Origin of the sequence: Streptomyces sp. NPDC029674, from assembly GCF_044903205.1 — a bacterium.
Lineage (GTDB): Bacteria > Actinomycetota > Actinomycetes > Streptomycetales > Streptomycetaceae > Streptomyces.
In genome coordinates, this window is record NZ_JBJDPY010000009.1 from 346,130 (window position 1) to 396,792 (window position 50,663).

At 69.9% G+C, this 50,663-nt stretch carries 42 protein-coding genes and 1 pseudogene (1 of these 43 cut by a window edge); 18 read left to right on the forward strand and 25 right to left on the reverse strand.

From position 1 onward, the window contains the following. Both ACI2L3_RS23555 and ACI2L3_RS23560 read left to right on the forward strand, forming a co-directional pair. Positions 1–788, forward strand: partial view of a UDP-N-acetylglucosamine--N-acetylmuramyl-(pentapeptide) pyrophosphoryl-undecaprenol N-acetylglucosamine transferase gene (locus ACI2L3_RS23555; protein ID WP_404754342.1) — the 3' portion only. It extends 358 nt beyond the left edge of the window; 788 of the gene's 1,146 nt are visible here — the last part of the coding sequence; its start codon lies beyond the left edge, outside the window; it ends in the stop codon at positions 786–788. After that, on the forward strand, positions 785–1,783 hold the full coding sequence (locus ACI2L3_RS23560; RefSeq protein WP_404754343.1) for an SDR family NAD(P)-dependent oxidoreductase: 999 nt from the start codon (positions 785–787) through the stop codon (positions 1,781–1,783). Before ACI2L3_RS23555 ends, ACI2L3_RS23560 begins: the two co-directional genes overlap by 4 nt. Before the next feature lie 76 nt (positions 1,784–1,859). Here ACI2L3_RS23560 and ACI2L3_RS23565 read toward each other — a convergent pair whose 3' ends face one another. Continuing rightward, on the reverse strand, positions 1,860–2,498 hold the full coding sequence (locus tag ACI2L3_RS23565) for a TetR/AcrR family transcriptional regulator (protein WP_404754344.1): 639 nt from the start codon (positions 2,496–2,498) through the stop codon (positions 1,860–1,862). A gap of 284 nt (positions 2,499–2,782) precedes the next feature. On the opposite strand from ACI2L3_RS23565, the gene ACI2L3_RS23570 reads away from it, so the two are divergent. From ACI2L3_RS23570 to ACI2L3_RS23585, 4 genes are all read left to right on the forward strand, one after another. After that, on the forward strand, positions 2,783–3,766 hold the full coding sequence (locus ACI2L3_RS23570) for a tetratricopeptide repeat protein (protein ID WP_404754345.1): 984 nt from the start codon (positions 2,783–2,785) through the stop codon (positions 3,764–3,766). A gap of 647 nt (positions 3,767–4,413) precedes the next feature. Further along, positions 4,414–5,046: a DUF6230 family protein gene (locus ACI2L3_RS23575; RefSeq protein ID WP_404754346.1), complete on the forward strand. Its 633-nt coding sequence runs from the start codon at positions 4,414–4,416 to the stop codon at positions 5,044–5,046. 158 nt (positions 5,047–5,204) lie between these two features. After that, positions 5,205–5,747 (forward strand): DUF6114 domain-containing protein, encoded by a 543-nt coding sequence (locus tag ACI2L3_RS23580; protein ID WP_404754347.1) that lies wholly within the window; start codon positions 5,205–5,207, stop codon positions 5,745–5,747. Further along, the gene (locus ACI2L3_RS23585) at positions 5,737–7,092 is read left to right on the forward strand and encodes a hypothetical protein (RefSeq protein ID WP_404754348.1); all 1,356 of its coding nucleotides are present in this window, start codon (positions 5,737–5,739) and stop codon (positions 7,090–7,092) included. The genes ACI2L3_RS23580 and ACI2L3_RS23585 overlap by 11 nt, the downstream gene beginning before the upstream one ends. A gap of 92 nt (positions 7,093–7,184) precedes the next feature. On the opposite strand, the gene pyk is transcribed toward ACI2L3_RS23585, so the two are convergent. The 3 genes from pyk to pta all read right to left on the reverse strand — a co-directional run bounded on the left by pyk (position 7,185) and on the right by pta (position 12,013). Then, positions 7,185–8,615: a pyruvate kinase gene (pyk, locus tag ACI2L3_RS23590; RefSeq protein ID WP_362990366.1), complete on the reverse strand. Its 1,431-nt coding sequence runs from the start codon at positions 8,613–8,615 to the stop codon at positions 7,185–7,187. A 74-nt stretch (positions 8,616–8,689) separates the two neighbouring features. Further along, on the reverse strand, positions 8,690–9,907 hold the full coding sequence (locus ACI2L3_RS23595; protein WP_404754349.1) for an acetate kinase: 1,218 nt from the start codon (positions 9,905–9,907) through the stop codon (positions 8,690–8,692). Between the two features lie 24 nt (positions 9,908–9,931). After that, positions 9,932–12,013: a phosphate acetyltransferase gene (gene pta / locus ACI2L3_RS23600; RefSeq protein WP_404754350.1), complete on the reverse strand. Its 2,082-nt coding sequence runs from the start codon at positions 12,011–12,013 to the stop codon at positions 9,932–9,934. Between the two features lie 278 nt (positions 12,014–12,291). On the opposite strand from pta, the gene ACI2L3_RS23605 reads away from it, so the two are divergent. Beyond that, positions 12,292–13,317 (forward strand): ATP-dependent 6-phosphofructokinase, encoded by a 1,026-nt coding sequence (locus ACI2L3_RS23605; protein WP_404754351.1) that lies wholly within the window; start codon positions 12,292–12,294, stop codon positions 13,315–13,317. A gap of 44 nt (positions 13,318–13,361) precedes the next feature. Here the strand turns inward: ACI2L3_RS23605 and ACI2L3_RS23610 are convergent, their stop codons facing one another. From ACI2L3_RS23610 to ACI2L3_RS23660, 11 genes are all read right to left on the reverse strand, one after another. Continuing rightward, positions 13,362–14,000 (reverse strand): XRE family transcriptional regulator, encoded by a 639-nt coding sequence (locus tag ACI2L3_RS23610; RefSeq protein ID WP_404754393.1) that lies wholly within the window; start codon positions 13,998–14,000, stop codon positions 13,362–13,364. Between the two features lie 187 nt (positions 14,001–14,187). Then, positions 14,188–14,535, reverse strand: coding sequence for a hypothetical protein (locus ACI2L3_RS23615; protein WP_404754352.1), 348 nt, complete (start codon positions 14,533–14,535; stop codon positions 14,188–14,190). Between the two features lie 25 nt (positions 14,536–14,560). After that, complete coding sequence (locus ACI2L3_RS23620; RefSeq protein ID WP_404754353.1) at positions 14,561–19,066, reverse strand: DUF6531 domain-containing protein; 4,506 nt, start codon at positions 19,064–19,066, stop codon at positions 14,561–14,563. Between the two features lie 150 nt (positions 19,067–19,216). Then, positions 19,217–19,882, reverse strand: coding sequence for a hypothetical protein (locus tag ACI2L3_RS23625; RefSeq protein ID WP_404754354.1), 666 nt, complete (start codon positions 19,880–19,882; stop codon positions 19,217–19,219). A gap of 115 nt (positions 19,883–19,997) precedes the next feature. Continuing rightward, positions 19,998–21,035: a hypothetical protein gene (locus ACI2L3_RS23630; protein WP_404754355.1), complete on the reverse strand. Its 1,038-nt coding sequence runs from the start codon at positions 21,033–21,035 to the stop codon at positions 19,998–20,000. Then, positions 21,023–21,679 (reverse strand): hypothetical protein, encoded by a 657-nt coding sequence (locus ACI2L3_RS23635; RefSeq protein ID WP_404754356.1) that lies wholly within the window; start codon positions 21,677–21,679, stop codon positions 21,023–21,025. The genes ACI2L3_RS23630 and ACI2L3_RS23635 overlap by 13 nt, the downstream gene beginning before the upstream one ends. A 158-nt stretch (positions 21,680–21,837) precedes the next feature. Continuing rightward, positions 21,838–22,695 carry a carbohydrate ABC transporter permease gene (locus tag ACI2L3_RS23640; protein ID WP_404754357.1) on the reverse strand — a complete coding sequence of 286 codons (858 nt, stop codon included), beginning with the start codon at positions 22,693–22,695 and terminating at the stop codon, positions 21,838–21,840. Continuing rightward, on the reverse strand, positions 22,696–23,658 hold the full coding sequence (locus tag ACI2L3_RS23645; protein ID WP_404754358.1) for a carbohydrate ABC transporter permease: 963 nt from the start codon (positions 23,656–23,658) through the stop codon (positions 22,696–22,698). 80 nt (positions 23,659–23,738) lie between these two features. Then, positions 23,739–25,106, reverse strand: a complete 1,368-nt coding sequence (locus ACI2L3_RS23650; RefSeq protein WP_404754359.1) for an extracellular solute-binding protein — start codon at positions 25,104–25,106, stop codon at positions 23,739–23,741. Between the two features lie 162 nt (positions 25,107–25,268). Beyond that, positions 25,269–25,952, reverse strand: a complete 684-nt coding sequence (locus ACI2L3_RS23655; RefSeq protein ID WP_404754360.1) for a response regulator — start codon at positions 25,950–25,952, stop codon at positions 25,269–25,271. Next, the gene (locus ACI2L3_RS23660) at positions 25,949–27,634 is read right to left on the reverse strand and encodes an ATP-binding protein (RefSeq protein ID WP_404754361.1); all 1,686 of its coding nucleotides are present in this window, start codon (positions 27,632–27,634) and stop codon (positions 25,949–25,951) included. Before ACI2L3_RS23660 ends, ACI2L3_RS23655 begins: the two co-directional genes overlap by 4 nt. 262 nt (positions 27,635–27,896) lie before the next feature. Between ACI2L3_RS23660 and ACI2L3_RS23665 the strand changes: the two genes are divergently transcribed. Further along, positions 27,897–29,345 carry a cation:dicarboxylate symporter family transporter gene (locus ACI2L3_RS23665; protein WP_404754362.1) on the forward strand — a complete coding sequence of 483 codons (1,449 nt, stop codon included), beginning with the start codon at positions 27,897–27,899 and terminating at the stop codon, positions 29,343–29,345. Between the two features lie 113 nt (positions 29,346–29,458). On the opposite strand, the gene ACI2L3_RS23670 is transcribed toward ACI2L3_RS23665, so the two are convergent. Further along, positions 29,459–30,067: a TetR/AcrR family transcriptional regulator gene (locus ACI2L3_RS23670; protein WP_404754363.1), complete on the reverse strand. Its 609-nt coding sequence runs from the start codon at positions 30,065–30,067 to the stop codon at positions 29,459–29,461. 158 nt (positions 30,068–30,225) lie between these two features. Here ACI2L3_RS23670 and ACI2L3_RS23675 point away from each other — a divergent pair, with 158 nt between their 5' ends. Next, the gene (locus tag ACI2L3_RS23675; protein ID WP_404754394.1) at positions 30,226–31,911 is read left to right on the forward strand and encodes an MFS transporter; all 1,686 of its coding nucleotides are present in this window, start codon (positions 30,226–30,228) and stop codon (positions 31,909–31,911) included. A 72-nt stretch (positions 31,912–31,983) separates the two neighbouring features. On the opposite strand, the gene ACI2L3_RS23680 is transcribed toward ACI2L3_RS23675, so the two are convergent. The 3 genes from ACI2L3_RS23680 to ACI2L3_RS23690 form a co-directional block, all read right to left on the reverse strand. Beyond that, complete coding sequence (locus tag ACI2L3_RS23680; protein WP_404754364.1) at positions 31,984–32,223, reverse strand: DUF397 domain-containing protein; 240 nt, start codon at positions 32,221–32,223, stop codon at positions 31,984–31,986. 198 nt (positions 32,224–32,421) lie between these two features. After that, positions 32,422–32,658, reverse strand: coding sequence for a DUF397 domain-containing protein (locus ACI2L3_RS23685; RefSeq protein WP_404754365.1), 237 nt, complete (start codon positions 32,656–32,658; stop codon positions 32,422–32,424). Positions 32,659–32,662: 4 nt separating this feature from the next. Further along, positions 32,663–33,544, reverse strand: a complete 882-nt coding sequence (locus tag ACI2L3_RS23690; protein WP_404754366.1) for a helix-turn-helix domain-containing protein — start codon at positions 33,542–33,544, stop codon at positions 32,663–32,665. Between the two features lie 234 nt (positions 33,545–33,778). Between ACI2L3_RS23690 and ACI2L3_RS23695 the strand changes: the two genes are divergently transcribed. From ACI2L3_RS23695 to ACI2L3_RS23705, 3 genes are all read left to right on the forward strand, one after another. After that, a complete protein-coding gene (locus ACI2L3_RS23695; RefSeq protein ID WP_404754367.1) occupies positions 33,779–34,210 on the forward strand; it encodes an ATP-binding protein in 432 nt (143 codons plus the stop codon). A 130-nt stretch (positions 34,211–34,340) separates the two neighbouring features. Then, a complete protein-coding gene (locus ACI2L3_RS23700; RefSeq protein WP_404754368.1) occupies positions 34,341–34,946 on the forward strand; it encodes a dihydrofolate reductase family protein in 606 nt (201 codons plus the stop codon). A gap of 107 nt (positions 34,947–35,053) precedes the next feature. Continuing rightward, the gene (locus tag ACI2L3_RS23705) at positions 35,054–35,611 is read left to right on the forward strand and encodes a hypothetical protein (RefSeq protein ID WP_404754369.1); all 558 of its coding nucleotides are present in this window, start codon (positions 35,054–35,056) and stop codon (positions 35,609–35,611) included. On the opposite strand, the gene ACI2L3_RS23710 is transcribed toward ACI2L3_RS23705, so the two are convergent. Continuing rightward, on the reverse strand, positions 35,608–36,426 hold the full coding sequence (locus ACI2L3_RS23710) for an alpha/beta fold hydrolase (RefSeq protein ID WP_404754370.1): 819 nt from the start codon (positions 36,424–36,426) through the stop codon (positions 35,608–35,610). The genes ACI2L3_RS23705 and ACI2L3_RS23710 overlap by 4 nt on opposite strands. Positions 36,427–36,982: 556 nt before the next feature. Between ACI2L3_RS23710 and ACI2L3_RS23715 the strand changes: the two genes are divergently transcribed. Continuing rightward, positions 36,983–37,936 (forward strand): MerR family transcriptional regulator, encoded by a 954-nt coding sequence (locus ACI2L3_RS23715; RefSeq protein WP_404754395.1) that lies wholly within the window; start codon positions 36,983–36,985, stop codon positions 37,934–37,936. On the opposite strand, the pseudogene ACI2L3_RS23720 reads toward ACI2L3_RS23715, so the two are convergent. Further along, positions 37,915–38,904, reverse strand: a pseudogene (locus ACI2L3_RS23720) (glycoside hydrolase family 16 protein); the annotation flags it as partial. The gene ACI2L3_RS23715 and the pseudogene ACI2L3_RS23720 overlap by 22 nt on opposite strands. A gap of 143 nt (positions 38,905–39,047) precedes the next feature. Between ACI2L3_RS23720 and ACI2L3_RS23725 the strand changes: the two are divergent. Both ACI2L3_RS23725 and ACI2L3_RS23730 read left to right on the forward strand, forming a co-directional pair. Further along, on the forward strand, positions 39,048–39,641 hold the full coding sequence (locus ACI2L3_RS23725) for a DsbA family protein (RefSeq protein WP_404754371.1): 594 nt from the start codon (positions 39,048–39,050) through the stop codon (positions 39,639–39,641). A 91-nt stretch (positions 39,642–39,732) separates the two neighbouring features. Then, positions 39,733–40,614, forward strand: a complete 882-nt coding sequence (locus ACI2L3_RS23730; RefSeq protein ID WP_404754372.1) for an NAD(P)-dependent oxidoreductase — start codon at positions 39,733–39,735, stop codon at positions 40,612–40,614. Positions 40,615–40,745: 131 nt separating this feature from the next. On the opposite strand, the gene ACI2L3_RS23735 is transcribed toward ACI2L3_RS23730, so the two are convergent. After that, entirely contained in the window at positions 40,746–41,501 is a 756-nt protein-coding gene (locus ACI2L3_RS23735) for a class I SAM-dependent methyltransferase (protein ID WP_404754373.1), read from the reverse strand. 319 nt (positions 41,502–41,820) lie between these two features. On the opposite strand from ACI2L3_RS23735, the gene ACI2L3_RS23740 reads away from it, so the two are divergent. The 3 genes from ACI2L3_RS23740 to ACI2L3_RS23750 all read left to right on the forward strand — a co-directional run bounded on the left by ACI2L3_RS23740 (position 41,821) and on the right by ACI2L3_RS23750 (position 44,975). Next, a complete protein-coding gene (locus ACI2L3_RS23740; RefSeq protein WP_062774186.1) occupies positions 41,821–42,213 on the forward strand; it encodes a MerR family transcriptional regulator in 393 nt (130 codons plus the stop codon). Further along, positions 42,210–42,560: a thioredoxin family protein gene (locus ACI2L3_RS23745; protein WP_404754374.1), complete on the forward strand. Its 351-nt coding sequence runs from the start codon at positions 42,210–42,212 to the stop codon at positions 42,558–42,560. The genes ACI2L3_RS23740 and ACI2L3_RS23745 overlap by 4 nt, the downstream gene beginning before the upstream one ends. Positions 42,561–42,734: 174 nt before the next feature. After that, positions 42,735–44,975: a HelD family protein gene (locus tag ACI2L3_RS23750; protein WP_404754375.1), complete on the forward strand. Its 2,241-nt coding sequence runs from the start codon at positions 42,735–42,737 to the stop codon at positions 44,973–44,975. Positions 44,976–45,062: 87 nt separating this feature from the next. On the opposite strand, the gene glgB is transcribed toward ACI2L3_RS23750, so the two are convergent. From glgB to treS, 3 genes are all read right to left on the reverse strand, one after another. Then, positions 45,063–47,288 carry a 1,4-alpha-glucan branching enzyme gene (gene glgB / locus ACI2L3_RS23755; RefSeq protein ID WP_404754396.1) on the reverse strand — a complete coding sequence of 742 codons (2,226 nt, stop codon included), beginning with the start codon at positions 47,286–47,288 and terminating at the stop codon, positions 45,063–45,065. A gap of 209 nt (positions 47,289–47,497) precedes the next feature. Then, positions 47,498–48,934, reverse strand: a complete 1,437-nt coding sequence (locus ACI2L3_RS23760; RefSeq protein ID WP_404754376.1) for a maltokinase — start codon at positions 48,932–48,934, stop codon at positions 47,498–47,500. A gap of 139 nt (positions 48,935–49,073) precedes the next feature. Continuing rightward, the coding region (gene treS, locus ACI2L3_RS23765; protein WP_404754377.1) for a maltose alpha-D-glucosyltransferase at positions 49,074–50,663 on the reverse strand (1,590 nt) is incomplete at its 5' end.

The window sequence follows — 50,663 nt, forward strand, 5'->3', positions numbered from 1 at the left end:
TGCCCAGCCTCATCCACGAGTCCAACGCCGTACCCGGACGCGCCAACCGGTTCGCCGCCCGGCTCACCCCGAACATCGCGGTCGCCTTCGACCGCAGCCGCGCCCACCTGCCGGGCGGCGAACGCGCGCACACCACCGGGATGCCCATCGCCGCGCCGCTCGCCGCGCTCGACCGGGCCGCGCTGCGCGACGAGGCCCGGCGCGAGCTGGGCGTGCCGCCCGGCGCCCGCCTGATCCTCTTCAACGGCGGCAGCCTCGGGGCGGCCCGCCTCACCGAGGCTGCGGTCGGCCTCGCGGAGCGGTGGCGGGACCGCCGCGACGTCCACCTGCTCATCAAGACCGGCCCGGCGGCGCTGGAGGAGACCCGCGCCCGCCTGGCCCTCGAAGGCGGGGACGCCGTCGCCCGCGCCGTCCCCTACCTCGACCGCATGGACCTCTCCTACGCCGCCGCCGACCTCGTCGTCTGCCGGGCCGGCTCCGCGACCGTCGCCGAACTCGCCGCCACCGGCGTCCCCGCCGTCCTCGTGCCCTACCCGCACGCGCCCGGCGACCACCAGACCCACAACGCCCGGGTCCTCTCCGACGCCGGCGCGGGGATCCTCCTGCCCGACGCGGAGACCACCGCGGACCGCCTCGCGCGGACCGTCGGGCCGCTGCTCGCGGACCCGGTGCGGCTCGCCGCGATGAGCGGAGCCGCGGACCCCGGCCCGCACGCCCACGCGGCCGGCCTGCTCGCCGAGCGGGTCCTGCACCTCGCCCACACCACACCCCACCTGGAGTACGCATGAACACCACCTTCTCCTGGCAGGACCGCACCGTCCTCGTCACCGGCGCCGAGGGCTTCATCGGCTCGACCCTCGTCGACCTGCTCCTGGAGGCGGGCGCGAAGGTCCGCGCCTTCGTGCACTACAAGCCGTACGCGGAGAAGGGCCACCTCGCCCACCTCCTCGGCGACCCGCGGGTCGAGATGATCGCGGGCGACGTGCGGGACGCGGGGCGCGTGATGGACGCGGTCGCCGGCTGCGACACGGTCTTCCACCTCGCCGCGCTGATCGGCATCCCGTACTCGTACGACTCCCCGGGCGCGTACGTCCAGACGAACGTGGTCGGCACGGAGAACGTCGCCGAAGCCTGCCGGCGGCACTCCGTGCGGCGCATGGTGCACACGTCCACGAGTGAGGTGTACGGGACCGCGCTGACGGCGCCGATCAGTGAGTCCCACCCGCTCCAGCCGCAGTCGCCGTACTCCGCGTCGAAGATCGGCGCCGACATGATGGCGCTCTCGCACTGGCACGCCTTCGAACTGCCGGTGACCGTGGTGCGCCCCTTCAACACGTACGGGCCGCGCCAGTCGGCGCGCGCCGTCATCCCCACGATCCTCGCCCAACTGCACGCGGGCGCCCGGGAGATCAAGCTGGGCTCGCTGACGCCCACGCGGGACTTCACGTACGTGACGGACACGGCGCGGGGGTTCATGGCGATGGCGGTCGCCGACCGGGCGCTCGGCCACGCGGTCAATCTCGGCGTGGGCCGGGAGATCTCCATCGGTGACCTCGCGGAGGCGCTGATCGCGGCGTCGGGGCGGGAGGCGTCCGTGGTCGTCGATCCGGCGCGGCTTCGGCCCTCCGGGAGCGAGGTGGAGAGGTTGCTGTCGGACAACTCCCGGGCCCGGGAGTGGGCGGGGTGGGTTCCGGAGGTCTCCCTCACGGAGGGCTTGAAGCACACCTCGGCCTGGGTCGCCGAGAATCTGCACCTGTTTGCGCCTGAGCGGTATCAGGTCTGAGCTTTGGGTGCGGGGCGGTGGGGGCTTGTCGCGCAGTTCCCCGCGCCCCTGACTCGACCGTGCTTGCGTCACCCGCTCAGGGCTGCGCCGCTGCCGCCGCCAAGCCGCCGAGCAGCAGCAAAGTAAAGCGGCGTGCCCACTCCTCGTCCACCGGTTCCGCGCTGACCAGGGCGCGGTGGACCACCGCGCCGGCGATCACGTCGAAGATGAGGTCGGCGGTGCGGGACGCGGCCAGGGGGTCTGGTTCGGGTGGGAGTTCGCCGCGGGCCTGGGCGCGCTCGCGGCCCGCGAGGACCAGCCGTTTCTGGCGGTCGACGATGGACGCGCGGATGCGGTCCCGCAGGGGCTCGTCCGTCGTGGACTCGGCGACCACCGCCATCAGCGCGGTCTTCGTCTCGGGGCGCCCGAGCAACACCGCGAACTGCAGGACGACGCCCTCGATGTCGGCGGCCAGGCTGCCCCGGTCGGGGAGTTCCAGTTCGTCGAAGAGTTCCGCCACCGCGTCCACGACCAGCTCGCTCTTGCCCGCCCAGCGCCGGTACAGGGTCGTCTTGGCGACGCCCGCGCGCGTGGCGACGGCGCCCAGCGTCAGCTTGGACCAGCCGAGTTCGACGAGGCCCTGCCGGGTCGCCTCCAGGATCGCGGCGTCGGCGGTCGCGCTGCGCGGGCGGCCCCCGGTGCGGGCGGGTGGAGTGGTGGACGTACGGCTCTGCATGGCCGCGACCATACCGGCCAGTACGGAGCGGTCCCGGGTGCACAGTGAGGGAGATCACCGGGAGGGGCTCCCCAGCACCCCGTCACGGCAGTTACGCTACGACGCGTAGCGAAAGCCACGAGAGACGTCGGCCGGAGCCACGAGAGACAACCACACAGCACGACCACCGGCACGGGGTGGGGACCCCGCGCCAACCTTTGGACCGTGTCGCCCGTGCAGTCCCGCAATCCGGCGGGGTTCGCGGACGGGCACGGTTCCCGCACGGGTTGGGGGAGGATGTACTCATGCAGCCACGGAACATGTCCATGAGCGGAGTCGTCGACCTCGCCGCGGTGAAGGCGGCCCAAGAGGCCAAGGCGAAGGCGGAGCAGGCGCGCGCCGAAGCGGCGCGGCAGGGCGGGGGCGCGGCGGGCGCCGCGGTGAGCCCGGCCTCCCTCGTCATCGATGTCGACGAGGCCGGCTTCGAGAGCGAGGTCCTGCAGCGCTCCACCGAGGTCCCGGTCGTCATCGACTTCTGGGCCGAGTGGTGCGAGCCGTGCAAGCAGCTGGGCCCCCTCCTCGAGCGGCTCGCGCAGGAATACAACGGCCGTTTCCTCCTTGCCAAGATCGACGTCGACGCCAACCAGATGCTGATGCAGCAGTTCGGGGTCCAGGGGATCCCGGCTGTCTTCGCGGTGGTGGCCGGACAGGCCCTCCCCCTCTTCCAGGGTGCCGCCCCCGAGGCGCAGATCCGCCAGACCCTGGACCAGCTCATCCAGGTCGGCGAGGAGCGCTTCGGCCTCACCGGCCTCGTGGTCGACGCCGACGCCTCGGGGCAGCAGGCCCCCGCGCCGGCCGAGGTGCCGGCCGGCCCCTACGACGCTCTGCTCGAAGCGGCCGTGCAGGCGCTGGACGCGGGCGATCTCGGCGGTGCCGTGCAGGCGTACAAGAACGTGCTCAGCGACGACCCGGCCAACACGGAGGCCAAGCTGGGCCTCGCGCAGGCCGAGTTGCTCCAGCGTGTGCAGGGTCTGGACCCGCAGGCGGTCCGCAAGGACGCCGCCGACAACCCGGCGGACGTGCGGGCCCAGATCGCCGCGGCCGACCTGGATCTGGTGGGCGGTCATGTCGAGGACGCCTTCGGGCGGCTCATCGACACGGTGCGGCGCACGGCGGGCGACGACCGGGACGCCGCGCGGGTGCGGCTCCTCGAGCTCTTCGAGGTCGTGGGCGGCGACGACCCGCGCGTGACGTCGGCGCGTACGGCGCTCGCCCGGGTCCTCTTCTGACCCGGCCGCACCACCCCCTCCGGCTGACCAGTCCCTAAACGCGGGGCGGTGTGATGCCGGAGTGAAAAGTCTGTTCCCGGGACACCACAGTGGCCGCGCTTTGCCAAAACTTGGCAAACGCGGCCACTGTTACTGGGAGTAAGAGACGGGTATCCCTCTGGGCTGTTGTGCCCGCTGATGCCCCGTTCTGTGACACCTCTTTGAGCCACCGTCCGTGGCCGACCGATACCGCGCGGTCGCGCATCGGTTATCCGGCCGTTACTAGCCAGTAACGAACCCCCTTGTGCGGGGGCCGAGAATGCACCACGATCGGCCACGCTCGGTCCGATGACCCGCAACCCGAAAGCCAGTCGGGAGCGGGCCCTTCGGGTCCCCACCGAGCAGGCCGGTGACGCCGTCGCCGGTCTGGACAGGGGGGTCTCTGCCGTATCCGGCAGGGCCTGTCCGTGAGGTTGTGCGTGATGCGTCAGGCGCGACCAGTGGTTGTCGCTCGGGGGTGATCGCCGGTGAACGTGGTGCGGTTGCGCGCCTCCGATGCGGGCGCTCTCCTTCCCGAGGACGTAGCACTTCTCCCATCCCTGCCCGGCTGAGCCGCCCGAAAGGGAGCAGTCAGGGCCGGAGATGTACGTCCGAGAAGGAGGAAAGTCATGGAATCTGTGGCTCGTGGCGGAACCAGATGGAAGCGGTTCGCCGTAGTCATGGTGCCGAGCGTCGCGGCTACGGCCGCGATAGGTGTCGCCCTCTCGCAGGGCGCGCTCGCGGCATCGTTCAGCGTGTCCGGCCAGTCGTTCAAGGTCTCGGCCGACAAGCTCGACGGCCGCGGCATGGTGCAGTACGGCGGCGTCGACGTCGGTGTGGACATGAAGGGTGAGAAGGCCTCTCACCCGGTCTCGGTCTCGGCCTTCAAGAAGGCCAAGATCACCAACATGTGCCAGTCCGTCGTGACGCACATCCCGGTGCTCGGCGATGTCACGCTGCAGCTGCGGGCGGGCGGCGGCAAGACGCCGGTCGAGGCCAAGAACCTGTACATCGACGTGGCGCAGCTGGATGCCGACGCCGAGTTCAGGAACATCAACATCGGTGTCGCTGCCGGGTCCTCCACCAAGGGCCCCGGCATGAAGGGCGGCAAGGAGCAGGCGAACCCGAACGGTTTCGCCCAGGAAGCCGACCGCGCCATCCTGAAGAACATCGAGCAGACGGCCTGGGCGACCAGCGCGGGCACCTTCAAGCTCAGCGGCCTCAACATGAAGCTGCACAAGGGCAAGAACGAATGCTTCTGAGCATCCGCTCGAGCACCCGCTGAGTCCTTGACCCGCCGGCCCGTCAGGGCGGGCACGGGACAGTGACTGGCCCGGCGGGCGGGGAGAGCACTCTCCCGCCCGCCACCGCAGAGCTTCACCGAATTCACGTACCGCCGGTTCCAAGGAGCTGTTTTCCCATGAGCGCCAAGTCACCGGGGCCGAACGACCACTTCATCGCGGTCTACCGCGGGAAGTTCCGGGCCTGGCGGGGCTCCCGCCCGTTCTGGGCAGGCCTCCTCACCATCCTTGGCGGCGTGCCGATCGCCTACCTGCCCTACGGCAACATCAAGCTCGGCAACCTGACGCTGGCCCTGGCCACGACGGCGGGCGCGGGCTCGCTGATCATCGGCGTCCTCCTGATGGTGCTCGGTCTGACGATGTGGTTCCAGGTGCACACCCGCGTCTTCGCGGGCGTCGCGGCGATCCTGCTCGCCCTGGTCTCCCTGGTCGTCTCCAACATCGGCGGCTTCCTCGTCGGCTTCCTGCTCGCGCTGATCGGCGGCGCCCTCGGTATCGCCTGGGGCGAGCCCGGGAGCGTACCCGCGAAGGGTGCGAAGGGGCGCGCGGAGAGGAAGCCCGAACCCGCGGTCGCGGGCGGTGTGGACGGTGCGAGCGCTACCGACGATCTGTCAGGAACGAGCCCGGTGGACGGGACGAACGGGAGGCACCGTGCAGGCTGACGAGGTGCACCACGAGGACTCCGCGGGGGAGCCTCGCGCGAGATCCGGGCCGCGCCACGCGGCCCCCAGGAAGCCGCTGCTCACCCGTCTGCAGATGCCCGCGGGCAAGGCGATAGCCCTCGCGGCCATGCCGAGTGCGGTACTCATGGGGATGGGCCTGACCCCGACGCTCGCGCAGGCGAAGCCGGGCGTCCCCAAGAACCCCTTCCGGGACGGCCCGTGCGTCACGGCGCCGGACGACGCGTCCAAGTCCGTCGAGGAGGAAGCGAAGGACGCCAAGGACGCGAAGGACGCTGCGGACGCCAAGAAGAAGGCCGACGAGGAGAAGGCCGACCGGGACGAGCCGGGCAAGGACACCACCGAGCCCGAGGCGACTCCCTCGCCCTCCGATGGCACGAAGACCGACCCGGACGACAAGACCGGCTCGGACGGTGACGGCGAGGCCACCTCGCCCTCCGCGGACGAGAAGGACAAGGACGCGGCCGAGGAGCCGGCGCCCGACCCCTCGCCCTCCGAGACCAGGAACCCCTGGGACCCGCTGGGTGTGGGCGACGCGCTCAAGGACGTCTTCACGCCCGACGACCCCGACGACAAGGAGTCCCCGAGCCCGACGCCGACCCCCTCCGCCTCGGAGGAGACCAAGTCCCCCGAGGACACGGCGAAGGACACGGCGAAGGACACGGCGAAGGACACCGTCGAGGACACGACGGACAAGGTCACCGAGCCCGTCGAGGACACGGCCGACAATTCCGGCGACAAGGCCGACGAGCTCGAGGACGAGGCCGGGGACAAGGCTGACGACGCCAAGGCCGAGGAGACCGAAGAGGCCACCGACCCGATGGCTCCGGACGCGGACGGCAAGAAGCCGTTCCCGTGCGTCGTCGAGAAGAAGGTCGACGGCGAGGCCGAGCAGACGCCCGCCCCGATCCCGGACGACCCGTGGGAGCTGGAGGCCAGCTCCCTGCTCCTCAAGGGCCTGGACTACAAGGGCGTCGTGAACCTCACGACGGCCGGCGGCAAGAAGAAGCAGGCGCTGAAGTTCACCGTCGACAACGGCACGGACATCGGCGACCTGCACCAGATCGCCCCGGGCCCCGACGGCTCGAAGTACCACATCAGGGCGGACGAGGGCTCCACGTCCACGATCCGCGACGGGCAGACGATCATGTACACGGAGCGGTTGCAGGGCAACCTGTTCGGGCTGATCCCGATCGTCTTCGACCCCGAGCACCCGCCGCCGCTGAACGTCCCCATCGCGTACTTCACCAAGGTGAAGGTCCTGCAGGCGGCGCAGTTCGGCGGCACGCTGACCGTGCCGGGCCTGGAGCAGACGATCACCCGCTGACACCGGCCGGACCTGCGCACACATACGCCGAGGGCGCCTCCTGGACCAGGAGGCGCCCTCGGCGTATGTGCGGACCCGGAGGACCCGGAGGGTCAGTCGCGGTCGCCGCCGCCCAGGTGGTGCACCCGGACCATGTTGGTGGTGCCGGGGACGCCGGGGGGCGAACCGGCGGTGATGACGACCGTGTCACCGTCGTTGAAGCGGTTCAGCTTGATCAGCTCGGCGTCGACGAGCTCGACCATCGCGTCGGTGTTGTCGACGTGCGGCACGACGTAGGTGTCCACGCCCCAGCTCAGCGTCAGCTGGTTGCGGGTCGCCTCGTCCGTGGTGAAGGCGAGGATCGGCTGGGCCGCGCGGTAGCGGGAGAGGCGGCGGGCCGTGTCGCCGGACTGGGTGAAGGCGACCAGGGCCTTGCCGCCCAGGAAGTCGGCGATCTCGGCGGCGGCACGGGCCACCGAACCGCCCTGCGTACGCGGCTTCTTGCCCGGCACGAGCGGCTGAAGACCCTTGGAGAGCAGCTCCTCCTCGGCCGCGGTGACGATCTTCGACATCGTCTTGACGGTCTCGATCGGGTACGCGCCGACGCTCGACTCGGCCGACAGCATGACCGCGTCGGCGCCGTCCAGGATGGCGTTGGCGACGTCGGACGCCTCGGCGCGCGTGGGGCGCGAGTTGGTGATCATCGACTCCATCATCTGGGTCGCGACGATCACCGGCTTGGCGTTGCGGCGGCACATCTCCACGAGGCGCTTCTGCACCATCGGGACCTTCTCGAGCGGATACTCGACGGCCAGGTCGCCACGGGCCACCATCACGGCGTCGAACGCCGCGACGACGCCCTCCATGTTGGCGACGGCCTGCGGCTTCTCGACCTTGGCGATGACGGGGACGCGGCGGCCCTCCTCGTCCATCACCTTGTGGACGTCCTTGACGTCGTTGGCGTCGCGCACGAAGGACAGGGCGACCATGTCGCAGCCCATCTTCAGGGCGAAGCGGAGGTCGTCGATGTCCTTCTCGGAGAGCGCGGGCACGTTCACGGCCGCGCCGGGCAGGTTGATGCCCTTGTGGTCGGAGATGACACCGCCCTCGACGACGATCGTCTTCACGCGCGGGCCGTCCACCTCGACGACGCGCAGCTCGACGTTGCCGTCGTTGATCAGGATCTGGTCGCCCTTGGAGACGTCGCCCGGCAGACCCTTGTAGGTCGTGCCGCAGATCGACTTGTCGCCCGGGACGTCCTCGGTGGTGATGGTGAACTCGTCACCGCGCACCAGCTCGACGGGTCCCTCGGCGAAGGTCTCCAGACGGATCTTCGGGCCCTGGAGGTCGGCGAGGACGCCGACGGCACGGCCGGTCTTCGCGGCGGCCGAGCGGACGCGGTCGTACCGCCCCTGGTGCTCGGCGTGCGTGCCGTGGCTGAAGTTGAAGCGGGCCACGTTCATGCCGGCCTCGATCAGCGAGACGAGCTGCTCTTCGGAGTCGACGGCGGGGCCCAACGTGCAGACGATTTTGGAACGGCGCATGGGGGCGATCCTATCGGTTTGTTTCGCTACGGAATATTCCGTCTGGTGGAATCTACAAATGGGCGGCTGTGCGCTCAGGCGTTGCGGTCATCCACCAGCGCATACGTCTGAGTGGCGATCTCCAATTCTTCGTCGGTCGGCACCACGGCGACGGCGACGCGCGCGTACTCGGGCGAAATCAACCGCGCTTCGTCGGAACGTACGGAATTGAGCGCCCCGTCCACCGCGAGTCCCAGCTCCTCCAGGCCCGCCACCGCGGCCTCCCGCACCGGAGCGGCGTTCTCGCCGACCCCGGCGGTGAACACGATGGCGTCCACCCGGCCGAGTACCGCGTAATACGCGCCGATGTACTTCTTCAAACGGTGGATGTAGATGTCGAAAGCGAGTGCCGCCTCTTCATCACCGGCGTCGATACGGCGCCTGATCTCCCGCATGTCGTTGTCGCCGCAGAGCCCGATCAGACCGCTCTTCTTGTTGAGCAGAATGTCGATCTCGTCGATGGACATTCCGCCGACCCGGGCGAGATGGAAGATCACCGCCGGGTCCATGTCACCGGACCGGGTACCCATCACGAGCCCCTCAAGCGGCGTGAGCCCCATCGATGTATCGACGCACCGGCCGCCCCGCACGGCGCTCGCCGACGCGCCGTTGCCCAGGTGCAGCACGATGACGTTCACGTCCTCGGGTGCCTTGCCGAGCAGCTTCGCGGTCTCGCGCGAGACGTACGCGTGGGACGTGCCGTGGAAGCCGTACCGCCGCACCCGGTGCTCGTCGGCCGTCTTGACGTCGATGGCGTAGCGCGCCGCGGACTCCGGCATCGTCGTGTGGAACGCGGTGTCGAAGACGGCGACCTGCGGCAGGTCGGGGCGGAGCGCCTGGGCGGTGCGGATGCCGGTGATGTTCGCCGGGTTGTGCAGCGGCGCCACCGGGACGAGCCGCTCGATCTCCTTCATCACCGCGTCGTCGATCACGGTGGGCTGGGTGAACTTCAGACCGCCGTGCACCACCCGGTGGCCGATCGCGGCCAGCTCGGGGGAGTCCAGGCCGAGCCCGTCGGCGGCCAGCTCGTCGGCGACGGCCCGCAGCGCCGCCTCGTGGTCCGCCATCGGCTCCTCGCGCTCACGGGGCTCGGCGCCGCCGCCGGTCAGCGGGGTGTGCTTGAGGCGGGAGCTCTCCTCGCCGATCCGCTCGACCAGGCCGACGGCGAGACGTGAGCTGTCCCGCATGTCGAGCAGCTGGTACTTCACCGACGACGAGCCGGAGTTGAGGACGAGTACGCGCGTGGCGGTCACTGATCGAGACACCTTCTGTGGGGGTTACTGGGTCGGCGGCTGGGCCTGGGACTGGATCGCCGTGATGGCGACGGTGTTGACGATGTCCTGGACGAGCGCGCCCCGGGACAGGTCGTTCACCGGCTTGCGCAGGCCCTGGAGGACCGGGCCGACGGCGATCGCGCCGGCCGAGCGCTGCACGGCCTTGTACGTGTTGTTGCCGGTGTTCAGGTCGGGGAAGATCAGCACGCTCGCCTGGCCCGCGACGTCCGAGCCGGGCAGCTTGGTGGCCGCGACGGACGGCTCCACGGCGGCGTCGTACTGGATCGGCCCCTCGATCTTCAGGTCGGAGCGCTGGCCGCGCACCAGCTCGGTGGCCTCGCGCACCTTGTCGACGTCCGCGCCCGAGCCGGACGTGCCCGTCGAGTACGACAGCATCGCGATCCGCGGCTCGACCCCGAACTGCTCGGCGGTGGTCGCCGACTGCACGGCGATGTCCGCGAGCTGCGGGGCGTTCGGGTCCGGGTTGACCGCACAGTCGCCGTAGACGAGCACCTTGTCGGCGAGGCACATGAAGAAGACGGAAGAGACGATCGAGGCGTCCGGCTTGGTCTTGATGATCTCGAAGGCGGGCCGGATGGTGGCCGCCGTCGAGTGCACCGAGCCCGACACCATGCCGTCGGCGAGGCCCTCCTGGACCATCAGCGTGCCGAAGTAGTTCACGTCCGCCACCACGTCGTACGCGAGCTCGACGGTGACGCCCTTGTGGGCGCGCAGCTCGGCGTACTTGGCGGCGAAACGGTCCCGCAGCTCGGAGGTCTGCGGGTCGATGAGCTCCGAGTCGGCGAGGTCAACGCCGAGGTCGGCGGCCTTCTTGCGGATCTGCTCGACCGGTCCGAGCAGCGTCAGGTCGCAGACGCCGCGGCGCAGCAGCACGTCGGCGGCGCGCAGCACCCGCTCCTCGGTGCCCTCGGGCAGCACGACGCGACGCCGGTCGGCGCGGGCCCGCTCCAGGAGCTTGTGCTCGAACATCATCGGCGTGACCCGGTCGCTGCTGGGCGCCGAGACGCGCTTCAGGAGGTCCGCGGTGTCGACGTACCGCTCGAAGAGACCGAGCGCGGTCTCCGCCTTGCGAGGCGTCGCCGCGTTCAACTTCCCTTCGAGGGCGAAGAGTTCGGCCGCCGTGGGGAAGGAGCCGCCGGAGACCGCGACCACCGGGGTGCCGGGGGCGAGGCGGTCGGCGAGGGTGAGGATCTCCGGGCCCGGCTGCTCGTTCAGGGTCAGCAGGACGCCCGCTATGGGCGGCGTACCGGCGCTGTGCGCGGCGAGCGAGCCGACCACGAGGTCGGCGCGGTCGCCGGGGGTGACCACGAGGCAGCCCGGAGTCAGGGCGTTCAGGAAGTTCGGCAGCATGGCGCCGCCGAAGACGAAGTCCAGGGCGTCGCGCGCGAGCCCCGAGTCGTCGCCGAGCAGCACGCGGCCGCCGAGGGCGTGGGTGATCTGCGCGACCGTCGGCGCGGAGAGGGCGGCCTCGTCCGGCAGCACGTAGCAGGGCACGGGAAGGCTGGCCTTCAGCCGCTCGTGGATCTCGTCCCGGTCGGCCGGGGCCACCCGGTTCGTGATCATCGCGAGGACGTCGCAGCCCAGCGAGTCGTACGCGCGATAGGCGTTCCGCGTCTCGGCGTGCACCGACTCGGCGGTCTGGTTCTTGCCGCCGACCACCGGCAGCACGGAGGCGCCGAACTCGTTGGCGAGGCGTGCGTTGAGCGCGAGCTCGTCGGGCAGCTGGGTGGCGGCGTAGTCGGTCCCCAGCACGAGGACGACTTCGTACTCCCGCGCGACCCGGTGGAACCGGTCGACGAGCCGCGAGACCAGTTCGTCGGTACCCTGCTCGGCCTGGAGCGCGGACGCCTCGTGGTAGTCCATGCCGTACACGGTCGCGGCGTCCTGCGAGAGGCGGTAGCGGGCCCGCAGCAGGTCGAAGAGCCGGTCGGGGCCGTCGTGGACGAGCGGCCGGAAGACGCCGACCCGGTCGACCTGGCGGGTCAGGAGCTCCATGACTCCCAGTTCGACGACCTGGCGACCGTCGCCCCGGTCGATCCCGGTCACGTACACGCTGCGCGTCACGCGTGCTCTCCCCTTCTTCGCTGCCTGCCGGGGATCCGTCGGGTACCCCGGGTGAGCTGGACAAATTACCCGATATCGCGGCTGTGCCCTCTTGACAATACCTCTGCGGCTGGCTAGGTCGCCCGCCGGAAGAGCTCTGGAGGGACGGGGTCCCCCAAAGCCTCTGCCCCCGGATCGGACACACATCCGTCGGACAGGTGTGAGCGGCGCCCCCCTTCCGGCCGTGGAACAATCGGACCGGCTCACAAGTACCAACAGCGAGCAGGAGACACAGCGCGATGCGTATCGGAATTCTCACCGCGGGCGGCGACTGCCCCGGCCTCAACGCAGTGATCCGGTCGGTCGTGCACCGCGCCGTGACGCACTACGGCGACGAGGTCATCGGCTTCGAGGACGGCTACGCGGGCCTGCTCGACGGGCGCTACCGCCCCCTCGACCTGAACGCCGTCAGCGGCATCCTCGCCCGTGGCGGCACCATCCTCGGCTCGTCCCGCCTGGAGCGCGGCCGGTTCCGCGCGGCCTGCGACAACGCCAAGGACCTGATCGAGCGGAGCGGCTTCGACGCGCTCATCCCGATCGGCGGCGAGGGCACGCTCACCGCGGCGCGCATGCTGTCCGACGCGGGCGTGCCGGTGGTCGGCGTCCCGAAGACGATCGACAACGACATCTCCTCCACGGACCGCACCTTCGGCTTCGACACGGCGGTCGGCGTGGCCACCGAGGCGATGGACCGCCTCAAGACCACCGCCGAGTCGCACCAGCGCGTGATGGTCGTCGAGGTCATGGGCCGCCACGCGGGCTGGATCGCCCTGGAGTCCGGCATGGCCGGCGGCGCGCACGGCATCTGCCTGCCCGAGCGCCCCTTCGACCCCGCCGACCTGGTCGCCCTCGTCGAGGAGCGCTTCTCGCGCGGCAAGAAGTTCGCGGTGATCTGCGTCGCCGAGGGCGCGCACCCGCTGGACGGCACGATGAACTACGGCAAGGGCGCGATCGACCAGTTCGGCCACGAGCGCTTCCAGGGCATCGGCACGGCGCTCGCGTACGAGCTGGAGGCCCGCCTCGGCAAGGAGGCCAAGCCGGTCATCCTCGGCCACGTCCAGCGCGGCGGCACCCCCACCGCGTACGACCGCGTCCTCGCCACCCGCTTCGGCTGGCACGCGGTCGAGGCGGTGCACCGCGGCGAGTACGGCCGGATGACGGCGCTGCGCGGCACGGACATCACGATGGTGCCGCTCGCGGAGGCGGTCACGGAGCTGAAGAGGGTCCCGAAGGACCGGATGGACGAGGCGGAGTCGGTCTTCTAGGGGGCTCTTCGGCGGGGGTGGCGGCGGGGCCCGGAGACGTCGGGTCAGGTGCGGCCGCCGGCTCCGCCCCGGGCCAGCGCCCAGAAGTGCTCGAGGACCCGGTCGAGGAAGTCCCGCCCGGCCTCCCCGGACGCGTCGGAACCGGCGCCGCCGCCCCAGCTCAGCGTCCGCGCCATCCGGGACTGGTAGTCCTCGTGCATCTGCCGCAGCACGTCCTCGACGTGCCGCTTCTCCAGCGGCAGCAGCTTGCTGACGGGCCGCACATACCCCTGCCACCGGGTGGTGACGGCGCTGCGCAGCAGCTCGGCGAGGGGCTCGGCGCGGCCGGTGACGTTGACGAAGTCGGGCACGGAGAGCTGGAGGATCCGGGCCAGCGCCTCGGACTGCCGCTCGTTCCCGCGCCAGGTCTCGGTCTCCTCCATGCGCAGATAGGCCTGGATCTCCACGCCGGCCTCCCGCGCGACGTCCTCCGGCGCGAGCCCGCGCGCGACCCGGTGCTCGCGCAGGGTCCGCGCGGCCCCCATGAGCTCCCCGGGCGAACACCACAGGGTCGCGGCGAGCGCGGTGAGCTCGGCGGAAGTGGGCGAGGCGAGCCCCCGCTCCCAGGCGGCGACGGTGTCGGCGGTGATGTACGTGAGCCCGTAACTGGCCCGCAGCCCATAGGCGACGTGCCCGTGGGCCATCCCCAGCGCCTCCCGCAGGCGCCGGGCGGCGGGGAAGTTGAACGGGGGCGTGGGCTGCTGGGGTTGGTGCGGCGGCTGGCCGGCTTGGCTCGGTTGCACGGGCACACGGTAGGCCCCTGTGGGGGTGGTGACTACGGTGTGTTTCTACGAGGTTGCGGATTGGTGGGAAGGTACGGGCCCGGTCGGTTCATTTCTGGGCGGCGGCCAGCAGTTCGCGGAGGTGCTTGACTTCCTCCACGAGCCGGGGGACCGCTTCTCGGGCCATGGCGATGAACGCTGCGTTCTCGTCCCACCGGCTGTCCGCGCAGTCCACATAGCGTGGGCTCTGCACGAGTGTGGCCGCGATCATCTCTCCTTCGTCGAAGGCGGGCCATCGTTCCCCGCGCCCGGTGTCCTCCACCGTGCTGACCGCAACGAGGTTCATGGCGTGATCGTCGTCCAGGTTCCTGACGTACCAGGGGCCGGGTGTGGCCGCCGCGCACATCTCCATGATCTCTTCAAGGTCCACGTCGGGGGTGCCGTTGGTATCGCGCATGACGGTATTCCTTTGGTGTGCTGACTCAGTACCGTTCAGTCGTGTACCCGAGTCGTTCCGCATTCTGATAGAACTTCTTGTCGTTCGTGATGAGCGGGAGGCCTTCCTGGGCGGCTGAATGCAGGACGGAAGCGTCATCGTCCTTGATCATGGGGTTGAATGACTTGCCCTTCCACATTGCCTTCAGCCTGCCCTGGATGTCCGCTACGCCTTCCGGTGTGGATTCGGGCCCCATACGCCCTCCGCGATCCGACAGCCACTTGCCGATGGCCTGTGGATCATGTCCCCCTTCGATGAGCTCGCGATGAGCCTGCGGCGAAAGAACCGGCGATCGTCCGGCCAGAGCGGCATCCACGTCTGCGGTCCTGGAGCCGTTGAGGGCATCGATCATCGGGTTCGTGTCGACAGCGGCATAGGGGGAAAGGCCGAGGGGGTCGGTCCACCGATGTGGGTTCGTCACGTAGGTGACCGGGTTCGGGGCCGGTGAGATGCCCAACGGGTCCGGCGACACGTAGCGGGCCGTAGCAGGGTCATAGTGCCGGAAGTAGTTGTAGTGGAAGCCCGTTTCGAGATCGTCGTACTGGCCGGGGAATCGTAGCGGAATAAAGGCCGTGGATCCGACTCCCCAGGCCAGCTTTCCCCAGAGCGTGAACCGGGCCTGCCAGGCGACACTGCCATCCTCGGCCAGCAGCTCGTTTGGCATCCCGATCAAATCGGTGACGATTGCGAAAAATCGAGAATCTATTTCCTGCTGCGGCGCACCGACCGCGGTGATGCGTTCAGTCTGAGCTACGGGATGGAGGCCGTCGTGGTTCCACGTCAGGCTCACCAGCTGTGAGCTTTGCTGGTATTGCGTGGTCTGCTCGCAAAGAAAGGAGCCGTCCCAGACGAACGTGGTCTCCTCCAGGACGGTGGCACCGTCTGTGGCCAATCGCTGCTTGGCGGTGCGGCGCCCCAGGGGGTCGTAGCGGTATCGCCAGCGGGTGCCGTCGGGTGTCACTGTGCCGATCAGTCGGTCCTCGGCATCCCATTCATACCGCCATGTGTCGGGTTTGCGGGAGAGACGAGCGACTTGACGTAGCACCACACGGCCCAGAGCGTCGTATTCGTAACGCGTCTTCCCCGCTCGCTTGATGCGCGTCCCCGTGTATTCGCGGGACCCGGTTGCCGAAACGTCCGGATGGGCACCCGTCCACTCGGCTGCCGTCTGGTTGCCCGCCGGATCGTAGTCGTAATGCTCCGTCCAACTCGGTGCGCGCACGGTTCTGACGCGGCCCATCGCATCCAACTCGAAGGCGCGTGTGCCATGAGAACGGTCGTGGAGCCGGACAAGATCACCGCCGGGCCGATACGTGTACGCGTGGAGCGCTTCGCTTGGCCGGTCGGGTGTCGCCAGATGCTGTGCAGTGAGACGGCCCACCTCGTCGAACCGGTTCGTCAACTGTGCGTAACCGTCGATATGGCGGCATATCTCCCGCCCGGCCTTGTCGCGGTCGAACCGGATGACATGGTCGGAAGTGGTCAACTCGATCTGGTTGCCCGCGGCGTCGTAGGCCTGAGTGGTGACTGCCCCTGATGGAGTGGTTCGGCGTATGCGCTGCCCCAAAGCGTTGTATTCGTTCTTGAGGGCGCGGCCGTTGCTTCTCTCCTCGATGACGCGTCCCGCGCGGTCACGCCGGAACGTTATCTCGCAGTCGCTTCCGGTGGCGCGGGCGAGTTCGCCGCTTCCGTCATAAGTGAACTCGGTGACCCGGCCGTTGGCGTTCTTTCTTGAGAGCCGCCCCAGCGCGTCGTACGTGTAGCGGATGGTGTGCCCAAGCGAATCGGTACGCGAGGTCACTCGGCCGACTGGGTCGTGTGTGTAGGTGAGAGTGCGGTCGTCGAAGTCGGATTCGCGGATCAAGCGCCCGGCTCGGTCGTAGGTGTAGCACCACTCAAGCCCTTGCGGGTTGCTGATCCGGGTAAGCCGCAAGGAGGTGTCGTGCTCGAAGGAGTATCGACCGCCGTCGGGGTTGAGGCGGGACGTGAGCAGGTCGAAGTGGCCGTACTCGAAGACGGTCGCGGCGCCGGTCGGGTCGACGTGCCTGACACAGTTCCCTTCTCCGTCGTACTCCCATGATTCCGTTGCACCGTCCGGAGCGGTGCGGCTGGCGAGTAGCCCTTCAGGTGTCCATGCGCATAGCGTCGAGTGCCCCAGCGGGTCTGTGTGACTGATCAGGTTTCCCGTCGCATCACGTTCCCAGAGCTGTACGGCTCCGAGCGGGTCTGTGGAGCGACGGGGCAGGCCGGCGGAGTCACATTCCACCGTGGTCGTCCGCCCCAGGGGATCGGTGACGGAGGCGAGATGGCCTGATGCATCGTATGTGTAGAGGTACGTGGCCCCGGCTGTATCTGTGACGGCCGTACAGTTGCCCCGCTCGTCGTATTCGCGAGTCCATCGGGAGCCGTCGGGGAGCAGACCTGCTGTGGGATTCCCCATTGCGTCGTACTCGTACTGGAACACCGAACCGTCGGCCAGCGAAACTTTCAGGGGTTGGCCCAGTTCGTTGTTCGTGAACCGCGTGGTGCAGCCGACTTCATCCGTGAGTGAAAGAATCTGATGGTGCTGGTCGTACAGGGTCTCGACAGTGCCACCGAGCGGGTCGATTTCAGCGATGACCTGGGAGGTGTCGTTGACCACGAAACGAGATACGGCGCCTTCGGCGGTTGTCAGCGTGGTGATGTTCGAGCCGGGCCAGTCCGCGTCTGCGCCGCCGTACTCGAGAGTGATGGCGAGGTGACCCGCTTCGCCGCCTTCGGCGACACAACGGTCGAGATCGTCGTAGGTGTAAGTGTATTTTCGATCATTGCTGTCGGTCCATGATGTGATCCGCATGCGATCGTCGCAGGAGAACGACAGCGAGTGCCCGCCGGCATTGGTGACAGAAGTCAGGACACCGTCGGTGTACCCGTAGGTCTTGATGATGACGTCGGCGTCGCCTCCGCCGAGGTGAAGGCCCGTAACACGGTCCTCGTCCACGGTGAACTTCAGAAGGTAGCCGCCGGAATGGCGGAGAAACGCTGGGACGCCTTGAGCGTCGTACTCGAAGTCGATGGTGTTGCCATTGCGGTCGACCATCCGTGACAGGAGGGCGACTTCACCGTCAGGGGGAGAAAATACGCGACAGATGCCGGTCACCGGGTCGGTGACCTGGTAGCCGCGGTCGGCCAGCTGTATCAGTGGCCACCGTGGGCCGGAATCGGACACGACCGGCTTGCCCGGCGTTTGAGGATGCGGGTAGCTGAGGAGCATGCCGTCCTCGGTGACGAAGACGACGCCTTCCTCGTCGAGCTCCAGGCGCTGGTCGATCGTGGAGGACCAAGTGGGACCGAACCAACCTCCGCACCGGTAGCCGGAGGCAAAGCGACGGGTGAAACTCAGAGGCAGGGAACCCGGCAGATCGATGTCGGTCTGGGCAAGAAACATTTCGCCGGTGGCCATGTCCACCGGATCGCTGCCCTTGGACCGTACGACGCTCTTGACCCGGTTGTACGCGCCCTTCGCCCCGTTCTGGAGTACGGTGCGGGCCGACTTGAATCCCTTGAGCCCGCCCTTGAGACCCTTCAGCCCCTTGCCGAGTTTGGCGGCGGTGGTGATGCCCTTCATGCCGGGTACGCAGTCCAGGGCGGCAAAAGCGACGTCCATCAGGCCTGCTTGGCCCTTTGCGTATTTGGTCAGGGTGTCGGCGAGGACGATGGCGCCGGCGACGATGACGATCGCGGCGAGGATGGGACCGCCGATGATGATCGCGATGACGCCCACGACGGCGACGACGACCTTGCAGACGGCGACGATGGCGTCCCAGTTGTCGGTGACCCAGTCCCCGATCTCCTCCCACCACTTGCGGTTCTGGATGCCCGCGTCGGAGGCCTCGTCGATCTTCCGCTTCGCGGTCCCGGCGGCCTCCTCCCGCATCTTGCGGGCGTCCTCGGCCATCTTCTTCGCGGCGTCCAGCGCGCTCTTGGCGGAGTCCACATCACCCTGCGCGGACTTCTGCGCCTTCTCCGCGGAGGCCGCGTTACGGGTGGCGGCCCGCACCTTGTCCTCATCCGGCTGGGGCACGTCCTTGCCGCCGCTGGGCTTGTCCTTGTACTTGTCGGCCTCCTTGCCCGCCTTCTCCACCCAGGAATCGGCCGAGGAGAGCCGGGACTTGGCGGATGCCAGGTCGGCCTGGGCCTCGCGGCCCTTGACCAGGGCCTTGTCTGCGAGGGTCTGGGCGCGCTCCAGTTCGGGCCAGTACGCGGAGAGGGCGTCGCCCGCCATCTCGTAGGACTTCTTGAGCTTCTTCAGCTTGTCCGGGGCGTCCTCGAACTTTTCCGTGAAGGCGTCCGCCGTCTTGCCCGCCCACTGCAGGATCGCGTCCTCGCCCGCCATCCCCTTGATGTCGCGGAGCACTCTGCCGACGTCATCGGCGAAATCGTGCAGGTTCTTCGCCAGCGACCGCACCCGGTGTGGATCGCCCGGCGTCGGATCCTTCTCCAGATCCAGCACATGCCAGTCCGACGGCCGATGACCCCCCATGCGACTTCCTCCGCCCCACCTGCACCGTCAGTAACCGTACGCACAAGCGAAGTTATCGAATGAGCTCGCGTACGTGAAGGCGTTATGGGAGGGGAAGGGGTGGGGCGTGTGGTGCGAGGGCTACGTGCCCAGGAGTGTCTCCAGCGCGTGGCCGTACTCCCTGAAGTGTGGTCGGGACTCGGGGTGTGCCGAAGAGCCCGGGAGGAGGAGGTCGGTGAGGCAGGCGACGCGCCACATTCTGAACGCGGTCTTCCGCGCGGTGATTGGATCGTCGTCGTCCAGCGCTCCGGCCAGCAACCCCACGGCGATCCGCACCGCCTCGGCGATCGGCCCCGCACCCCGCGAGACGTTCACCCCCCGCGCGATCGCCGCCTCGACCAGTGCCTGGAGGAAACGTGTGAGTTGCAGGTCCGCGCCCGTGCGGCACATCCGCCGGACGGCTTCGGGCTCTTCGAGCCGGGACGACACGTCCTCGTACGCGGACGACCACAGGAGGAGCGACGGGGTGTGTACGGAGCGCTCGCGCTGATAGCCGAGGTCGTCGAAGATCAGCATGGTCGGTGCGCCGAAGCCGCCGGTCTCCCGGATCAGTTCGAGGAGGCGGGTCACGTCGTCCCGGTGTGTCGCCGCGAATGCGCCTATGGACGTGTCCGTCAACGACCACGTGCCGGTCGCGGCGATCGCGCCGATCTCCACGATGCCGCCCAGCGGCCCGAAGACCGCACGGGCGAGCAGGCGTTCCGGGATGTCTTCCGGGAAGCCCCCTTGCGCGCGCGGTGTGGACAAGGGGGGTGCATCTCCTGGGCGTAGGAGGGAGGGGATACTGCCGGACCGAGGCCACGGGCCTGTTGCGTTGTAAAGCGTCAGCGCAGCGGGCCCACTGCCACCTTCTCAGGCCGCCCTAGCGATTGATGGACTGGACCTCCTCAACCACGACGTCCTGTTCCGCTCCGAACTCGCCGTCGGGAAGCCCCCGTTCGCCGTCCACGCCGGTGCCGGTCCAGTGGATCTTCCACGTGACTGTCGCCTTCAGCGGGTATGAGCCGTCGCCCGAGGAGCGCAGGTACTTCACGCCGCAGGGTGGGGTCTCCTTGGCCTTGCCCTTGGCGTAGGGCGCGCCGATCTTGTCGTCGACGATCTCGCAGGTGCCGGATGCGGGGTACGTCTCGGCGTCCGGCGTGCCCGGGTCGATCTTTAGGGATACGGGTTCGGCGGTCGCCGTTGCGTGAATCTTGAGGATCGGCACCGAGGCCGTTACCGAGACCGGTTTGAATTCCGCCTTGTCCAGCCAGGCCCAGGTGGGCAGGTTCACCTTCGTCGCCTCTTCAGGGGCCAGCGTCACCTCGGTGTCGGGGACACGGATCTCCGCGTAGGCGAGATGTGCGAGGAGCTCAGGGGTGACGGCCTCGGGTATGTCCGTCGGGGGCGGGTCACCCTCGTCGACCCAGAAGTACGGCTTGTCGCAGTCGAACGCTCCCGGTGCGCTCTCGCGGCCTTCCGGGATGAAGCTGTCCCACCAGTAGCCCTTGCCGGCCTTCTTCTTGTTGAAGTCCTTATAGGGCTTTCCGTTGACGTACCGGTTGCGTTGAGAGAGGTCCCACTCCGGTCCGGTGGAATCGACGGCCCAGATCGGCTCGAGCTTCTTCTTCAGCTGCGCAGGGGAATACGCGGGAGCGTAATAGCAGGCAGGCGGTGTCCAGTTGGTCACCGGTGTGACGGGCCCCGCATTGCCGCCCTTGCCGTTCTTCGAACGGTCGTAGACGATGCCGCCCGCGACGGTGGAGACCGTCTGCTGGTCGGTGTCGGCGTCCACCTGCGTCTCGGACTCGCCGCCTCCCGGGTCGATGTCGGCCCAGGCGGGTGAACTGCTCGCGGCAAGCACCATGCCCGCGCCCGCCAGCACGGCGGCGAAGGCCGGAACTCTTCTTATGGCTGGCACTGAGCCGCCCCCCTCGTGGAGAAGATCTGCGAGGTCTGCCATGTTCCCTCGGAGTTCTTGATCAGCTGTGTGTTGTACGCGACGTAGCTGTTCTTCGTCACCGGGGTCTTGTTGACCTTTTCGGTCGACTTTTTCTTGGTGTAGCCCTTGCCCTCATCGGCGCAGAAGGCGAGCGTGGCCGTCTTCTCGTCCTTGAGCGTCACTTGCCGGTCGTAGTAACGGATCTCTCCGGTGAGGCTGAGGCCGGCGTCCTTGAACTTCGCGACCCACGTCGCCGAGGCCTCCAGGGCCTTTCCGGTGTTGTAGAAAGCGATGCCCTCGCTCTTGGGGTCCGTCCCCGTGATGGCCGCGTTCACCGCACGCATGCGTTCGGCGTTGTCGGTGAGCACGGCCTTCTTCACCGGGTCACTGGTCTGTGGTGACTCGAAGGTCATGGTGAGGTCCGACGGAAGCTTGGTCTTGGGGCGGCCCGAGTTCTCCGCAGGAGATTCGCTCGGCGACGCCGAGGACTTCCCGCCCCCCTGCTCCGCTCCCGCGATCTTGTCATCGTTCCCGGAGGACTTGTCGTCGCTGCCGCAGGACGTGAGCAACAGGGCTGCGGACGCCGTGAGCGCGGCCGTCGCGAGGCGGAGGGGGCGGGTCACTGTCGGCTCCTGGCTGGTGGGAGGCATGGCGCGGGTTCAGCACGCTAGTGCGGTGCCGGGGGCGATGCCAGGGAGATGTGTGGGCATGAAAGGGGCGGGTGGGACGTATCGGCCCGGATTCATGTCACAGTTCTGTGATCGCCCGCGCTGGACGAGGCTCAGCCCTTCACCGCCCCGCCCAGCGCGAAGCCCCCGCCCAGCTTCCGCGAGACCAGGACGTACAACAGGATCACCGGCGTCGAGTAGATGATCGAGAACGCGGCGAGCTGGCCGTAGACCACCGTCCCCTTGTTGCCGAAGAAGTCGTTGATGCTGACCGACGCCGGCAGCTGTTCCGGGGTGAGCAGGAGCATGAAGGGGACGAAGAAGTTGCCCCACATCATGACGAAGGAGAAGACGGTCACGACGGCCACGCCCGGTCCCATCAGGGGCAGGACGATCTTGAGGAGCGACTGGAAGGATGACGCGCCGTCCGTCCACGCCGCCTCCTCCAGCTCCTTCGGGACGCCGTCCATGAAGTTCTTCATCAGCCAGATGGCGAAGGGGAGTTGGGACGCGGCGAAGAAGAAGATCGTGCCGTGCATCGTGTCGATCAGGTCGACCTGCACGAACAGCGCGTACACCGGGACCATGATCGCCGTGATCGGCAGGCTCGTCGCGAAGAGGATCGTCAGCATGAAGGGGCGGTTGAGGCGGGACTTGTAGCGGGACAGGGGGTAGGCCGCGAGGGCCGCGCAGGCCACCGTGAGCAGGGTGCCGCCGCCGCAGAGCAGCAGGCTGTTGAGGAGCGGCGTGAAGGTGATCTCGGGAGTGAGGACCTGGTCGTAGTTGTCCAGGGTGAGGCTGTCGGGGAGCCGCACCCTGAGGTCCGCCTTCGGGTCGAAGGAGGACAGGACCACCCAGGCGAGGGGCAGTACGAACGCCGCCGCCACGACCAGCAGGCCCGCGTCGGCGGCCAGGCGGTGCTTCGTGCGGCGGCGTGAACCGCCGCTGCCGGAAGGGTACTTGGCGGGCATTCAGGCCTCCGTACGCAGCAGGCGCATGTAGACGACGGAGAAGAGCGAGCCGACCAGGAGGAGGAGCAGGGCCACGGCCGTGCCGTAGCCGATCATGCTCTTCTGGAAGGCCTGCTCGTACATGAACAGGGGGAGCGTCTGGCTGTCGTTGCCCGGGCCGCCGCGCGTCATCACCCAGATCAGGCCGAAGACGGAGAGCGTCTGGAGGGTGTTGAGCATGAGGTTCGTGCCGATCGAGCGGCGGATCATCGGCAGCGTGATGTGCCACATGCGGCGCCAGCCGCTCGCGCCGTCGACCTCCGCCGCCTCGGTGATCTCCTTGGGGATCTCGTTGAGTGCGGCGGAGTAGACGAGCATCGAGAAGGCCGTTCCCCGCCATACGTTCGCGAATGACACGGCGAGGATCGGGAGCGTGAAAAGCCAGTTCTGGGACGGGAGATGGAGGAATTCCAGGACCGCGTTGAGGGTGCCCTCGCGGCGGAAGAAGGCGTAGAGGAGGAACCCGGCGACGACCTCCGGCAGGACCCAGGCCGTGACGACGATCGCGCCCGTGACGGTGCGGACCGGTTTGGACGCGCGCTGCATGAGGGTGGCGAGGGCCAGGCCGAGGGTGTTCTGGCCGATGATCGAGGAGAGGACCGTGAAGACGAGGGTGAGCCAGACCGCGTTCAGGAACCGCTCGTCGCCGAACGCCTCACGGAAGTTGTCCAGGCCCACGAAGCTCGACTCGGCCTGACCGGTGAGCTGCAGGTCGGTGAACGCGATGTACGCGCAGTAGCCGATCGGGCCCGCGAGGAAGAGCGCGAGGAGGACGACGGCGGGGGAGACGGGCAGGGCCCGGAGGAGGCCTCGGCGGATCCGGGCCCGGGGGCCCGGGGGTGCGGTGGCCGGGCCGCGGGGCGTCTTGGCGACGCCGCCGGGGCCCGAAGGGGACGCGGCGGACGCGGAGGATGCGGTGGTCACGTACGGGCACTCACTCTCTGGTACCGGGTGGCGCGTACAGGGTGCTGTGCGGGGTGCGGCGCGTACCGGACGGTCGCGTGCTACCTCTCGACAACCTCACCGTCCGTCGCCGACTCGACCTCCTCGTCGTAGCCGCTCGCCGCTTCCTCCACCGAGGCGTCGCCCGTCGTCACCGACTCCATCGCCTCCTGGATCGCCGTGGAGACCTTGGGGTACGCGGGATACGCGGGCCGGTAGTGCGTCGAGGAGACCAGGTCCGTGAAGAACTTGAGGCCGGGCTGCGCCTTCACGTACGACGGGTCGGCCGCGACGTCCTCGCGGACCGCGATGCCCGAGTTGGCGATGTACCACTTCTTGGCGTTGGCTTTCGTCTGCATCGTCTCGATGAACTTGAAGGCCAGGTCGGGGTTGCTCGCCTTGGCCGGGATCGACCAGGTCCAGCCGCCGGACATGCTCACCTTGCCGGGTGCCTGGCCGTGCTGCGTCGGCATGGCCGCGAGCCCCAGCTTCTGGGACCACTCGGGCCACTCGTGGCCGGCGCCCTCGCCCCAGTCCTGCGGCAGCCACGAACCGTCGAGGTCGATCGCGAGCTTGCCCTCGGGCAGCAGCTCACCGCGTACGCGCGTGGCGAAGTTGGGGTCGAGCGCGTCCGAGACGTCGGGGCCGAGCTTCTCCTCGTAGACGGTCTCCACGAACTTCAGGGAGTCCTTGAAACCCTTGCTGCCGGTGACCCACTTCTTCGCCTTCGGGTCGTAGAGGGGGTCCTTGCCCGTGCCGTACGCGAGCATCTGGAAGCCCTGCATGGAGGCGGCCTCACCTGCGGGCTTGCCCGTGTAGACGTTGAGGGGGGTGACGCCGGGGACCTTCTTCTTGATGGTCCGGGCCGCGTCGAGGACGTCGTCCCAGGTCTTCGGCTGCCAGTCCGCGGGCAGGCCGGCCTTCTTGAAGATCGCCTTGCTGAACCAGAGCCCGCGGGTGTCCGTCCCGTCCGGCACGCCGTACGTCTTGCCGTCGGCCGCCTTCGCCGCCGTCTTGGCCGTGCCGATGAACTGGTCCCAGTCCTTCCACTTCTCCAGATAGGGGTCGAGGGGTTTCAGATAGCCGCTGGTGATGTCCGAGTTGATGAGGAACGTGTCCTCGTAGACCAGGTCGGGCGCGGTCTTCGGGGAGCGCATCATCTGCTGCAGCTTGGTGTAGTACTCGGAGTCCGGCGCCTTGATCGGCACCAGCTTCACCTTCTTGCCGGGGTTCGCCTTCTCGAACTGCTTCTTGACGCCCTCCAGAAAGGTGTCCATGACCCTGATCTGGTTGTCCGTGGACTGCTTGAAGGAGATCCTCACGGTGTCGGGATCGTCGCCCGAGCCGCCGCCGCACGCGGTGAGGGTGCCGGCGGCCAGCAGGGCGGTGGCGGTGAGGAGCAGCGGGGTGGTGGTGGGACGCACGGGCACGACCTCCTACAACGCGGGGGTGCAACGCGGGGCTGCCCGGTGAACGTAAGGGCGGGCTCGGAGCAAGGTCAATGCCCGTGCCACGGATGGGCGTTGACGCCTGTCATCAACGTGACAACGTTGTTATAGGACGTACGGGGCCGACGCGTCCCGAGTGGTGCGTCACTCCGGTGCCGTGAGCCATCGGTAGACCAGCTCGGGGCGGCCGACGTGACCGTACTGGGGGCTGCGGGCGGCGCGTGCCGTGTCGACCAGGTGCTCCAGGTAGCGGCGGGCGGTGATGCGGGAGAGGCCAGCCGACTGGGCGGCCGCGGTGGCGGTCAGGCCGTCGGGGGCGTCGCGCAGGGTGCGGATGACGCGTTCGAGGGTGGGGCCGCTGAGCCCCTTCGGCAGGGCGACGGGGCCGGGCGCGCGCAGGGTGGCGAGGGCGCGGTCCACCTCGTCCTGGCCGGTGGCCTCGCCCTCCGCGGCGGCGGTGCGGAACTCCGCGTAGCGGGTGAGGCGGTCGCGGAGGGTGGCGAAGGTGAACGGCTTCAGGACGTACTGGACGACGCCGAGGGAAACGCCCTCGCGCACGACCGCCAGGTCCCTGGCCGACGTCACCGCGATCACGTCCGTCGGGTGCCCGGCCGCGCGCAGGGAGCGGGCCAGCTGGAGGCCGTGGCCGTCGGGGAGGTGCAGGTCGAGGAGGATCAGGTCGACCTGGGTGCGGTCGAGCGTGCGGCGGGCCTCGGCGGCGGAGTGGGCGGGCCGCTCGATGGCTTCGAACCCGGGGACCCGGTTCACATAGAGGACGTGGGCGTTCGCCGCGACGGGGTCGTCCTCGACCACGAGTACGCGGATCACTGGGCGCCTCCCTCGCCGGACCGCACAGCAGCAGGAGCGGAAGCCGAACGGGCAGCCGCAGCCGCTGTCGTCGTCAGCAGCGTCACCTCGAACTCCGCCCCGCCCTCCGGCGACTCCCGTACGACCAGCGTGCCGCCGTTCCGTGTCACTGTCTGGTGGGCCAGGGCGAGGCCGAGGCCGCGGCCGGTGGGTGCCTTCGTGGACCAGCCGCGTTCGAAGACCGCCTCGCGTTGCGCGGGGTCGACGCCGGGGCCCGTGTCGGAGACGCGGAGGAGGAGGCCCGAATCGTCCGCGCGTGCCGTCACGGTGACGCGCGCCGCCGGGGAGCCCTGCGCCGCGTCGACCGCGTTGTCGATGAGGTTGCCGAGGACCGTGACGAGGTCGCGGGCGGCCAGGGTCGCCGGAAGCATGCCGTCGTCGATGCTGCTGTCGTCCGAGACGACCAGCTCCACGCCGTGCTCATTGGCCTGCGCCGCCTTGCCGAGCAGCAGGGCGGCGAGGACGGGTTCGCTGACGGCGGCCACCACCTGGTCGGTCAGCGCCTGCGCCAGCTCCAGTTCGGCGGTGGCGAAGTCGACCGCTTCGTCCGAGCGGCCGAGTTCGATGAGGGACACCACCGTGTGGAGCCGGTTGGCCGCCTCGTGGGCCTGCGAACGCAGGGCCTGCGTGAAGCCGCGCTCGGAGTCCAACTCCCCGGCGAGCGCCTGGAGTTCGGTGTGGTCGCGCAGGGTGACCACCGTCCCGCGGCGCTCGCCGCCCGTCACGGGGGAGGTGTTGACGACCACCACGCGGTCGGCCGTCAGGTGCAGCTCGTCGACCCGGGGCTCCGCCGCGAGCAGGGCGCCCGTCAGCGGGGCGGGGAGCCCGAGCTCGGCGACGTTGCGGCCGATCACCGGGTCGCCCGCCACCCCGAGCAGCTCGCGGCCGCCGTCGTTGATGAGGGCGATCCGCCGCTGCCCGTCCAGCATCAGCAGGCCCTCGCGCACCGCGTGCAGCGCCGCCTCGTGGTAGTCGTGCATGCGGCTCAGCTCGGCGGCGTTCATGCCGTGCGTGCTGCGGCGCAGGCGGGCGTTGATGACGTACGTACCGATGCCGCCGAGCACGAGCGCCGCCGCCGCGACCCCGAGCAGCGCGACGAGCCGGCCGCGCGCCTTCTCGGTGATCTCCTCGATGGTGATGCCTGCGCTGACCAGGCCGACGATGCGGCCGTCCCCGTCCGTGGCGCCGCTCCAGATCGGCGTGACCACCCGTACCGACGGGCCCAGCGTCCCCGTGTACGTCTCCGCGAACGTCCTGCCGCGGAGCGCGTCCGCCCGGTGGCCGAGGAAGCGTTCGCCGATGCGGCGCTCGTCGGGGTGCGTCCAGCGGATGCCGCGCGGGTCCATGATCGTGACGAAGTCGACGCCCGTGTCCCGCTGCACCCGTGCCGCGTACGGCTGGAGCGCCTTCGAAGGGTCGCTGCCGCGGATGGCCTCCCGTACGGAGGGGGAGTCCGCGACGGCCCGCGCCGCCGCGGTCGCCTGATGGCGCGCGCCCTCCTCGGCCTGGTGCTTGTCGCTGAAGTACGTGAAGAGCGCGCATCCGGCGACCACCGCGGTGACCAGCACGATCTGCATCGCGAAGAGCTGGCCCGCCAGGCTGCGGGGCAGCCGGCGCGGGCGGGTGGAGCGGGTGCGGGACATGCTGCCAGTCTGCCTCTTCGTACATGTGGTCGAGCGGTCGTGGCGGCGCGGGCCGCACGATCGCGTGAGTGCGGACCAAACGTGCGGACCAAACGTGCGGACCAAACGTGCGGACCAAGCGTGTGAACCAAGTGTGCGGACCAAGTAAACGTGTAAGCGCGAACTAAATGAACGCAAGGGTGACCGCCCTCACAGCCCAAGAGATAGTCACCGGGATCGCCCAGGGACGTGAGCCGCACGCACCGCAGGCGCCACAACGCCGATGTCGTCGTTCAAGGAGGGCCCCGTGACCAGCACGGCCGACCCACAAGCGCAGCCCGCCCCCGTCAAGCGGGACCGCACGCACTACCTCTACATCGCCGTGATCGGCGCCGTGCTGCTCGGCATCGCCGTCGGTTTCATCTGGCCCGACTTCGCCAAGGAACTGAAGCCGGTCGGCACCGGCTTCGTGAACCTGATCAAGATGATGATCTCGCCGATCATCTTCTGCACGATCGTCCTCGGTGTCGGTTCGGTCCGCAAGGCCGCCAAGGTCGGCAAGGTGGGCGGCCTCGCGCTCGCCTACTTCATGGCGATGTCGGTCGTCGCGCTCGCCATCGGTCTGCTCGTCGGCAACATCCTGCACCCGGGTTCGGGCATGGACATCACCGAGTCCGAGAAGGGCGCGGGCCACGACGCGGCCGACGAGGCCGACAAGGGGCTCGTCGACTTCGCGCTCGGCATCATCCCGAAGACGCTGGTCTCCGCCTTCACGCAGGGCGAGGTGCTGCAGACGCTGCTCGTCGCGCTGCTCGTGGGCTTCGCCCTCCAGGCCATGGGCCGCTCCGGCGAACCGGTCCTTCGCGGCATCGAGCACATCCAGCGCCTTGTCTTCCGGGTGCTCGGCATGATCATGTGGGCCGCCCCGATCGGCGCGTTCGGCGCGATGGCGGCCGTCATCGGCGAGACCGGCGCGGACGCGCTCAAGGCGCTCGCCACGATCATGATCGGGTTCTACGTCACCTGCGCGCTGTTCATCGTGATCGTGCTCGGCACGCTGATGCGGCTCGTGACCGGGGTCAACCTCTTCAAGCTGCTCAAGTACCTGGGCCGCGAGTTCCTGCTCATCCTCTCGACCTCGTCCTCCGAGTCCGCGCTGCCGCGGCTCATCGCGAAGATGGAGCACCTGGGGGTCAGCCGCCCGGTCGTCGGCATCACGGTCCCGACCGGCTACTCGTTCAACCTCGACGGCACCATGATCTACCTGACCATGGCCTCGCTCTTCATCGCCGACGCCACGGACCAGCCGCTCGGCATCGGCGAGCAGATCTCGCTGCTGCTCTTCATGATGATCGCGTCCAAGGGCGCGGCGGGCGTCTCCGGTTCGGGCATCGCGGTCCTCGCGAGCGGCCTCCAGTCGCACAAGCCCGCCCTTGTCGACGGCGTCGGCCTGATCATCGGCGTCGACCGCTTCATGAGCGAGGCCCGCGCCCTCACCAACTTCGCGGGCAACGCGGTCGCCACGCTGCTGATCGGCACCTGGACGAAGGAAGTCGACAAGGAGCGGGTCACGGCGGTACTCGCCGGACAACTCCCCTTCGACGAGCGTACGTTGGTGGACGACGGCCACGGTCCTTCCGCCGCCGAGGACGCCCGCGACGCGGACGCGGACCCCGACGTGGACGCCGTACTGGAGCCGCGAGACGACGGCAAGCAGCCGGTGAAGGTGTAGTCACCGGCCGCGCGCCTCACGAAGGGGCCGCCGGGACGGGGCCGCCGGGCGCCGCCCACGACGTACGGGAGCTTCCTCCTCGTACGCCGTGGGCGGCGCTTTCGCGTGCGCGCTCAGGTGGCCGATCGGTCGTGGGGCAGCGCGGCGATGATGTCCCGCACCCGCGCCACCGGAACGCCCGCCGACATGAGCGCCGTCGACGCGGCGGCGCGGCCCGCGTCCTCGGGGGCGAGCAGGCCGTCGTTGACGGCCTCCATCAGGCCGAAGAGCTGCTGTTCGTGGACGTACGCGAGGGCGGCGGGCGGCAGGGGCGAGGTGAACGCGCCCTGGCCGAGGCCGAGTCGCAGCACGTTCACGCACTCCTCGCGGACCGGGGCGAGGCGCTGTCTGATGCCCTCCATCGCGACGCTGCGCTGGGCGAGGGCGACGAGGAGGCGGTAGCCGTCGGCGATCTCCCAGACGGCCACCATCGAGTGGGCCAGCGACTCGGCGGGGTCGTCCGAGCGGGCGCGTCCGGAGGCGTGGGCCGCGGCGACCGCCTCGACGGCGCCGTCGATGAGGGCGCCGATCAGCGCCTCGCGGCTGGGGAAGTGGCCGTAGACGGTCCTGCGTACGACGCCCGCCGCGCGCGCGATCTGGTCCATGGAGGCGTCCGGATCGCGCAGCAGCTCGGCGAGGGCCACCTCCAGGATGCGGCGGCGGTTGGCGTCGGCTCGGCTCATGGGCTCCATTGTGCACGCGCCCGTTTTGCACACCAGTGTGCAGTGGCGTAAGTTGCACACTCGTGTGTAATTGCACAGTGCTGTGCAAGGTCACCGGCAAGCACGACGAGCACGGACGTATGTGGACAAGGAAGGGTGAGGCTTCGGTGGCTCTGCTCATGAAGCAACCGGTCGAGGAGATGAAGCAGCCGTACGCACGCCGCTGGTGGGCGCTGCTGGTGCTCTGCCTGAGCCTGCTGATCATCGTGATGGCGAACACGGCGCTGACCGTCGCCGCCCCCGACATGACCAAGGACCTCGGGCTCTCCAGCTCCGACCTGCAGTGGGTCATCGACGGCTACACCGTTCCGTACGCCGCGCTGATGCTGCTGCTCGGCGCGATAGGCGACAAGTACAGCCGGCGCGGCGCCCTCGTCCTCGGCCTCGTCGTCTTCGGCGCCGGATCGGTCGCGGGCTCGCTGGTCGACAGCTCGGGCGGGGTCATCGCGGCCCGCGCGGTGATGGGCTTCGGCGCGGCGATGATCATGCCGGCGACGCTGTCGCTGCTCGCGGCGACGTTCCCGCGCGCGGAGCGGGCCAAGGCGATCGTGCTGTGGACCGCCACGGCGGGCCTCGCGATCGCGGCCGGCCCGCTGGTCGCCGGCGCGCTCCTGGAGAACCACGGCTGGGCGTCGACCTTCCTGATCAACGTGCCGGTGGCCGCCCTCGCGATCGTCGGCGCCTTCGTGCTCATCCCGCCGTCCAAGGCCGGGCACTCCAACCGCATCGACTACGTCGGCGGACTGCTCTCCGTGATCTGGACCGGCGCCCTGATCTACATGATCATCCAGGGCCCGCACTTCGGCTGGGACGTCAAGGCGGTCTCGGCGGCGGTCGTCGCGGGCGTCGGCCTGCTCGCCTTCGTAGCCTGGGAGCTCCGCCACCCGCACCCGATCCTGAACGTCCGCCGCTTCCTCGACCGCCGCTTCGCCGGCTCGAACCTCGCGGTGGCGCTCTTCTTCCTGGCGGTCTTCGGCGCGTTCTACTACCTCACGCAGCACCTCCAGTTCGTCCTCGGCTACAACCCGCTGGAGACGGGCGTGCGGATGCTGCCGCTCGCGGGCGCGGTCTTCGTCGGCTCGGCCCTGACCGGCTATCTGACCCCGCGCATCGGCATGAAGATCACCGTGTCGGCGGGCATGGTCGCGGGCACGGTGGCGCTCGCGCTCCTGACGCGGGTGGACGCGTCGTCCTCGTACGGGGACTTCGTCGCGCCGCTGATCATCCTGGGCGTGGCCATCGGCCTCGCGCTGTCGCCCTGCACCGACGCGATCATGGGCGCGTTCCCCGAGTCCGAACTGGGCGTCGGCGGCGCGGTCAACGACACGTCCCTCGAACTCGGCGGCTCGCTCGGCATCGCCATCCTCGGCTCGGTGCTCGCCAGCTCGTACTCCTCGAAGCTGGGCGACGCGGCCGCCGCCTCCGGCGCGAAGCTGCCCGACGGCACGCTGGAGACCGCGCAGGACTCGGTCGGCGCGGGCTACGCGGTCGCGCAGGGCATCGGCGACCAGGCCCGCGCGACGGCGGAGAAGGCGGCCCACGCCGGTTCGCAGCAGCAGGCGGCCCAGCTGAAGGGCCAGGCCGAGCAGCTCGCCCAGGGCGCGGGCAAGATGGCGGACGCGGTCGGCTCCGCGTTCTCGGACGCGGTGGCGCACACGAGCCTGATCGGCGCGGTGATCCTCGGCGCGGGGACGGTGCTGGTGGCGGTGCTGCTGCCGAGGAAGTCCGCCTCGGCTGCGGCTGCCCCGGAGGGCGCCGACGCGGACGAGAACGTACGGAACCGGGAGCGGGAGCCTCAGCGGTAACTGCGTAGCGTTTCAGCGGTAGCGCCCCCGGCGCCGGCGATGTCGGCGTCGGGGGCGTTGCCGTAGTTCCCGCTACTGGCCGTTCGGCGCGCACGAGCGTCCGGCGTGCGCCACGAATGCGGACCAGGACGACGGGTGGAGGAGGAGGGCGGGGCCCTGGGGGTTCTTGGAGTCTCGTACGGCTATGCCGGTGTCGGGGGTTGCGGACAGGTCGGCGACCTCCAGGCAGTTCTGGCCGGTGCCGTCGCTGTACGACGACTTGAACCAGGCCCGGTCCGGGGCGAGATCGGGCGCTGTGTGGCGAGTGTTCATGGTCTACAGCTCTCGTTCTAGTCGGTTCAGGAAATCAGGCGTGTCCTCGGGTGGCAGGGCCGAAGCGGCCATGGCGTCGAACCGGCGCATGAACCGGTCGACTTCGCGGCGCTTGTCCGAGGTGTGCGTCGATCCCCGGCGCCGGGGGCGGTGCCGTTTCCGGTCCGGAACGGCACGGTCGCCCTCAGCTGCTATCCGCTATTGGCCGTTCGGCGTGCCCGCGCGGCTCGCGTGGGCCACGAATGCGGACCAGGAAGACGGGTGGAGGAGCAGGTTGGGGCCCTGGGGGTTTTTGGAGTCTCGTACGGCTATGCCGGTGTCGGGGGTCGCCGTCAGGTCGGCGACCTCCAGGCAGTTCTGGCCGGGGTCGCTGTAGGACGACTTGAACCAGGCGTCTTCGCTGATCAGTTCGGCCGTGGGGCGGTGAGTCCTCATGGATTTACAGCTCTCGTTCTAGTCGGTGCAGGAAATCCGGTGTCTCCTCGGGCGGCAACGCTGATGCTGTCATGGCGTCGAACCGGCGGCTGAAGCGATCGACTTCGCGCGGTTTGTCCGAGGTGGAGACAGAGCCCCAAGCGCTGTCGGTCTGGACTCGCGGCGGCAGTGCGTTGCCGAAGTCGAGGAGTACGAAGTCGTTGGTGGAGCGGTAGCTCCTGCGGAAGGGCAGCACCTGGACGGTGACATGATCCCAGCCCGACAACTCCTCGATCCTTCCGTACTGTTCGCGCATCACGTCGGCATCACCCGCAACGTGGCGCAGGGCTGCCTCGCCGAGGATGACGTGCAGCTTTACCGGGTACTCCCGGGTGAGCACTTCCTGGCGCCTCATCCGCAGCTCCACGCTACTTCGGATGAACTCGGTGGTGTACTCCTCGATCGGCTTGTGCGCCTCGTGCGTGGCGCGTGCGTAACGCTCGGTCTGGAGCAGGCCGTACACCACCGTCGGGTGGTAAGCCTTCATGGCGCGCGCCTCTGGTTCCAGCCCGACGAAGCCAGGCATGCCCGCGGGCATGAGGCCTCGGTATTGCGTCAACCAGTCCTGGTTGCTGGATTCCCGGTTGAGGTTGATCAGAGACTCGACGACGGCTTCGTCGGTGACGTTGTACCTGTCCAACAGCTTCCGCAGGTCTCCTACGTTGCGGAAGTTCAGGGCGCCCGCCTCGATGCGCTGGAGCGAGGCTTCGGAGATGCGCAGGCCCTGCGCCGCTTGGCGGCGTGTGAGGCCGCCGCCTCGATCGCCGAGTCCGCAGTTCTCACGCAACTGCCGCAGCTGTAGACCGAGTTCGAGACGTTGTGCTGTCCGCCCGCGTTTGGCCGCCATGTGCACCACCTATGTGTCGTCGTGCGAGTCGCTGGGTGACGTGCGCCGAGTTTGGCAGCAACTGTGCGGCTCGCGCGGCCCTTTGTGCAGATCTGCGCATAGTCCAATTTCGACCCGGCTGATTAATCAGCCGGGTTTCGATTGAAGTCACGAAGACGGCTCGGTCACGGTAGTCGGGCACTGCTCGTACCGGCCGGGGGACCCACCCCATGCCGCCGAACAAGGGTTCCGCTCATGCCCGATCTCAAGGCTCCCCCCGCCCGCGACTGGGTCATGGGCTACCCCATGGCCCTCGCCACCGTCCGCCTCGCCCGCCGGCACGTCCGCCATCGGCTCACGACCTGGGAGTGGACCGGGGACATCGACGACGCGGTCCTCGTCGTCTCCGAACTGCTCGCCAACGCCGTGCGCCACGGCAGGCTCCCCGGTCACCACGTGTGGCTGCGCCTTGCCGTGGAAGAGGGGGCGGGGCTCGTCGTCGACGTCTCGGATCCGGTGCCCATGTTCCCGGGGTTCGACGGGGGCTTCGGCGCGGCCGTGGACGAGGGAGAGGGCGGGCGCGGCCTGCTCGTGGTGCGGCAACTCACCGTCGAGTTCGAGTGGTTTCCGCGTACGGGAGTCGGCAAGACCGTACGCGCCAGGCTTGCCGAAGGCGCCCGTGGCTGACCGACCGGACCGAAACCCGACACCCCCAACCGTTGACACCACTCCAGTTGAAGTACTACGGTCTGACCACTTCACCCGGAGTACAACGAACGGCGTGGCTCGTCGCCACGGCCGAGGCCAAGGAGCCCGCATGCGAAAGCTCGTCTACTTCATCGCCGTCAGCCTCGACGGTTTCATCGCGGGCCCCGACGGCTCCGACCCCACTGGCCCCGACGGTTTCTGGCCGGTCGCCCAGGACTACGTCCAGCACCTCGCGGAGACGTACCCGGAGACCCTGCCGGCCCCGGCCAGGGAGGCCCTCGGCATCACCGCGGAGGGGACCCACTTCGACACGATCCTGGAGGGCCGCAGGACGTACATGATCGGCGTCGACGCCGGGCTTCCCAACTGCTACCCGCACCTGCGGCACTTGGTCTTCAGCCGCACCTTGACCAAGAGCCTCGACCCCGGTGTCGAGCTGGTCGCCACCGACCCGGTCGAGAAGGTGCGGGAGCTGAAGCGGGAGGAGGGCAAGGACATCTGGCTGTGCGGCGGCGGTGAGCTCGCCGGGGCGCTGCGCGGCGAGATCGACCGGCTCGTCGTCAAGCTCGCCCCGATGACGCTGGGTTCGGGCACGCCCCTGTTCGCGCAGAAGACCGCGTTCGACCCGGTGCTGTACGAGCGGACGGACGCGGTGCTCCTCGACAGCGGCACGATCTTCCTGACCTACGACAAGGCTGCCGGGGACGCCGTGTAGAGGCCCGACCAGGGGTACTTCGGGGTGAGGCGCCCTCCGCCGCGAGGGGGAGCCGTTCGCCACGTGCGCGTGATTCCCGTGCGTCCGCTGCCGACCAGAGTGGACGCATGGCGATCAGCGAGACGACGACCACGGCCACCACTACCCCGGCGCGACCCGTGCCTCTCTGGGCGGAGCGCGTCGCCCGGCTGCTTCCCCTCCTCGCCCTGCCCGTGTGCCTGTGGCGGCTGCCCATCGGGTTCGACCACCTCATGGGGGCGGACGTCGCCCCCATGTCGTGGTCCCGGTGGGCCAACGTGTCGTACGTCGTCACGCTCAGCCTGCTGACCGAGGCGTGCGCGCTGCTCTGCCGCGGACTGGTGCGGCCGTGGGGCGAGGTGGTGCCGCGCCGGGTGCCCGGGCTTGGCGGCAGGCGTATACCGCCGTACGCGGTGACCGTGCCCGCCACCCTGCTCGGGCTGCTCTTCACCGCGCTGCTGGTCGACTGGGTGCTCTGCACCTTCCACCTCGCCGGGTTCTCCGACGTCCCGTACACCAACGGGTGGTGGCGGCTCCTGGCCGCCGTGACCAGCGGCCTGATGGCGCTGTGGGGGCCGCTGATCCTCGCCCTGACGTACGGATACCACCGGCGCCGGCGCGGTACGGGTACGGGTACGTCTGCTTAGGCGGCGGATCCGGCGGACCCGGCGGTCCTCAGGCGGTGGCCCTCGCCCGCCGCGGCGCGCAGCAGTACGTCGGTCAGTTCCCCGGGGGTGGAGAGCATCGGCCAATGGCCCGTCGCCATGTCGAAGAACGTGGCGCGCGGGTCGGCCAGGTGCTGGACGAGCGGCAGGCCCGACGCCACGAGGGATTCGAGGGCGGCGATGTCCATCGTGCCGCCCGTGGTGCAGAAGACGCCGGTCATCGGCAGGGCGGCGACCGCCTCCGAGATCCGGAGCGGCTGGGCGTACGGGCCGGCCGGGGCGGGCGCGGCGAGGCGCGCGAGCCGGTCGAGCGCTTCGTCGGGGACGCCCGCGAGGTTCCCGTGGGCCCGCCACTCGTCGCGCGTCGGCGCGGGGATCCGCCAGCCGTCCTCGGCCTGCTCCTGCTGGCGCAGCGTGCGGTCGCGGGCCGGCCCGTCGGGCATCTGCTCGCGCACCTGGTCGATCATGGAGTAGCCGTCCTGGGGCATCGGCGAGTCCAGGTACACGAGCCGGGAGATCCGGTCCTTGCACCGGTCGGCGGCGCCCGCGGCCGGATAGATGCCGTAGCAGTAGCCGACGAGCACCACCTCGGGGGCGTCGACGTGGTCGATCAGCTGCGTCACGTCCTCGATGTGGGTGTCGAGGCCGACGCCGGGCCCGGCGAGGTGGCGGCGGTCACCGAGGCCGGTGAGCGTCGCCGCGTGCACCTCGGCCCCGGTCGCCCGCAGCCCGGCGGCCACGTCCCGCCAGAGCCAGCCCCCCGTATGCCCACCCGACACCAGCACGAACGCCGTCATGACTCCTCCTACTCCTACTGCTGCACCGCGATCCCGCACGGCCCGCCGAACCGGCCACCCGCGCTCGCCGCTACGGTAGGAACTCCCCCTGAGGGAGGTTCAAGCCGTGTCGTCCGAGTCGCCCGAGTCGCCCGAGCCGTCCGAGCCGTCCGAGTCGCCCGACGGAATGGTGCCCGGCGAGACATCGCCGCCCGGCGATGTGTCGAGCACCGCCGGCGGCGTGGCGGGCTTCGTCGGCGACATGCCGAGCACCGCCGGCGGCGTGGCGGGCAGCGGCGGTGGCGTGCCGAGCAGCGGCGGTGACGTGCCGAGCGCCGACGGTGACGTGCCGGGCAGCGTCGGCGGCGTGCCGGGTTCCGTCGGTGGCGTGGCGGGCAGTGGCGGTGACGTGCCGGGTTCCGTCGGTGGCGTGGCGGGCAGTGGCGGTGACGTGCCGGGCTCCGTCGGCGGCTCGCTGAACAGCGGCGGTGACGTGCCGAGCACCGCCAGCGCCATTCCGAGCACCGCCGGTAACGCGCCGAGCATCCCCGGCGACATACCGAGCACCGCCGACAACATGCTGAGCATCGGACAGCTCGCCGAGCAGGCGGGCGTCACCGTCAAGACCGTCCGTTTCTACTCCGACCGTGGCCTGCTGCCCGAAGCCACCCGTAGCGGGGGCGGGCACCGCCGGTACGGCCCGGACGCGCTCGACCGGCTCCGCCTCATCCGCTCCCTGCGCACCCTCGACCTGCCGGTCCCCGACGTGAGCCGGGTCCTGGACGAGGAGGACGCGCTGGAGGACATCGTCGCGGGGCAGCTGCGGGAGGTCGGGTCGCGGCTCGCCGCCCTGCGCTGGCGGGAGGCAGCCCTGCGACTCCTCACCGACTGCACCGCGCGGGAACGCGCCGAGCGGCTGCGGCTGATCGGCGCCGTGTCCACGCCGCCCGGCACCGACGCGATCGCCCGCTTCTGGCGGCACTGGCTGCCCGCGCGGCTCCCCGCCCGGGTTGTCCAGGCCGTCGTCCACCAGGCCGTGCCGACCCCGCCCGACGCCCCGACCCCGGCGCAGGTCCTCGCCTTCGCCCGGCTCCAGGACTTCGTCATCAGGCCCTGTTTCGTCTCGGGCCCCCGCGCCGGTACGGACTACGGTCAGCCCGAAGTGCACCTGCCCGGCAAGGGATACCGTCCCGCAGTCCTCTACGAAGGCCTCCCCGAGGCGTACGAGCTCGCCGCGCCCGCACTGCGGGCAGGCCGCGCCCCGCACGGCGGCGAGGCGCTCGACTGCTTCGTCGCCGTCCACGCCGCCTCGCTGGGCCGGCGCGACACCGCGGACTTCCGCCGCGAGCTGCACCGCATGCTCGCCGCCGAACCCCGCATCGACCTCTACTGGCAGCTCACCGCCGAAGTCGTGAGCCCGCCGGGGGGACCGCCGGAGCCGACCCCCGGAGCCGCCGACAACTGGCTCCGGGAGGCGCTGGCCGCGACCGCGCCGGCCCCGGACTACGGGCGCGTCCACACCGCGACGTAGTCCACCGCCATCGCGTGGCCGGGCCGCGTCGCGGCCGTCGGCGTCGCACGGCCCGCCACGCCGTCCGGGAAGCCGCCGCCCATCGCCACGTTTAGCAGGATGAAGTAGCCCTGGTGGGACGTCATGTCGGTCCACGTCTTCGCCGAGAAGCGGTCCTGGCTCAGGGTGTGGAACCGCTGCCCGTCGACGTACCAGCGCAGCTGATTGGGCGTCACCGAGCGGTCCCACTCGAAGCGGTACGTGTGGAAGGCCGCCTGGCAGGCGGCGCCGGGGCAGGGGCGGCTGGCGCCCAGGCCCTGCGTCTCGTTGCAGTCGCCGCCCGGGTTGACGCCGCAATGCAGCACGCCCCAGACCGAGTTGATGCCGTTCACGTTCTCCATGACGTCGAACTCGCCGATGGACGGCCAGTTCTGGTAGTTGCCGCGGTAGGGCGAGCCCAGCGCCCAGAACGCCGGCCAGTACCCGAGCGCCGCGTCACCCGTGACGTCCGGCATCCGGATGCGCCCCTCGATGGCCAGCGTGCCGCCCGCCGGGGCCTTGAAGTCGCTGCGCCGCGTCTCGATCCGCGCGGACGTCCAGTTGCCCGACGCGTTCTTGCGCGGGGTGATCCGCAGGTTGCCCGCGCCGTCGAGGCTGAGGTTGTCGCGGGAGTTCGTGTACTCCTGGATCTCGCCCGTGCCCCAATTGGGCGGCCCGCCGGGGTAGTTGTGGCCCAGGTCGACCTGCCACTTCTTCGACGAGGGCGCACTGCCCGCGGCGCTGTTGAAGTCGTCGCTCCACTTGAGCGACCAGCCGGGCGCGGGCGGCGGCACGTCACCGCTGGCCGTCCCGGGCGTCATCAGCGCCCCGAGCAGGCCGACGGCGGCGAGCCCGGCCAGGAGGGGAGTCCTGCGCGTCGGACGAGGCGTGCGGAGTGTGCGGGCCGTGGAGTCTGTGGGAGCTGTGGGAGCTGTGCGGGCCGAACTCATCGGGTACCTCCGTGAGGGTGGGGGGAGTGTGACGGCGAACCGTGAGAGCGCTCTCAGAACCGTGCTGCTGGTTTTGTAGTTGTGGTCGCGGCGCGCGTCAATGGCTGTGGTGCGTCAACTTCCCGAAGACGTACGGTGGTTGTGTGAACGTCGACTTCTGGTTCGACCCCGTGTGTCCGTACACCTGGATCACCTCACGCTGGCTGCGCGAGGCGCAGAGGGTGCGGGACATCGACGTCCGCTGGCGGGTGATGAGCCTGGCCGTGCTCAACGAAGGCCTCGCCGTCGACCCGGAGGATCCGGACGGGCTCTACGGGGAGTACATGAAGGCGCCGGGACGGGTCTGCGCCGCGGTCCGCGAGCGGCACGGGAACGAGGCGCTCGGGCGGTACCTCGACGCGCTCGGCGAGCGGCTCCACGAGCGGCAGGACTGGTCGGGCGTGGCCGCCGCGCTCACCGACGCGGGCCTTCCCGCGGACCTCGCGTCCGTGGCGATGACCACGGAGTACGACGCCGCGGTACGGGCCTCGCACGAGGCGGGCATCGCCCTCGTGGGCGACGACGTCGGCACGCCGGTGCTCTCCGTCGACGGCGTGGGCGCGCTCTTCGGTCCCGTCGTGTCCCCGGCCCCGAAGGGCGAGGCGGCCGGCCGGCTGTGGGACGGGGTGGTGCTGATGGCCGGGGTGGAGAGCTTCCACGAGTTCAGGCGGGCGTACGGGGGCCCGGACTTCAGCTGAGTACTGCACGCGGAGCGCTTACCTTTCGGTGCGTACCTGACTAATTAGTCTGTACTTGTGGGGAGTTGGCGCCTCGCCAACGATGGTGAGCATGACCAAACACCCCCTCCCCTCTGTCACCGTCCTCGGACTCGGCTCCATGGGGCAGGCCCTCGCCGGTGCCTTCCTCGACGCCGGTCACCCCACCACCATCTGGAACCGCTCCGACGGCAAGGGCGACGGCCTCGTCGCCCGGGGTGCCGTCCGCGCCGCCACGCCCGGTGAGGCGGTCCGCGCCTCCGAGGTGGTCGTCGTCTGCGTCGTCGACTACGACGCCGCGCAGGCCGTCCTCGACCGGGCGGCCGGGGACCTGCCCGGACGCCTCCTCGTGAACCTCACCTCCGACACCCCGGAGCGCGCCCGCGAGGCCGCCGCCTGGGCCGAGGCGCTCGGCGTCGACTACCTCGACGGCGCGGTCATGGTTCCCGTACCGATGATCGGCACACCGGACGCGCTGGTCTTCCACAGCGGCGCGCGGTCCGCGTACGACAAGTACGAGACGACGCTCAGGGCGCTGGGCGGGCAGTCCACCCACGTCGGCGAGGACCCGGGGCTCGCCGCCGTGTACGACCTCTCCGTCCTCGACTTCTTCTGGACGGCGATGCACGGCATGGTGCACGGCTTCGCCCTCGCGGCCACGGAGGGCGTGCCGGGGGCGGCCGTCGCCCCGTACATGAAGGCCCTCGCCGGCCTCCTCGCGAGCGTCGTTGACGGTACGGCGGAGGACCTGGACTCGGGGGAGTTCCCCGGCGACCTGGACAACCTCACCGTGGAGGCGGCGAACGTGCGGCACCTCGTGCGCGCCGCCGAGCACCGCGGCCTCGACGCGGCCGTTCTGCGCGGCGTCCTCACGGCGGCCGACAGGTCGATCGGCCTCGGGCACGGCGCCGACAACTGGTCCTCGATCGTCGAGGGCATCCGCAACCCCGCCTGACCTGCGGGGCCGTGGGCAGCCCGGCCTTGACGCCCGGGCGGCGGTCGGGGGCGCCCGCGGACGGGTAGCGGGCCGCGGTGGCCTCCATCGTGGCCCGTGCAACGGATCAACAGGCGTGCAAAGGAGGGCTCTCAGCCGCGTGCGTGGGTGAAGACGAAACGGCCCTCGAATTCGATCACAGGTCCGGGGTGGCGGGTGTCGATCTCGCGCAGGCCCTCCGCCAGTTCATCGTCGTCGAAGGTGCTGAGAAGCGACATGAAGCGGTTGGCCACCCAAGCCAGCCACTGCTCCTTGGCGATCGACAGGTGATATCTCTCGCACGTCACCTCGACCCTCAGACCGCAGCCGGTAAGCACCCTCGCCATGTCCTCAGGGTCGATGTAAGCCTGCTCATGCTGCTTCACCGCCTTGTCGAACAGCGGATAGTCGATGCGCAGCGGCCAGGTCACGATGACGAGCCGGCCTCCCGGAGCGAGCAAGGACGCCAGCGTGCGCAGTGCCATCGGCACATCACGAGCGTGATGAATGACGTCCTTGGCCAGCACCCCGTCGAGCCGCCCCGCGTGGGGGAGCTGGACAGCTCCAGTGGCCAGATCCTCGATGGACGCGCGCACCGGTACGAAGGAAGGCGTTGTCGGTAGTTTTGCCAGCATCTTCGTGGAAGGGTCGACGCACACGACGGTGAGCGCATCCTCAGCCATGGACCGTGCGTACAGGCCGCTGCCACACCCGATGTCCGCGGCTCGGTCCTGGGGCTGGAGTGCGAGCCTGGTGCCGATGCACCGGTTCATCCATGAGACGAAAGCCGGGCTGTGGGCCCAGCTCTCCTCGAAGTCGTCGGCGAGCCGCTCGTAGTGGGCGGCAAGATCATCGGGCTGCAGGGTCATGCCACTCACCGAGTCCACACGTTGTTTCTGCGGGTCAAAGCGGAATGCACGATGGCATCGACGACTCGGTGCCGTAAAACAGCCTCCCCTGCGAGCCACCTCCACGCACAACGGCATCCGCCATTGGAGGCAGTTTGGCGACAGGGCGTCCTTCATCTACTGGCAGCCGGCGTCCGAGGTGACGACCCGGCCATTCGTCCGCCCCGTGTGTGACGACTGTATAGGCGGCTTCGGCGCGGCGCCCTGCGGCTACGTCGGACGGCGCGAGGGCCACACGTGGCCTGGCCTTGACGCCCACGTCAAGGATTACGGTCTGGGTATGCGAATCGGCGAGCTCGCGGCGCGCGCGGGGACGACCACGCGGACGCTGCGCTACTACGAGTCCCGCGGGCTGCTCCCCGCGCGGCGCACAGGCAACGGCTATCGGACGTACGACGAGGACGACGTGCGGCTCCTGGAGCAGATCAGGACCCTCCAGGATTTCGGGTTCGATCTGGAGGAGACCAGGCCCTTCGTGGAGTGTCTGCGCTCCGGGCATCCGGAGGGCGACTCCTGCCCCGCGTCGCTCGCCGTGTACCGCCGCAAGCTCACCGAACTCGACGCGTTGATAGGCGAGTTGAACGCGGTGCGGGAGCAGGTGGGGGCGCAGCTCGTACGGGCCGAGGCGGCGCTCGAGGGTGGCCCCGAGCCGCGGTGCGAACTGACCGGATGAGGAGAGTGGTGGCAGTGAAGGCAGCAGGCGTCGCCGAGGTGACGGACGCGGATTTCGAGGGGGAGGTGCTGCGCGAGGCGGACCGCCCCGTGCTCGTGGAGTTCACGGCGGACTGGTGCGGCCCGTGCCGGCAGCTGGCGCCGGTGCTGAGCGAGATCGCGCGGGAGGAGCCGGACCGGATAAAGATCCTTCAGCTGGACGTGGACCGGAGCCCCGAGACCGCGATCGCGTACAAGGTGCTCTCGGCGCCCACCATGATCGTGTTCCGTGGCGGTGAGCCCGTGCTGCAGCTGGTGGGCGCGCGGGCCAAGCGGAAGCTTCTCGCGGAGCTGGCCGAGGTGCTCTGAGGGCCATCGGATGCGAGAGGGCGCGCGGGAGGGCGTAAGAGATAAGCCCCGGACGAATTGACGTCCGGGGCTTATCTCTGCTTATATTGGATTCTTTCGCGAAGCTCTTGCCATTTGCGCATGACGGCTTCACGAAAAGCTTTATACGAGCACTGTAACTGGCGAGGGGCTGAATTGTCAACCGAGGAATTGCGTGAAGAGCAGCAATTCGTCTCCGGGCTGTACGCACGCCTGGACGCGCTGCGCGAGGAGGCCGAGACCGCCGTGCAGGCGTCGTTGTCGCAGGTGGGCACCGGTCTCCAGGCCCGCCTGGAGCGTGATGTGCTGGTGGCCGAGCAGTCCGGGCTGCTCGCCGCCTTCGACGCGGGGGAGAACGGGCTCTGCTTCGGGCGGCTCGAATTCCGCGACGGCCGCGATCACCACATCGGACGCATCGGAATCCGCGCGTCCGACACCGAACGCACCCCGCTCGTGATCGACTGGCGTGCCGATGTCGCGCGCCCCTTCTATCTCGCGACGGGGCATACGCCGATGGGTCTGCGCAGACGCAGGCACATCACCACCAAGGGCCGCGAGGTCACGGATCTGCACGACGAGATCCTCGATCTCGGCGACACCACCCGCACGGGCTACGAGAGCTCGGACGCCGACGAGGTGCTCCTCGCCGCGCTCGACTCGGCGCGCACCGGCCGCATGCACGACATCGTGCAGACCATCCAGGCCGAGCAGGACCGCATCATCCGCGCCCCGCACCGCGGCGTGCTCGTCGTCGAGGGCGGGCCGGGGACGGGCAAGACGGTCGTGGCGCTGCACCGCGCCGCGTTCCTGCTCTACGCCCACCGGGAGCTGCTCGCCAAGCGGGCCGTGCTGGTCGTCGGCCCGAACCCGGCGTTCCTCGGCTACATCGGCGAGGTGCTGCCCTCGCTCGGCGAGACCGGCGTGCTCCTCTCGACGGTCGGCGAGCTGTTCCCCGGCGTGACCGCGACCGGCACCGACAGCCCCGAGGCGGCCGAGGTGAAGGGCCGCGCGGAGATGGCCGACGTGCTCGCCGCCGCCGTGCGGGACCGGCAGCGGACGCCCGAGCCGGGCGAGCCGATCGTCATCGAGCACGACGACGGCGATCTGATCCTGGACTGGACGATCGCCGACCAGGCGCGCGAGGCGGCCCGCGCCGCCGACGTGCCGCACAACCTCGGCCGGCCGCACTTCGCGTTCCGGATCATCGACGCGCTGACCGCGCAGCTCGCCGAGCGCATCGGCCACGACCCGTACGGCGGGCCGAACTTCCTGGGCCCCGACGACATCGCCCAGCTCGGCAAGGGCATCGCGGCCAGCGCCGAAGTGCACGCCGCCATCGAGGAGTTGTGGCCGACGCTGACCCCGCAGCGCTTCGTCGCCGAGTTCCTGGAGGAGCCGACCGGCCTGGACGAGCGGGACGCGGCCGCGATCCGCCGCCCGTACGACGCGCCCTGGACGCCCGCCGACGTCCCGCTGCTCGACGAGGCCGCCGAGCTGCTCGGGCACGACGACAGCGCCGAGCGTGCGGCCGCCGAGGCGGAGCGGGCCAGGCAGATCGCGTACGCGCAGGGCGTCCTCGATGTCTCGCGCGCCTCCCGGACGTACGAGTTCGAGGACAAGGACGAGGACGACGCCGAGGTCCTCCTCGCGCACAACATCATCGACGCCGAGCGGATGGCCGAGCGCCAGGAGGAGGCCGACCACCGCAGCGCCGCCGAGCGTGCGGCGGCCGACCGCACCTGGGCGTTCGGGCACATCATCGTCGACGAGGCGCAGGAGCTCTCCGCGATGGCCTGGCGGCTGCTCATGCGGCGCTGCCCGACGCGCTCCATGACGCTCGTCGGCGACCCGGCGCAGACCGCGGAGGCGGGTGGCTGCGGCTCGTGGGAGAGCATCCTCGCGCCGTACGTCGGGGACCGCTGGGAGTACACCCGGCTCGGCGTCAACTACCGCACGCCTGTCGAGATCATGGAGGTGGCGGCCGAGGTGCCCCGCCTCGAACAGCCCGGCTTCATGCCGCCGAGCTCGGTGCGGTCCACGGGCGTACGGCCCTGGGCGCGCCGCACCGACGACCTCGCCGCCACCGTGGCCGACGCGGTGGCCGACGGGGCGCGGGACGAGGGCCGCCTCGCGGTGATCGCCCCGCACGAGCTCCACGCGGAGCTCGCCGCGCGGCTGCCCGGCGTGACGGCCGGGCGGACCCCGGACCTGACGCGGCCGGTCGTCCTGATCGACCCGCGGCAGGCGAAGGGCCTCGAATTCGACACGGTGCTTGTCGTCGAACCCGCGCGGTACGGCGCGAGCGACCTCTACGTCGCCCTGACCCGGGCCACGCAGCGCCTCGGCGTGGTCCACACCGAGGAGCTGCCCGTGCCGCTCAAGGGGATCGAGCGCTGAGAGCCTGTGTCATAACCCCGGTCGGATCAGTGGGCGGCGGCCACCCGGCCGGGGTTATGACACAGGCTCTGAGGAGGGCCGGGCGGGTCACACCGGCCGCAGCCACACCGTGGCCAGCGGCGGCAGCGTAAGCCGCAGCGACGCGGGGCGGCCGTGGGACGGCACCGGGTCCGGCTTGAGGGGGTCGGGGCTGGTGACGTCGCCGCCGCCGAAACGGGCCTCGTCCGTGTTCAGGACCTCCTGCCAGGCGCCGAACCCGTCGGGCATGCCGAGCCGGTAGGCGTGCCGCACGACGGGGGAGAAGTGGGAGACGGCGAGGAGCGGGGTGCCGCCCTCCGCCGGGTACCGCAGGAACGCGAAGACATTGTCCTCGGCGGCGTCGCCGTCCACCCAGGCGAAGCCCTCGGGGTCCGTGTCGCGCTGCCACAGGGCGCCCTCGCGCCGGTAGACGGTGTTCAGCTCGCGGACGAGGTCGCGCATGCCCCGGTGGTCGGGTTCGGCGCCGTACGCCGGGTCGAGCAGCCACCAGTCGGGGCCGTGCGCCTCCGACCACTCGGCGCCCTGCGCGAACTCCTGCCCCATGAAGAGGAGTTGCTTGCCGGGGTGGGCCCACATGAAGCCGAGGTAGGCGCGCTGGTTGGCGCGCTGCTGCCACCAGTCGCCCGGCATCTTCGACACCAGCGACCGCTTGCCGTGCACGACTTCGTCGTGGGAGATGGGCAGGACGTAGTTCTCGCTGTAGGCGTACACCATCGAGAACGTCATCTCGTTGTGGTGGTACTTGCGGTGCACCGGCTCCTTGGAGACGTAGTCGAGGGAGTCGTGCATCCAGCCCATGTTCCACTTCAGGCCGAAGCCGAGGCCGCCGAAGCCTCCAGGGCCCTGGTGGTGTGTCGCCCGGGTCACGCCGTCCCAGGCCGTGGACTCCTCGGCGATGGTGACGACGCCGGGGGAGCGGCGGTAGACGGTGGCGTTCATCTCCTGGAGGAAGGCGACGGCGTCGAGGTTCTCGCGGCCGCCGTGCTCGTTCGGCGTCCACTGGCCGTCCTCGCGCGAGTAGTCGAGGTAGAGCATCGAGGCGACCGCGTCGACGCGCAGGCCGTCGATGTGGAACTCCTCGCACCAGTAACTGGCGTTCGCTACGAGGAAGTTGCGGACCTCCTTGCGTCCGTAGTCGAATTCCAGGGTGCCCCAGTCGGGGTGTGCCGACCGGGCCGGGTCCTCGTGCTCGTACAGGGGCCGGCCGTCGAACTCGGCGAGCGCCCAGTCGTCCCGCGGGAAGTGGGCGGGCACCCAGTCCATCAGGACGCCGATGCCCGCCCGGTGCAGCGCGTCGACCAGGAACTTGAAGTCGTCGGGCGTGCCGAGGCGGGCGGTCGGCGCGTAGAAGCCGGTGACCTGGTAGCCCCAGGAGCCGCCGAAGGGGTGCTCGGCGACGGGCATCAGCTCGACGTGCGTGAAGCCGAGGTCCGCCACGTACGCGGGCAGCTGCTCGGCCAGCTGACGGTAGGTCAGTCCCGGTCGCCAGGACGCGAGGTGGACCTCGTACACCGAGAAGGGCGCCTCGTGGGCCGCCATCTCGGCGCGGCGCGCCAGCCACTCCGCGTCGTGCCACTCGTGGTGCGACTCGTGCACCACCGACGAGTTGGCGGGCGGTGTCTCCGTGCGGCGCGCCAGCGGGTCGGCGCGCAGGGTCGTCGAACCGTCGGGCCGGGTTATCTCGAACTTGTACAGCTCGCCCTCGCCGACGGACGGCACGAACAGCTCCCAGATCCCCGTGCCGCCGAGCGAACGCATCGGGAAGCCGGTGCCGTCCCAGAAGTTGAAGCTGCCGACGATGCGGACGCCCCGGGCGTTGGGCGCCCACACCGCGAACCGGGTGCCGGTCGCGCCCTGGTGGACCATCGGCCGCGCGCCGAGCGCCGTCCACAGCTGTTCGTGGCGCCCCTCGCCGATCAGGTGCAGGTCGAAGTCGCCGAGCGAGGGGAGGAAGGAGTAGGCGTCATATATCTCCAACTCCGTTTCCTCGTACGTGATGTGGAGCCGGTAGCCGTCCGGGACGGCCCGCAGCGGAAGCACCGCGGAGAAGAAGCCGTCGCCGTCGTCGCGCAGCTCGGCGCGGAGGTCCTCGGCGACCACGGCGACCGCCTTCGCGTACGGGCGCAGCGCCCGGAAAGCTATCCCGCCGGGCACGGGGTGCGCGCCGAGGACGCCGTGCGGGTCGTGGTGCGTGCCGCTCAGGAGGCGGGCGCGGTCGCTCTCCGGGACGGGGGAGTCGGTGACGGGCGGCGGCGCGGCGCCGGGTGCGGTCACGGCTCCGGACGTGCTCTCGGCCCCGGCGCCGGAGGGCGGCTCGGCCTGTGGCTGCCCGGCCGCCGCTCCGCGGCCCTTCGCCGGTGCTTTCGCCGCCGCCTTCCTGGCGCTCTTGCTGCTCTTGGAGCTCTTGAAGCTCTTCGCGTGCTGGTCGTCGGACGGTTTGCGGGGGCGCGGGGTCACGGGGGAGGCCTCCTCCGGAGGAGTGGTCAGTGGGCGTCGTCGGCGGGGCCGTCCTGGGCGAGGCGGCGGACCGCGGCCAGCGGCACCGGCAGCCAGTCGGGACGGTGGCGGGCCTCGTAGAGGACTTCGTAGACCGCCTTGTCGGTCTCGTGGGCGCGCAGCAGCACGGGGTCCATGCGCGGGTCGCGGCCCGAGACCTCCGCGTACCCGGAGCAGTACGCGGCCCGGCACTCGTCGGCCCAGTCCGGGTCCCACGTGCCGTGGGAGGCCGCGTAGTCGAAGGAGCGCATCATGCCCGCCACATCGCGGACCGGCGGCTGCGGCAGGCGGCGCTCGGCGAGCGGCCGCGCGGGCTCGCCCTCGAAGTCTATGAGTGACCACTCACCGGCGGGGGAGCGCAGGCACTGCCCCAGGTGCAGGTCGCCGTGGACGCGCTGGGCCGTCCACGACTGGCCCTCGCCGCCCAGGTCGGCCAGCGCCTCGAAGGCGGTGAGCAGCCCGGGGGCGTAGGGGCGCAGCGCGGGGACCGCCTGCGCCGCCGAGGTGAGACGTTCCGCCATGGCGTCCGCGGCCGCCTCGACCTGCGCCCGGCCCAGGGTGACGGTGGGCAGCGCGGCCGCGAGCGCCGCGTGCACCTCCGCCGTGGTGCGGCCGAGGGCCCGTGCCTCGCCGGTGAAGGTCTCGCCCTTGGCGCGCATCCGCAGGGCCAGCTCCCAGCCGTCCTCGGCGCCCGCCAGGTACGGCTGGAGCACACCGAGGCCGCAGCGCTCGGCGTCGTCCGCGCCGTCCGACAGGTCGGCGAGGAACCAGGCGGCGGGCGCGGGGACCCGGGCGCAACCCCGGCGTGCCAGGTGCAGCGGGAGCTCCAGGTCGGGGTTGACGCCGGGCACGACGCGGCGGAACAGCTTGAGGATGAACGTATCGCCGTATACGAGCGAGGAGTTGGACTGCTCGGTGGTGAGCAGCCGCGGTATGAGCCCGGAGGGTATCTCGGCGCTCATGTCGCGCTCGAAGCGGAGCACGCCGTGCCGGCCCGGCATCCGCAGCCGCTCGAGGAGCAGCTCGGTGAGGTGCCGGTCGTGCAGCGCCTCGTACACCGTGTTTCCGGCGAGGGGGCCCTCGGTGACGTGGCCGATGAGGGCGGGGGCCAGGTGCGTCGGCAGGGTGCGGCGTACGCCGAGCAACAACTGGTAGCAGTCCATGGGCCGTTCGGCGGTGGCGCCGTCGAGCGGGGTGCCGTGCGGGGGAACGATGGGCTGGCGGATCCGCAGCAGGAGGTGCAGCAGGCCCGTCGGTGAGCCGTGCGGCAGGAGTTCGGTCGCCGCCACCGCCTCCAGGGCGCTGATCGGGCGGCCCTTTCCGGCGAACCACCGCTGCCGCGGCAGCCACTCGCGCAGCAGCGGGTCGAGCGAGGCGAGCAGCGCGGTGGCGTGGGCGGTGGGGCGGATGACGGCTTCCGACATGGCGTCGCGTCCTTTCCGCGTCGCGGACAGGCAGAGTGCGGGAGTGCCGGTGGTGCGGAGAAGAGTGCCGGTTGTTGCGTAGGAGTGCCCAGGGCGGGGCGGCGGAAACCGCCCCGCGAGGGCGTCGCGATGCCGGAGCCTACGCCGGTTCCTTGCGCAACCGGAACCAGTAGAACCCGTGTCCCGCCAGTGTCAGCAGGTACGGGAGTTCACCGATGGCCGGAAAGCGCACTCCGCCGATGAGCTCCACGGGATGGCGTCCGGCGAACGCCTGCAGATCGAGTTCGGTGGGCTGCGCGAAGCGGGAGAAGTTGTGCACGCACAGCACGAGGTCGTCCCCGTCGTCGCCGGTGGACGGCGCTTCCCGCAGGAAGGCGAGGACCGCCGGGTTGGTGGAGGGCAACTCGGTGTAGGAGCCGAGTCCGAACGCCGGGTTCTGCTTGCGGATCTCGATCATGCGCCGCGTCCAGTGGAGCAGGGAGGACGGGGAGGACATGGAGGCCTCGACGTTGGTGACCTGGTAGCCGTAGACGGGGTCCATGATCGCGGGCAGGGAGAGCCGGCCGGGGTCGCAGGAGGAGAAGCCCGCGTTGCGGTCGGGGGTCCACTGCATGGGGGTGCGGACCGCGTCGCGGTCGCCGAGCCAGATGTTGTCGCCCATGCCGATCTCGTCGCCGTAGTAGAGGATCGGCGAGCCGGGCAGGGAGAGCAGCAGGGCGGTGAAGAGTTCGATCTGGTTGCGGTCGTTGTCGAGCAGGGGCGCGAGCCGGCGGCGGATGCCGATGTTGGCGCGCATGCGGGGGTCTTTCGCGTACTCCGCGTACATGTAGTCGCGTTCTTCGTCGGTGACCATTTCGAGGGTGAGCTCGTCGTGGTTGCGCAGGAAGATGCCCCATTGGCAGCCGGAGGGGATGGCGGGGGTCTTGGCGAGGATTTCGGATACGGGGTAGCGGGATTCGCGGCGTACGGCCATGAAGATGCGGGGCATGACGGGGAAGTGGAATGCCATGTGGCATTCGTCGCCGCCGTTCTGGAAGTCCCCGAAATAGTCGACGACGTCCTCCGGCCACTGATTCGCCTCGGCGAGCAGGACCGTGTCCGGATAGTGTGCGTCGATCTCGGCGCGGACGCGTTTCAGCAGGTGGTGAGTGCGCGGAAGGTTCTCGCAGTTGGTGCCCTCTTCCGCGTACAGATACGGGACGGCGTCGAGGCGGAAGCCGTCGATACCGAGGTCGAGCCAGAACCGCAGCGCCGAGATGATCTCCTCCTGCACCGCCGGGTTCTCGAAATTGAGGTCGGGCTGGTGGGAGAAGAAGCGGTGCCAGTAGTACTGCTTGCGGACGGGGTCGAAGGTCCAGTTGGAGGCTTCGGTGTCGACGAAGATGATGCGGGCGTCCTGGTACTGCTTGTCGTCGTCGGCCCAGACGTAGTAGTCGCCGTAGGGGCCTTCGGGGTCGTTTCTGGAGGCCTGGAACCACGGGTGCTGGTCGCTGGTGTGGTTCATGACGAAGTCGATGATGACGCGCATGCCGCGCTGGTGCGCGGAGTCGACGAATTCCACGAAGTCGGCGAGGTCGCCGAATTCGGGGAGGACGGCGGTGTAGTCGGAGACGTCGTAGCCGCCGTCGCGGAGCGGGGATTTGAAGAACGGTGGCAGCCAGAGGCAGTCGACACCCAGCCATTGCAGGTAGTCGAGTTTGGCGGTGATGCCTTTGAGGTCGCCGATGCC

Coding starts and splice junctions, on each gene's coding strand:
- ACI2L3_RS23715 (WP_404754395.1), top strand. CDS start 36,983: ATGCTGAGCATCGGACAGCTCGCCGAGCAGGCGGGCGTCACCGTCAAG.
- ACI2L3_RS23610 (WP_404754393.1), bottom strand. CDS start 14,000: ATGGCCCACGGGCACGTCGCCTATGGGCTGCGGGCCAGTTACGGGCTC.
- pyk (WP_362990366.1), bottom strand. CDS start 8,615: ATGCGCCGTTCCAAAATCGTCTGCACGTTGGGCCCCGCCGTCGACTCC.
- ACI2L3_RS23745 (WP_404754374.1), top strand. CDS start 42,210: ATGAGGAGAGTGGTGGCAGTGAAGGCAGCAGGCGTCGCCGAGGTGACG.
- ACI2L3_RS23580 (WP_404754347.1), top strand. CDS start 5,205: ATGAGCGCCAAGTCACCGGGGCCGAACGACCACTTCATCGCGGTCTAC.
- ACI2L3_RS23605 (WP_404754351.1), top strand. CDS start 12,292: ATGCGTATCGGAATTCTCACCGCGGGCGGCGACTGCCCCGGCCTCAAC.
- ACI2L3_RS23565 (WP_404754344.1), bottom strand. CDS start 2,498: ATGCAGAGCCGTACGTCCACCACTCCACCCGCCCGCACCGGGGGCCGC.
- ACI2L3_RS23730 (WP_404754372.1), top strand. CDS start 39,733: ATGACCAAACACCCCCTCCCCTCTGTCACCGTCCTCGGACTCGGCTCC.
- ACI2L3_RS23700 (WP_404754368.1), top strand. CDS start 34,341: ATGCGAAAGCTCGTCTACTTCATCGCCGTCAGCCTCGACGGTTTCATC.
- ACI2L3_RS23735 (WP_404754373.1), bottom strand. CDS start 41,501: ATGACCCTGCAGCCCGATGATCTTGCCGCCCACTACGAGCGGCTCGCC.
- ACI2L3_RS23570 (WP_404754345.1), top strand. CDS start 2,783: ATGCAGCCACGGAACATGTCCATGAGCGGAGTCGTCGACCTCGCCGCG.
- ACI2L3_RS23660 (WP_404754361.1), bottom strand. CDS start 27,634: ATGTCCCGCACCCGCTCCACCCGCCCGCGCCGGCTGCCCCGCAGCCTG.
- ACI2L3_RS23640 (WP_404754357.1), bottom strand. CDS start 22,695: ATGCCCGCCAAGTACCCTTCCGGCAGCGGCGGTTCACGCCGCCGCACG.
- ACI2L3_RS23675 (WP_404754394.1), top strand. CDS start 30,226: ATGAAGCAACCGGTCGAGGAGATGAAGCAGCCGTACGCACGCCGCTGG.
- ACI2L3_RS23680 (WP_404754364.1), bottom strand. CDS start 32,223: ATGAACACTCGCCACACAGCGCCCGATCTCGCCCCGGACCGGGCCTGG.
- ACI2L3_RS23740 (WP_062774186.1), top strand. CDS start 41,821: ATGCGAATCGGCGAGCTCGCGGCGCGCGCGGGGACGACCACGCGGACG.
- ACI2L3_RS23615 (WP_404754352.1), bottom strand. CDS start 14,535: ATGCGCGATACCAACGGCACCCCCGACGTGGACCTTGAAGAGATCATG.
- ACI2L3_RS23575 (WP_404754346.1), top strand. CDS start 4,414: ATGGAATCTGTGGCTCGTGGCGGAACCAGATGGAAGCGGTTCGCCGTA.
- ACI2L3_RS23705 (WP_404754369.1), top strand. CDS start 35,054: ATGGCGATCAGCGAGACGACGACCACGGCCACCACTACCCCGGCGCGA.
- ACI2L3_RS23560 (WP_404754343.1), top strand. CDS start 785: ATGAACACCACCTTCTCCTGGCAGGACCGCACCGTCCTCGTCACCGGC.
- ACI2L3_RS23685 (WP_404754365.1), bottom strand. CDS start 32,658: ATGAGGACTCACCGCCCCACGGCCGAACTGATCAGCGAAGACGCCTGG.
- ACI2L3_RS23760 (WP_404754376.1), bottom strand. CDS start 48,934: ATGTCGGAAGCCGTCATCCGCCCCACCGCCCACGCCACCGCGCTGCTC.
- ACI2L3_RS23665 (WP_404754362.1), top strand. CDS start 27,897: ATGTCGTCGTTCAAGGAGGGCCCCGTGACCAGCACGGCCGACCCACAA.
- ACI2L3_RS23710 (WP_404754370.1), bottom strand. CDS start 36,426: ATGACGGCGTTCGTGCTGGTGTCGGGTGGGCATACGGGGGGCTGGCTC.
- ACI2L3_RS23670 (WP_404754363.1), bottom strand. CDS start 30,067: ATGAGCCGAGCCGACGCCAACCGCCGCCGCATCCTGGAGGTGGCCCTC.
- ACI2L3_RS23695 (WP_404754367.1), top strand. CDS start 33,779: ATGCCCGATCTCAAGGCTCCCCCCGCCCGCGACTGGGTCATGGGCTAC.
- ACI2L3_RS23690 (WP_404754366.1), bottom strand. CDS start 33,544: ATGGCGGCCAAACGCGGGCGGACAGCACAACGTCTCGAACTCGGTCTA.